66 protein-coding genes and 1 riboswitch (1 of these 67 only partly in view) are annotated in these 55,801 nt (G+C 31.4%); of the genes, 29 read left to right on the top strand and 37 right to left on the bottom strand.

What is annotated here, in order from left to right; genetic code table 11:
- Positions 1-33: 33 nt before the first annotated feature.
- A complete protein-coding gene (locus AC5YGC_RS02150; protein ID WP_496140016.1) occupies positions 34-1,074 on the bottom strand; it encodes a TRAP transporter substrate-binding protein DctP in 1,041 nt (346 codons plus the stop codon).
- Between the two features lie 408 nt (positions 1,075-1,482).
- Between AC5YGC_RS02150 and AC5YGC_RS02145 the strand changes: the two genes are divergently transcribed.
- From AC5YGC_RS02145 to AC5YGC_RS02125, 5 genes are all read left to right on the top strand, one after another.
- The gene (locus AC5YGC_RS02145; RefSeq protein WP_415286849.1) at positions 1,483-2,427 is read left to right on the top strand and encodes an ABC transporter substrate-binding protein; all 945 of its coding nucleotides are present in this window, start codon (positions 1,483-1,485) and stop codon (positions 2,425-2,427) included.
- Positions 2,428-2,515: 88 nt separating this feature from the next.
- Complete coding sequence (locus tag AC5YGC_RS02140; RefSeq protein ID WP_496140015.1) at positions 2,516-3,313, top strand: ATP-binding cassette domain-containing protein; 798 nt, start codon at positions 2,516-2,518, stop codon at positions 3,311-3,313.
- 1 nt (position 3,314) lies between these two features.
- Positions 3,315-5,228, top strand: coding sequence for an ABC transporter permease subunit (locus AC5YGC_RS02135; RefSeq protein WP_496140014.1), 1,914 nt, complete (start codon positions 3,315-3,317; stop codon positions 5,226-5,228).
- Positions 5,229-5,246: 18 nt separating this feature from the next.
- Positions 5,247-6,254 (top strand): Ldh family oxidoreductase, encoded by a 1,008-nt coding sequence (locus tag AC5YGC_RS02130; RefSeq protein ID WP_496140013.1) that lies wholly within the window; start codon positions 5,247-5,249, stop codon positions 6,252-6,254.
- A gap of 23 nt (positions 6,255-6,277) precedes the next feature.
- Positions 6,278-6,523, top strand: a complete 246-nt coding sequence (locus tag AC5YGC_RS02125) for a hypothetical protein (protein ID WP_496140011.1) — start codon at positions 6,278-6,280, stop codon at positions 6,521-6,523.
- On the opposite strand, the gene AC5YGC_RS02120 is transcribed toward AC5YGC_RS02125, so the two are convergent.
- Complete coding sequence (locus AC5YGC_RS02120) at positions 6,524-7,666, bottom strand: alpha/beta fold hydrolase (RefSeq protein WP_496140010.1); 1,143 nt, start codon at positions 7,664-7,666, stop codon at positions 6,524-6,526.
- A 49-nt stretch (positions 7,667-7,715) separates the two neighbouring features.
- Between AC5YGC_RS02120 and AC5YGC_RS02115 the strand changes: the two genes are divergently transcribed.
- Both AC5YGC_RS02115 and hisD read left to right on the top strand, forming a co-directional pair.
- Positions 7,716-8,627: a bifunctional enoyl-CoA hydratase/phosphate acetyltransferase gene (locus tag AC5YGC_RS02115; RefSeq protein WP_415314158.1), complete on the top strand. Its 912-nt coding sequence runs from the start codon at positions 7,716-7,718 to the stop codon at positions 8,625-8,627.
- Between the two features lie 62 nt (positions 8,628-8,689).
- The gene (gene hisD, locus AC5YGC_RS02110) at positions 8,690-9,976 is read left to right on the top strand and encodes a histidinol dehydrogenase (RefSeq protein WP_496140009.1); all 1,287 of its coding nucleotides are present in this window, start codon (positions 8,690-8,692) and stop codon (positions 9,974-9,976) included.
- Between the two features lie 2 nt (positions 9,977-9,978).
- Here the strand turns inward: hisD and AC5YGC_RS02105 are convergent, their stop codons facing one another.
- The 6 genes from AC5YGC_RS02105 to AC5YGC_RS02080 form a co-directional block, all read right to left on the bottom strand.
- Entirely contained in the window at positions 9,979-10,584 is a 606-nt protein-coding gene (locus tag AC5YGC_RS02105) for a LysE family transporter (protein ID WP_496140008.1), read from the bottom strand.
- Positions 10,585-10,593: 9 nt separating this feature from the next.
- Positions 10,594-12,099, bottom strand: coding sequence for an ABC transporter permease (locus AC5YGC_RS02100; RefSeq protein WP_415314156.1), 1,506 nt, complete (start codon positions 12,097-12,099; stop codon positions 10,594-10,596).
- Complete coding sequence (locus AC5YGC_RS02095; RefSeq protein ID WP_415303569.1) at positions 12,089-13,141, bottom strand: quaternary amine ABC transporter ATP-binding protein; 1,053 nt, start codon at positions 13,139-13,141, stop codon at positions 12,089-12,091. Before AC5YGC_RS02095 ends, AC5YGC_RS02100 begins: the two co-directional genes overlap by 11 nt.
- An 81-nt stretch (positions 13,142-13,222) precedes the next feature.
- Positions 13,223-14,185, bottom strand: coding sequence for an ABC transporter substrate-binding protein (locus AC5YGC_RS02090; RefSeq protein WP_415278832.1), 963 nt, complete (start codon positions 14,183-14,185; stop codon positions 13,223-13,225).
- Between the two features lie 98 nt (positions 14,186-14,283).
- Positions 14,284-15,765: an aldehyde dehydrogenase family protein gene (locus AC5YGC_RS02085; RefSeq protein ID WP_496140007.1), complete on the bottom strand. Its 1,482-nt coding sequence runs from the start codon at positions 15,763-15,765 to the stop codon at positions 14,284-14,286.
- Entirely contained in the window at positions 15,765-16,175 is a 411-nt protein-coding gene (locus AC5YGC_RS02080) for a VOC family protein (protein ID WP_415278830.1), read from the bottom strand. Before AC5YGC_RS02080 ends, AC5YGC_RS02085 begins: the two co-directional genes overlap by 1 nt.
- 77 nt (positions 16,176-16,252) lie before the next feature.
- Here AC5YGC_RS02080 and epsC point away from each other — a divergent pair, with 77 nt between their 5' ends.
- Positions 16,253-16,831 carry a serine O-acetyltransferase EpsC gene (gene epsC / locus AC5YGC_RS02075; RefSeq protein ID WP_496140006.1) on the top strand — a complete coding sequence of 193 codons (579 nt, stop codon included), beginning with the start codon at positions 16,253-16,255 and terminating at the stop codon, positions 16,829-16,831.
- Complete coding sequence (locus tag AC5YGC_RS02070; RefSeq protein ID WP_415284126.1) at positions 16,831-17,832, top strand: cysteine synthase A; 1,002 nt, start codon at positions 16,831-16,833, stop codon at positions 17,830-17,832. Before epsC ends, AC5YGC_RS02070 begins: the two co-directional genes overlap by 1 nt.
- On the opposite strand, the gene AC5YGC_RS02065 is transcribed toward AC5YGC_RS02070, so the two are convergent.
- Entirely contained in the window at positions 17,829-18,242 is a 414-nt protein-coding gene (locus tag AC5YGC_RS02065) for a hypothetical protein (RefSeq protein WP_415284127.1), read from the bottom strand. The two genes, AC5YGC_RS02070 and AC5YGC_RS02065, sit on opposite strands and share 4 nt — an antisense overlap.
- A 142-nt stretch (positions 18,243-18,384) precedes the next feature.
- Between AC5YGC_RS02065 and AC5YGC_RS02060 the strand changes: the two genes are divergently transcribed.
- The 5 genes from AC5YGC_RS02060 to AC5YGC_RS02040 all read left to right on the top strand — a co-directional run bounded on the left by AC5YGC_RS02060 (position 18,385) and on the right by AC5YGC_RS02040 (position 20,064).
- Positions 18,385-18,591, top strand: coding sequence for a hypothetical protein (locus AC5YGC_RS02060; protein ID WP_168606465.1), 207 nt, complete (start codon positions 18,385-18,387; stop codon positions 18,589-18,591).
- Positions 18,592-18,713: 122 nt separating this feature from the next.
- On the top strand, positions 18,714-18,995 hold the full coding sequence (locus AC5YGC_RS02055; protein ID WP_496140005.1) for a hypothetical protein: 282 nt from the start codon (positions 18,714-18,716) through the stop codon (positions 18,993-18,995).
- Positions 18,996-19,141: 146 nt separating this feature from the next.
- On the top strand, positions 19,142-19,471 hold the full coding sequence (locus AC5YGC_RS02050) for an antibiotic biosynthesis monooxygenase (RefSeq protein ID WP_496140004.1): 330 nt from the start codon (positions 19,142-19,144) through the stop codon (positions 19,469-19,471).
- A 30-nt stretch (positions 19,472-19,501) separates the two neighbouring features.
- The gene (locus tag AC5YGC_RS02045; protein ID WP_415284131.1) at positions 19,502-19,834 is read left to right on the top strand and encodes a DMT family transporter; all 333 of its coding nucleotides are present in this window, start codon (positions 19,502-19,504) and stop codon (positions 19,832-19,834) included.
- Positions 19,835-19,836: 2 nt separating this feature from the next.
- Positions 19,837-20,064, top strand: a complete 228-nt coding sequence (locus tag AC5YGC_RS02040; protein WP_415322499.1) for a DUF2798 domain-containing protein — start codon at positions 19,837-19,839, stop codon at positions 20,062-20,064.
- A gap of 348 nt (positions 20,065-20,412) precedes the next feature.
- Here the strand turns inward: AC5YGC_RS02040 and AC5YGC_RS02035 are convergent, their stop codons facing one another.
- The 21 genes from AC5YGC_RS02035 to AC5YGC_RS01935 all read right to left on the bottom strand — a co-directional run bounded on the left by AC5YGC_RS02035 (position 20,413) and on the right by AC5YGC_RS01935 (position 39,542).
- Positions 20,413-20,757 carry a DUF952 domain-containing protein gene (locus AC5YGC_RS02035; protein ID WP_496140003.1) on the bottom strand — a complete coding sequence of 115 codons (345 nt, stop codon included), beginning with the start codon at positions 20,755-20,757 and terminating at the stop codon, positions 20,413-20,415.
- A 219-nt stretch (positions 20,758-20,976) separates the two neighbouring features.
- Entirely contained in the window at positions 20,977-21,537 is a 561-nt protein-coding gene (locus AC5YGC_RS02030; protein WP_496140002.1) for a DUF924 family protein, read from the bottom strand.
- Entirely contained in the window at positions 21,538-22,344 is an 807-nt protein-coding gene (locus AC5YGC_RS02025) for an inositol monophosphatase family protein (RefSeq protein ID WP_496140001.1), read from the bottom strand.
- Complete coding sequence (locus AC5YGC_RS02020) at positions 22,344-22,925, bottom strand: FMN-dependent NADH-azoreductase (RefSeq protein WP_415294511.1); 582 nt, start codon at positions 22,923-22,925, stop codon at positions 22,344-22,346. Before AC5YGC_RS02020 ends, AC5YGC_RS02025 begins: the two co-directional genes overlap by 1 nt.
- 23 nt (positions 22,926-22,948) lie before the next feature.
- A complete protein-coding gene (locus tag AC5YGC_RS02015; protein WP_496140000.1) occupies positions 22,949-23,656 on the bottom strand; it encodes a cytochrome c biogenesis protein CcdA in 708 nt (235 codons plus the stop codon).
- 6 nt (positions 23,657-23,662) lie between these two features.
- The gene (locus AC5YGC_RS02010; RefSeq protein WP_496139999.1) at positions 23,663-24,505 is read right to left on the bottom strand and encodes a fumarylacetoacetate hydrolase family protein; all 843 of its coding nucleotides are present in this window, start codon (positions 24,503-24,505) and stop codon (positions 23,663-23,665) included.
- Positions 24,502-25,371, bottom strand: coding sequence for an NAD(P)-binding domain-containing protein (locus tag AC5YGC_RS02005; protein ID WP_496139997.1), 870 nt, complete (start codon positions 25,369-25,371; stop codon positions 24,502-24,504). The genes AC5YGC_RS02010 and AC5YGC_RS02005 overlap by 4 nt, the downstream gene beginning before the upstream one ends.
- Positions 25,372-25,431: 60 nt before the next feature.
- Positions 25,432-26,313, bottom strand: a complete 882-nt coding sequence (locus AC5YGC_RS02000) for an SMP-30/gluconolactonase/LRE family protein (protein ID WP_496139996.1) — start codon at positions 26,311-26,313, stop codon at positions 25,432-25,434.
- 1 nt (position 26,314) lies between these two features.
- Positions 26,315-27,157, bottom strand: coding sequence for a fumarylacetoacetate hydrolase family protein (locus AC5YGC_RS01995; protein ID WP_496139995.1), 843 nt, complete (start codon positions 27,155-27,157; stop codon positions 26,315-26,317).
- A gap of 21 nt (positions 27,158-27,178) precedes the next feature.
- Positions 27,179-27,922: an SDR family oxidoreductase gene (locus AC5YGC_RS01990; protein WP_496139994.1), complete on the bottom strand. Its 744-nt coding sequence runs from the start codon at positions 27,920-27,922 to the stop codon at positions 27,179-27,181.
- A 14-nt stretch (positions 27,923-27,936) separates the two neighbouring features.
- Entirely contained in the window at positions 27,937-29,712 is a 1,776-nt protein-coding gene (locus AC5YGC_RS01985) for an IlvD/Edd family dehydratase (protein WP_502314034.1), read from the bottom strand.
- Positions 29,713-29,725: 13 nt separating this feature from the next.
- On the bottom strand, positions 29,726-30,487 hold the full coding sequence (locus tag AC5YGC_RS01980) for an SDR family oxidoreductase (protein ID WP_496139993.1): 762 nt from the start codon (positions 30,485-30,487) through the stop codon (positions 29,726-29,728).
- Entirely contained in the window at positions 30,488-31,588 is a 1,101-nt protein-coding gene (locus AC5YGC_RS01975; RefSeq protein ID WP_496139992.1) for a sn-glycerol-3-phosphate ABC transporter ATP-binding protein UgpC, read from the bottom strand.
- Between the two features lies 1 nt (position 31,589).
- A complete protein-coding gene (locus tag AC5YGC_RS01970; RefSeq protein WP_496139991.1) occupies positions 31,590-32,492 on the bottom strand; it encodes an ABC transporter permease subunit in 903 nt (300 codons plus the stop codon).
- A complete protein-coding gene (locus AC5YGC_RS01965; RefSeq protein ID WP_496139990.1) occupies positions 32,482-33,354 on the bottom strand; it encodes an ABC transporter permease subunit in 873 nt (290 codons plus the stop codon). Before AC5YGC_RS01965 ends, AC5YGC_RS01970 begins: the two co-directional genes overlap by 11 nt.
- A 63-nt stretch (positions 33,355-33,417) precedes the next feature.
- Complete coding sequence (locus AC5YGC_RS01960; protein WP_496139989.1) at positions 33,418-34,677, bottom strand: extracellular solute-binding protein; 1,260 nt, start codon at positions 34,675-34,677, stop codon at positions 33,418-33,420.
- A gap of 203 nt (positions 34,678-34,880) precedes the next feature.
- The gene (locus AC5YGC_RS01955; RefSeq protein ID WP_496139988.1) at positions 34,881-35,783 is read right to left on the bottom strand and encodes an ROK family protein; all 903 of its coding nucleotides are present in this window, start codon (positions 35,781-35,783) and stop codon (positions 34,881-34,883) included.
- 3 nt (positions 35,784-35,786) lie between these two features.
- On the bottom strand, positions 35,787-36,533 hold the full coding sequence (locus tag AC5YGC_RS01950; protein ID WP_496139987.1) for an SDR family NAD(P)-dependent oxidoreductase: 747 nt from the start codon (positions 36,531-36,533) through the stop codon (positions 35,787-35,789).
- Positions 36,534-36,549: 16 nt separating this feature from the next.
- Positions 36,550-38,037: a tripartite tricarboxylate transporter permease gene (locus AC5YGC_RS01945; protein ID WP_496139986.1), complete on the bottom strand. Its 1,488-nt coding sequence runs from the start codon at positions 38,035-38,037 to the stop codon at positions 36,550-36,552.
- Between the two features lies 1 nt (position 38,038).
- Positions 38,039-38,548: a tripartite tricarboxylate transporter TctB family protein gene (locus AC5YGC_RS01940; protein WP_496139985.1), complete on the bottom strand. Its 510-nt coding sequence runs from the start codon at positions 38,546-38,548 to the stop codon at positions 38,039-38,041.
- Positions 38,549-38,570: 22 nt separating this feature from the next.
- The gene (locus tag AC5YGC_RS01935) at positions 38,571-39,542 is read right to left on the bottom strand and encodes a tripartite tricarboxylate transporter substrate-binding protein (protein WP_496139984.1); all 972 of its coding nucleotides are present in this window, start codon (positions 39,540-39,542) and stop codon (positions 38,571-38,573) included.
- Between the two features lie 96 nt (positions 39,543-39,638).
- Between AC5YGC_RS01935 and AC5YGC_RS01930 the strand changes: the two genes are divergently transcribed.
- Positions 39,639-40,634 carry a 4-hydroxythreonine-4-phosphate dehydrogenase PdxA gene (locus tag AC5YGC_RS01930; protein ID WP_496139983.1) on the top strand — a complete coding sequence of 332 codons (996 nt, stop codon included), beginning with the start codon at positions 39,639-39,641 and terminating at the stop codon, positions 40,632-40,634.
- Positions 40,627-41,802: an enolase C-terminal domain-like protein gene (locus tag AC5YGC_RS01925; protein WP_496139982.1), complete on the top strand. Its 1,176-nt coding sequence runs from the start codon at positions 40,627-40,629 to the stop codon at positions 41,800-41,802. Before AC5YGC_RS01930 ends, AC5YGC_RS01925 begins: the two co-directional genes overlap by 8 nt.
- Here the strand turns inward: AC5YGC_RS01925 and AC5YGC_RS01920 are convergent, their stop codons facing one another.
- The gene (locus AC5YGC_RS01920) at positions 41,803-43,245 is read right to left on the bottom strand and encodes an aldehyde dehydrogenase family protein (protein ID WP_496139981.1); all 1,443 of its coding nucleotides are present in this window, start codon (positions 43,243-43,245) and stop codon (positions 41,803-41,805) included.
- 92 nt (positions 43,246-43,337) lie between these two features.
- Here AC5YGC_RS01920 and AC5YGC_RS01915 point away from each other — a divergent pair, with 92 nt between their 5' ends.
- Positions 43,338-43,664 carry a GYD domain-containing protein gene (locus AC5YGC_RS01915; RefSeq protein ID WP_496139980.1) on the top strand — a complete coding sequence of 109 codons (327 nt, stop codon included), beginning with the start codon at positions 43,338-43,340 and terminating at the stop codon, positions 43,662-43,664.
- A 35-nt stretch (positions 43,665-43,699) separates the two neighbouring features.
- On the opposite strand, the gene AC5YGC_RS01910 is transcribed toward AC5YGC_RS01915, so the two are convergent.
- A complete protein-coding gene (locus tag AC5YGC_RS01910; protein WP_496139979.1) occupies positions 43,700-44,533 on the bottom strand; it encodes a phytanoyl-CoA dioxygenase family protein in 834 nt (277 codons plus the stop codon).
- A 35-nt stretch (positions 44,534-44,568) separates the two neighbouring features.
- Here AC5YGC_RS01910 and moaA point away from each other — a divergent pair, with 35 nt between their 5' ends.
- Genes moaA through msrQ form a run of 7 tightly spaced genes read left to right on the top strand, consistent with a single transcriptional unit; the run spans position 44,569 to position 48,785 of the window.
- Complete coding sequence (moaA, locus tag AC5YGC_RS01905) at positions 44,569-45,561, top strand: GTP 3',8-cyclase MoaA (RefSeq protein WP_496139978.1); 993 nt, start codon at positions 44,569-44,571, stop codon at positions 45,559-45,561.
- Complete coding sequence (gene moaC / locus AC5YGC_RS01900) at positions 45,562-46,107, top strand: cyclic pyranopterin monophosphate synthase MoaC (protein WP_496139977.1); 546 nt, start codon at positions 45,562-45,564, stop codon at positions 46,105-46,107.
- Positions 46,108-46,113: 6 nt separating this feature from the next.
- Positions 46,114-46,581 carry a thioesterase family protein gene (locus tag AC5YGC_RS01895; RefSeq protein ID WP_496139976.1) on the top strand — a complete coding sequence of 156 codons (468 nt, stop codon included), beginning with the start codon at positions 46,114-46,116 and terminating at the stop codon, positions 46,579-46,581.
- Complete coding sequence (locus AC5YGC_RS01890; RefSeq protein ID WP_496139975.1) at positions 46,578-46,847, top strand: molybdopterin biosynthesis protein MoeD; 270 nt, start codon at positions 46,578-46,580, stop codon at positions 46,845-46,847. Before AC5YGC_RS01895 ends, AC5YGC_RS01890 begins: the two co-directional genes overlap by 4 nt.
- Positions 46,847-47,299 (top strand): molybdenum cofactor biosynthesis protein MoaE, encoded by a 453-nt coding sequence (locus AC5YGC_RS01885; protein ID WP_496139974.1) that lies wholly within the window; start codon positions 46,847-46,849, stop codon positions 47,297-47,299. The genes AC5YGC_RS01890 and AC5YGC_RS01885 overlap by 1 nt, the downstream gene beginning before the upstream one ends.
- On the top strand, positions 47,286-48,191 hold the full coding sequence (msrP, locus tag AC5YGC_RS01880) for a protein-methionine-sulfoxide reductase catalytic subunit MsrP (protein WP_496139973.1): 906 nt from the start codon (positions 47,286-47,288) through the stop codon (positions 48,189-48,191). The genes AC5YGC_RS01885 and msrP overlap by 14 nt, the downstream gene beginning before the upstream one ends.
- 24 nt (positions 48,192-48,215) lie before the next feature.
- Positions 48,216-48,785: a protein-methionine-sulfoxide reductase heme-binding subunit MsrQ gene (msrQ, locus tag AC5YGC_RS01875; protein WP_496139971.1), complete on the top strand. Its 570-nt coding sequence runs from the start codon at positions 48,216-48,218 to the stop codon at positions 48,783-48,785.
- On the opposite strand, the gene AC5YGC_RS01870 is transcribed toward msrQ, so the two are convergent.
- Entirely contained in the window at positions 48,782-49,129 is a 348-nt protein-coding gene (locus AC5YGC_RS01870) for a DUF779 domain-containing protein (protein ID WP_415286776.1), read from the bottom strand. The two genes, msrQ and AC5YGC_RS01870, sit on opposite strands and share 4 nt — an antisense overlap.
- A gap of 46 nt (positions 49,130-49,175) precedes the next feature.
- Positions 49,176-50,726: an aldehyde dehydrogenase gene (adh, locus tag AC5YGC_RS01865; protein WP_496140303.1), complete on the bottom strand. Its 1,551-nt coding sequence runs from the start codon at positions 50,724-50,726 to the stop codon at positions 49,176-49,178.
- Positions 50,727-51,038: 312 nt separating this feature from the next.
- Here adh and AC5YGC_RS01860 point away from each other — a divergent pair, with 312 nt between their 5' ends.
- Positions 51,039-51,284, top strand: a complete 246-nt coding sequence (locus AC5YGC_RS01860; RefSeq protein WP_415286775.1) for a DUF1244 domain-containing protein — start codon at positions 51,039-51,041, stop codon at positions 51,282-51,284.
- Here the strand turns inward: AC5YGC_RS01860 and AC5YGC_RS01855 are convergent, their stop codons facing one another.
- A complete protein-coding gene (locus tag AC5YGC_RS01855; RefSeq protein WP_415278677.1) occupies positions 51,285-51,785 on the bottom strand; it encodes a molybdenum cofactor synthesis domain-containing protein in 501 nt (166 codons plus the stop codon).
- Positions 51,786-51,803: 18 nt separating this feature from the next.
- Between AC5YGC_RS01855 and AC5YGC_RS01850 the strand changes: the two genes are divergently transcribed.
- From AC5YGC_RS01850 to AC5YGC_RS01840, 3 genes are all read left to right on the top strand, one after another.
- A complete protein-coding gene (locus AC5YGC_RS01850; RefSeq protein ID WP_496139970.1) occupies positions 51,804-52,550 on the top strand; it encodes a TSUP family transporter in 747 nt (248 codons plus the stop codon).
- Between the two features lie 29 nt (positions 52,551-52,579).
- Positions 52,580-53,170, top strand: a complete 591-nt coding sequence (locus AC5YGC_RS01845; protein ID WP_496139969.1) for a putative 2OG-Fe(II) oxygenase — start codon at positions 52,580-52,582, stop codon at positions 53,168-53,170.
- 90 nt (positions 53,171-53,260) lie between these two features.
- Positions 53,261-53,324, top strand: a riboswitch (SAM riboswitch).
- A gap of 9 nt (positions 53,325-53,333) precedes the next feature.
- A complete protein-coding gene (locus tag AC5YGC_RS01840; protein WP_496139968.1) occupies positions 53,334-54,242 on the top strand; it encodes a homocysteine S-methyltransferase family protein in 909 nt (302 codons plus the stop codon).
- On the opposite strand, the gene AC5YGC_RS01835 is transcribed toward AC5YGC_RS01840, so the two are convergent.
- Positions 54,235-55,122: an EamA family transporter gene (locus AC5YGC_RS01835; RefSeq protein ID WP_496139967.1), complete on the bottom strand. Its 888-nt coding sequence runs from the start codon at positions 55,120-55,122 to the stop codon at positions 54,235-54,237. The genes AC5YGC_RS01840 and AC5YGC_RS01835 overlap by 8 nt on opposite strands.
- Complete coding sequence (locus tag AC5YGC_RS01830; RefSeq protein WP_496139965.1) at positions 55,119-55,598, bottom strand: YbaK/EbsC family protein; 480 nt, start codon at positions 55,596-55,598, stop codon at positions 55,119-55,121. The genes AC5YGC_RS01835 and AC5YGC_RS01830 overlap by 4 nt, the downstream gene beginning before the upstream one ends.
- A gap of 146 nt (positions 55,599-55,744) precedes the next feature.
- Here AC5YGC_RS01830 and glnA point away from each other — a divergent pair, with 146 nt between their 5' ends.
- Positions 55,745-55,801, top strand: the start of a protein-coding gene (gene glnA, locus AC5YGC_RS01825) for a type I glutamate--ammonia ligase (RefSeq protein ID WP_496139964.1). The gene runs 1,350 nt beyond the window's last position; 57 of the gene's 1,407 nt are visible here — the first part of the coding sequence; its start codon is at positions 55,745-55,747; its stop codon lies beyond the right edge, outside the window.

Genomic DNA, 55,801 nt, shown 5'->3' with positions numbered 1-55,801 from the left:
AAATGATCTTTACACAGTTTTTCGTTGAACGATTTAAAGAGCCCCAGCTTTCTCTAACTGAGCTACAAATCCATCCATTCCTTGTTCTAGAAGTACTCTTTTAGCTATCTCTGGTTCAAAAGTACCTTTGGCATCTAACCAAGCACCGATTGCACCTGATCTCCATTTAGTCATTTCCGCTTCAGATGGAACATACCATTCTTTCACAGATGCTTTAATTGCATCTTCTCCATTCTTAATCCAAGCGTTATCTAACTGGTTTACTTTTTCTCCATACGCATCAGCAGCTTTGTGTAACCATTTCTTCTCTTGAGAAGATAGAGCATTATACTGCTTTGCATCCATTGCTAAAATATTTCCAGACCACATGCCACCAATCTCAGTAAAGTATTTTGCAACTTCATGAAGTTTTGCTACATGTTGCCAAGGACTAGCAACATACTGACCTTCAACTACACCTGACTGTAGGCCTGAGTATAACTGGCTCCAATCATAAGGTGTTGGAGTTGCACCCCAATTTTTAACTAGCATGAACTCAATTGGACTCTTAGTAGTACGCCATTTCAGTCCCTTCATGTCACCAGGAACGTGAACTGGTTTAGTTGCATTTCCAAGCTGCCTGAATCCACCACTTGAATATACCGAAAGACAAATGTGGCCTGAATTCTCAAGCGCTAGTTTGCACTGTCTTTCTGCAAGCCATTCATTTGATATTCTTTTCGCATCTTCTAGTGACTTGAAAATGAAAGGCAAATCAAAAATTGCTAACTCTGATCCGAAATTACCATAGTTTGCCGTAGAACTAGTCCAAAGGGATATGAGTCCTTGATTGGCTTGTTCACCACATTTCTGTTCAGCACATAAACTTTTTTGATAAAATGGTTCGATTTTCATCTTGCCACCAGAGGCTTTTGCCAAGGCTGGCATCAATGCTTGATCTATGGCGTCACCGATTGGCATACCCAATCTACCAGTAGTTCCGAGCTTAAGAGTTACCTCCGCAAAAGAGGCTTGGGCAAAGAAAGCAATTGCAAACCCTGTGAGAAGTTTCCTACAAATTTTTTTATTAAACATTAATAAATCTCCTGTCAGTTAAATTAAACTTAGAGTTAATATCCTAAGTTAAAGTAATCTATATTACTAGAATTTTTTGTAAGACCATTTAATGTCACGGAAATTATGCCTGTAAAAATTTTCCATAATTTTTATTAATTTTTTGATTAGAAAATCTTTGCATTAATAAAATTGAAAAAGATATTATTAACAAACAAATAGATAAATGATTTGTTTGTGGGTTTAAATACTTCAGTAAATAAAGGCCAATTGGAGAACCAATTGTTATTCCTGATAATATTTTACAACTTATAATTGAAACTTTTAATTGTTAGAAATGCAGATATGCAATATATTTTGTTTTACATCACGCCTAAATTGAATTTAAATATCGATAATTTAATTAAATTAATAACAGAGGGAATAATAATGAAAAAAATAATTAGTTTTATTCTTGGTACGGTAGTTGCTCTTAACCTATCTATGTCAGTTGCAAATGCAGCTGCTAAAGAAGTTAGAGTTGCATTCTTTTTAGAGTGGCCTACTCCAAATCAAGAAGACAAAGTTAAAATGATGTTTGATAAAGCACTAGGTGTTCCAGTTAAATGGACTAACTTTTCAAATGGTGGTGCAATGACTGACGCTATGTTAGCAGGAGATATAGATATCTCTTACTCACAAGGTTTAGTGCCATTTATTAATGCTGTTAAATCTAAAGCACCTTTAAAACTTGTAGACGTTGCTATGGAATACGGAATGGGTGGTACAACTTGTGTTACATCTAAAGCTTCTGGTATTACATCAGCGAACGGTTCTGAGTTAGAAGGCAAAAAAGTTGCAGTTCCTCTAGGAACTATGGCTGAGTATGTTTTTGATGAAAGTATGAAAGTTGTTGGTGCTGATAAAAGCAAAATGACTGTTATTCAAATGGACCCTGAAGAAGGTGCTGCTGCACTAGTTTCTGGTGACGTTTCAATGGCTTGTTTATTTGGTGGTAACTCTATTAAAGCAGCTTTAACTGTTGGTACAAGATTGTTAACAGTTCAAGCAGCTCGTGATGCAGGTATTAAAGGTATCGATATTACATCTGTTACTGATAAATTTATGAAAGAAAACCCAGGAATGTTGAGAACTTTCATAGAAGTAACTCATGAAGCTAATGCTAGATACGCAGCTGGCAAAAGTGATATGAATGTAATTGCAAAAGATGCTGAGATGAAACTTGGAGATATGAAAGAAACTTTAGGTGGATTTGTATTCTTAAATGCTGCAGATACTAAAAAATCTATGGAATCAGGTGGAACTCTTGATGGTTTCTTAAAAGGAATGGGTACTCCTAACGGAGCAGTAGATACAAGCTTTTTACCTCTATAATTTAGAGAGTAGGATAAAATTAGATAGGCGCCAATTTATTAAATTGGTGCCTATTTTTTTAAATAAAATTTAATATAAGCTTATTTTTATGAGTGATTTAATTTCTCAAAATCTAAACATGATCTTTAAAACTCCGAAGGGAGAAACTGTTCATGCACTAAAAGATGTAAATTTCACACTTAAAGAAGGAGAACTTTTAACTGTTCTTGGACCTTCTGGATGTGGAAAAACAACTTTATTGAATATCACTGCAGGGTTTCTTAGGCCAACCTCAGGAGTAATTACTCTTAATGGAAATGAAATTAATGGTCCAGGGGTTGAAAGAGGAATGGTTTTTCAACAAGGTGCTTTATTTGAATGGTTAACAGTTGCTGAAAATGTGGACTTTGGTTTGAGAATGAAAAAAGAAGATCCAATTAAAACAGCAAAAAAAGTTGATGAATGGTTAAATATAGTTGGTTTACAAGGCTTTGGAGATACACCAACTTATCAATTATCTGGGGGTATGCAGCAAAGAGTTGCTCTTGCACGATGTTTAATTAATGATCCAGATTTAATTTTAATGGATGAACCTTTAGGAGCACTAGATGCCCTAACAAGAGAAAAGATGCAGTCATTAGTTTTAAAAATTTGGAAAGAAACAGGAAAAACAATTATTTTAATTACCCACTCGGTTGAAGAAGCATTGTTACTTGGTGAAAGGTTATATGTAATGGCACCAAGACCGGGTCGTATACATAAAGAATATAATCTGCCCTTTGCTACAATGGGGATTGATGGTGATTTAAGAGAAATAAAAAAGACAAAGGACTTTGGAAGTAAAAGAGAAGAGATTCTAACCATGATTTGGAACATGGAAGAAGAGATAATGGGCAAAGATATTTAATATGCTAACAGGGATTATAACATTTTTAATTATCTTCGCCGTTATAAGTTCTATTCTTTATGGATTAAAATTAGCCAAGACCGAAAAAATAGATGCTGTTTTTGGGAACCCTGAAAGAGCCAAAGGTGGAGCTCATTGGATTATTGTTGGAACTAGTTTTTTATTAATAGCATGGCTTTATTATTCATGGGATTTAGCAAAGTCTTTTTATCCCCAGTCTGCTAATGAACTTTGTCAAGTCGCAAAAGTAAATGACTCAATGCTTTCATTAAAATATTTATTTCCAATTGAAGAAAGAGAATTTAAAAGTACTTCAATTATTAGAAGTGAAAACAAAAACATAGAAAAATTAGCTAATGAAATTAGAAATTCATCATTAATTCGAAATCAAGATAAAGATAAGCTTTTAGGTTTTATTAAAAAAACTAAAAGAACGATTCCATTGTTAACTAATGAGGACCTTCTTGAAAATGAAACAAAAATTAAAATTAGTGAACTAACTAATAGAATAGCTTGGTTAACAGAAGATTTTCAAAAGATAAGTTATCCACCAATAAAAAGTATTGAAGAAGAAAATGCGAGAATTGAAGCTTTAAAAATACAAGGTGGATGGGGATCTTCTGGAACCGCTGTAGAAAATACAATAGAAATTCCAACTATTCCTGAAACTAAAAAAGGATTAAAGTTTGATGCTGCAGCAAAAGAATTAACTTTAATTAGTGATGATTTTTTCAAATTAAGAAATCATAATTCACAATACAAAACTTTGATGAAAGAAATCAAAGATGGAATAAAAAAATATAGATCAGAGCTAGATGACACACAGGAGGTGGCATCAATATTAGCAAAAGATGTACTTAAAATTGCAAGAAGAATTGAGTATGCGAGCATATTTCCTCCAAAAACTCTTGATGCTATGCAACAAGCAATTTTAGAATTTGATGTTATTCAAAAAAAAGAACAAGGAAGTCTAAGATTAATTGATATATTTTTATTTCCTACTGGAACAATAATTTCAAGTGGTCCTAATTGTTCAGAGCAAGGTTCTGGTAGATGGCTACCCAAACCATCAGATACTTTGAAAAAATTTACACTTTTATTAAAACCAAGTATTGGATTTAAAAATATTCCACTGATTTGGTATGAAATGATGGATGTTAGTAAAGTTGTTGGCTTTATTTTACCAGATTGGATTGCAGATATTATCCCTGGTAAATACCCAGTTCATAGCAATGACGGGACTGTAAAACCAAATTTTAAAAGTAAAGTTTTTAATGTTGTTACTGGTGAATTCAAGTTATTCAAAATACCAGTACCTATGGGTCACATATGGGATTCTTTCCTAAGAGTATTCTTAGGCCTAGTGCTTGGAATAATATTTGGTGTACCACTTGGTTTGTTGATGGGTTTAAATAGGTTTGCTAAAGGGTTCTTTGATCCATTAATTGAATTGTATAGACCTGTGCCACCGCTAGCTTGGGCTCCATTAGTTATTACTGTGTTTGGAATTGATAATGTGGGAAAAATTTTCTTATTATTTATGGTTTCTTTTTCGATTATGATTATCTCAGCTAGAGCTGGGGCTTCTGGAACTCAACTATCTAAAATTCATGCCTCTCACTCACTTGGCGCATCAAAATGGCAAATATTAAGATACGTAATTTTTCCAAACTCCCTACCTGAAATCTTAACAGGCGTTAGAGTTGCTGTTGGTATGTGCTGGGGAACTTTAGTTGCAGCAGAATTTTTAGCAGGTACGACAGGTATCGGATTTGTTGAAAACGTTGCTAAAAAATATTTTCAATATGAGGTTATTTGGATAACTATTTTTGTAATGGGAATGCTTGGTCTTTTATTTGATATTGCTTTAAGAAAAATAATTACCAAAACTATTCCATGGCATGGTAAAGGTTAACCCATCATTTAATAAATTATGAATTCTTCAAAATTAAAGAGTATCATTAAAGATATTTTTATCCGTCACAAACTAAGTAAAAATCATGCAACCATATGTGCAGAAGCTATAATTAACGCTGAATTGGTTGGTGCTCCATCACATGGTTTATCTAGGCTTAAAATGTATTGTGATCGTATTTCTAAAAAAGTAATTAATCCAAAAGCCAAAATAAAAATTAAAAAAATTTCACAATCGATTGCTCACGTTGATGGCAACAACAGTATTGGTTTTGTTGCAGCAGATATTGCCATTAAAACAGCAATAAGCAATGCTAAAAAGACTGGAATTGGTTTAGTTGCGGTTAAAAATAGCGGTCACTATGGTTTGTCTGGCTATTACGCAGAGCAAGCAGTTAAAAAAGGCTTGATGGTCATGGTGTTTACAAACGCCCCTCCTGCTGTTGCACCTCATGGAGCATTAAAAAGTTTATTTGGAACAAATCCTATTTGCTTTGGAACACCTACGGGATCAAAAGTTCCTTTTATTCTAGATACATCAATATCAATGATTAATAGAGGAAAAATTAGGGTTGCTGCAAGAGAAGGAACAAAAATTCCTGAAGGTGTTGCTTTAGATAAATATGGTAAACCCACAACAGATCCTAAAAAAGCATTAGAAGGTGTTCAATTACCTGTAGCTGGTTTTAGAGGGTCAGGATTAGCTTGGATGGTTGATATTTTAAGTGGTGTATTAACGGGTGGTAATCATGCGGGTAGAGTTAAGGATCCATTTACTGATTTTAGTGGTCCACAAAATATTGGGCATTTATTTTTTGTTTTAAAACCTAATTTATTTGTAGGTAATTCTTTTAATAAGAGAATAAAAGATAATATTAAAACTATAAAAAGACTTCCTAAGATAAAGGGTGTTAAAGAAATTCTTTATCCAGGACAAAATAAGTTCAATAGATACAAGAATAACCTTAAAAAAGAGATTAAAATTACCAAGAATATACTAGAAGATTTAAATAGTTTAATGAAATAAAGCTACTATAGTAAGCTTCTAATATGCGTCCTGTATTTAAAATTATTATAATTTATGAAATAGTTTTTTTTATTTTTTGGAATTTTCTATATTATTCTAACCCTAGTGTTGAAAGTTGGTTTAAATTAGAAAATCTAACAGCTGTGTATACTGTTCTATCCACTATGGCTTTAGGATTTAGTTTTGTATACGTGGTTTTTATTACTGCAAAATTAACAGGTATGGTTAAAAAAATTAAATCCCTAAAAGATCCAAGATCAAATTTTTAATTAACGAATAGTTTTAGCAAATTTTATAATATCTTTAACTAGCAACTCTGGTTCTTCCATTGCTGCGAAATGTCCACCACTTGGCATCTCAGTCCATTGTGTAATATTAAACATTCTATCAACATAAGATTTTGGAGGCCATTCAGACATCTCGGCTGGAAAAATTGCGGCAGCAGTTGGTATTTCTATTCTTTTAAAGTCTTTAGGAAAAAAACGTCCACCCTCTTCTCTTCTTCCATAATAAATCCAAGAGGCTGTATTAAAAGTTTTTGTAACTACATAAACCATAATATTTGCTAATAAAGTATCCTTTGAGTAAGCACTTTCAATATCGCCATCTTTTAAATCAGACCAAGAATACATCTTTTCAATAATCCATGCCGCAATACCAACGGGGCTATCCATCATACCGTAACTCAACGTTTGTGGCTTTGTTGCTTGTTGGGTTCTATAGCCATCCTGCATTATTTGATCTTTATCAAACCTTTTTTGCCATTCTTCTTCTTGCTTTGATTGTGGGCCATCAGCATGACGCATAGTTAAACAATTAATATGAATTGCCTTACATGATTTTGAATGATCATAACCAATCCAATTAGCAATAGTTGCTCCCCAATCTCCACCTTGTGCCATATAATTTTTATACTCAAGGTTTTTTGTCATTAGTTTATTTAATATCTCAGCTATTTTTCTTGGACCAATTGGCTTAGATGGTCTACCTGAAAATCCAAAGCCAGGTAAAGAAGGCACAATAACATCAAATGCATCTTCAATGTTTCCACCAAATTTTTCTGGGTGTGCAAGTTTTTCAATTATATGTAAAAACTCTACAACTGATCCAGGCCATCCATGCATAAGAAGTAATGGAGTTGGGTTAGAGCCACTACCCTTTTCATGAATAAAATGCGTTTCAATATCATCTACAACAGTTGTAAAATTTGAAAATTTGTTTATTTCTAATTCATGTTTTCTCCAGTCAAAATCTTTAACCCAATAACTTGAGATCTCCTTCATATAATCAAGGTTACTTCCATATTTCCAGCCACCATCATCTGGCATTTCATGCCATGGGTAATCTTTTACCTTAGTGTAAATCTCTTGAAGTGTTTTATCGGGAATATTTAGTTTAAAGGGCTTAATCATTATCAATTTACAGTATATACTTTTTAAAAATTCAGACTAAATATACCTCATGCTTTCAAATAAAGAAATTGTTTGTCCTAACAACCTTCTAGACCATGCACATAAGAAAAAAGGTGTTAATGCTGCTATCGTTAATGCTGGTTTACCTCTTCCTATGTTGTCAGTTCAGGATGCTGTTAATGAAAATTTAATTACACCTATTTTTATAGGAGATAAAAAAGAAATTCTTAAGTGTGCTGAAGATTTAAAATGGGATATCTCATCGTATGAAATAATTCATGAACCTGTAGAAAATAACACGGCAGCAATAGCTGCAAAACTAGCAAGTCAAGATAAGGTAAAAATTATTGTTAAGGGTCATATTCATACAGATATTTTAATGAAAGAAGTTTTAAAAAGAGATTACAATTTACTTGGAAAAACAAGACTAAGCCACATATGGCATATGACAAATACTAAAGACGACAAGCCACTTATAATTACTGATGGTGCTTTAAACGTTTTACCTAATGTAAAAACAAAAATGCATATCTTAAGAAATGTAATTGATTTTTCAAATCGTATAGGGATTGAAAGACCAAAAGTTGCAGTTCTATCAGCGACAGAAGAAATTTTGGATAGTGTGCCAAGTTCTATTGAAGCAAATGAAATTACAAAACTTGCAAAAGAAGATAATTTAAATGCTGATGTTTTTGGTCCCTTAGCATTTGATAATAGTATTTCAAAAAAATCTGCTGCTATAAAAGGTGTTAAGAATATAGTAGCTGGTGATGCAGATGTATTGTTAGTTCCAAGTGTTGAAACTGGAAATAGTTTAGTTAAAATGATGATTTACTTTATGGGTGCTTGTGCAGCTGGTGTTGTTGTAGGTGGTAAGGTTCCAATAGTAATTACTAGTAGATCTGATGAAGCACAAGCTAGATTGGCCTCTATTGCTGCTGCTGTTGTTGCTTTAGACTAATTCTTCATTGAAATAATCATATTAATGTTTTAAATAAAGCTTCAAAATTAGAGAGGGAAACAATGGCTATAACATATTTAAAAAAATCACCCAAAACATCATCAACAGACGACACTAAAACAACTGGAATTGTTCAAGATTTATTAAAAAATATTGAAACTACTAAAGAACAAGGCTGTATCGATCTTACAAAGAAATTTGATAAATATGATGGTGATATTATTGTTTCCAAAGAAAGAATTGAAGAGATTAAAAAAACATTAGACCAAAAAACAAAAGATGATGTTCAGTTTTCATACGAAAGAGTTAGAAAGTTTGCTGAAGCACAATTAAAAAACTATGGTCAGGACTTTGAGGTTGAACTTTCAGATGGATTGTTTGCTGGTCAAAAGCTAATACCAATTAATACTGCTGGATGTTATGTACCAGGAGGTCGTTATGCACATATTGCATCAGCTGTTATGAGTGTGACTACAGCAAAAGTTGCAGGTGTAAAAAATGTTATCGCGTGTAGCCCCCCAAAAGAAGGTGTGGGTGCTCATCCGACAATTATTTACACAGCCGACCTATGTGGTGCTGATGTAATTTTAAATTTAGGTGGTGTTCCGGCAATTGCCGCAATGACTAATGGTTTATTCAATAACCCTGCAGCTGATATTATTGTTGGTCCTGGAAACCAGTTTGTAGCAGAAGCTAAAAGAATTTTATTTGGAAAAGTGGGTATTGACCTTTTTGCAGGTCCTACAGAAATTGGAATTATTGCAGATGCTAAAGCTGACCCTGAGATAGTAGCTGTAGATTTAGTTGGTCAAGCTGAACATGGCTATAACTCACCTTGTTGGTTATACACAACGAGTAAAGAACTTGCAGAAAAAGTAATGAAAAGAGTTCCAGAGTTAATTGCTGAGTTGCCTGAGGTACCAAGAACAAATGCAGATGCTGCTTGGAGAGATTATGGTGAAGTTATTCTGTGTGATACAGATGAAGAAATGGCAACTATTAGCGATGAGTATGCTCCCGAACATTTAGAAATTCAGACAGAAAATTTAGAATGGTTTCACAAAAGACTTACAAATTACGGTTCTTTATTTATTGGTGAAGAAACAACCGTTGCTTATGGAGACAAGTGTTCAGGAACTAATCATATTCTTCCAACTAAAGGTGCCGGAAGATACACAGGTGGATTATTTGTTGGTAAGTTTGTTAAAACTTTAAGTTTCCAAAGAATGACAAAAGAATCTACTGAGTTAGTTGGTGCTGCAGCAGCAAGAATTTCTAGATACGAAGGAATGGAAGCACACGCAAGGACAGGTGACGTTAGACTTAAAAAGTACGGTTATTCTAGCTAAATTTAGATAATTTCCATTAGCACTGTTAAAGCCAAAATAGACATAAAAAGAATAATCAAGTAATTTATTTTTTTCCATACTTTTACACTCTTAAGATATTTAGAAAAATATTTTGAAAGATATCCCAGTATAAAAAAAAATAGGAATGAAGAAATAGCTGCCCCTGCTCCAAAATAATACTTATCCATTTGACTAAGGCTTTTAGAAAAGTTTCCAAGGAAAAATACAGTATCTGAATAAACGTGAGGGTTTAGAAAAGTAAAACCTAAAGTTTTAACTAAAATACTAGGTAAATTATTGGTTTTATTGTCTATATTAAATGAAGCATCTGAAACCTTAGTTTTAATTTTTCCCCAGATAAAATGTAATAAGAATATTAAGAGTAAAATATTAAAAATTAACTCAACTGTTGGTGTGAAATAATTATTTAGATATTGAAATAAAAAGATTCCTAAAAAAATTAATAAAAAATCTGAAATTGAACATATTAAACAAACAAGAAATATATATTGTTTTTTTAACCCTTGTTCTATGACAAATACATTTTGAGCACCTATTGCTAGAATTAAACTTAATCCAGTTAAAAAACCTAATATTAAATAATCCATTAAGTTTTATTAAACTCTTTTTTTACCCTGAACAACCCTATCAAGTATTAATGCAACAAATAAAATAGCTATACCCGCAAGTATACCTTGTCCAACATTGGCATATTGTAATGCTTCAAGAACATCTTGTCCTAAACCTTTTGCACCAATTAGAGATGCTACAACCACCATGGCCAAACTTAACATTACGGTTTGATTAACACCTGCTAAAATTGAAGGTGTGGCTAGTGGTAGATCTACTTTTCTTAGTAAATACCATTTAGTTGCACCATAAGCGATAGCTGCTTCTCGAATTGTTTCTGGTACTCCACGTAATCCTAAAACGGTAAGTCTTACAACAGGAGTTCCACCAAAAATCATTGTAATGATTACTGCTGCAACTTTTCCAGTTCCAAAAAATGCTATTACTGGAATCATAAATACAAAAGCTGGCATTGTTTGCATGAAATCCATTATCGGTCTTATTAATGAATAAAATCTTTGTCGTCTTGCACAAAAAATTCCAAGTGGAATACCTATCGCAATACTTAAAATTGCAGCTGTACCTAATAAAGCAAGTGTCGTCATTGCTTTAACCCAGAAACCTAAAAAACCCATATAACCCAAAAATCCTGCAGAATAAATTGCAGCTCTTGGTCCTGCTGATAGTCCTGTAAGGGTAACAATTGCAGTTATAATTACAATCCAAGGGGTTTTAACAAACAATAATTCCAAGAAATCTAATACCGACCTAATACCAATTGTTATAGCAGTAAAAATTACGTCTCCTTTAACAACAGCATAATCAAAAATAATCTCTATCCATTTAATTGAAAATAATCTTATTTCTGGATGAGTTGGGAACGTATCCATTACCTGAAGTAAGCCCGGAAAACTATAATGAATAACAGTAAAGATCATTATAACACAGGTAAAAATACTACTGTAAATGTAATTTTTCATCTGCATACCTGGATGAATAGATTTATCAGATAACCATTCAGAATATTTCTTTTCTAAAATTGAATTTGCTAAAACACCTTGAGCAATCTTAACTGCTATCAATAAAATAAAACCAAACACAGCAATCCAAATTGCAGAAGCTTCTACTCTTGTAATCTCATCTAGATAGCCTTGCATAGCATCCTCTAAAGATTTTATGTTTCTTTTAAATACATCAATTTTATCTGGATTATTTTCTATCGCTGCTTCTAATTGTTTATTTCTAAAAGCTATTGTCCCTTTAACCTGCTCAACTTTGGCAATGGCGTCTGCAGTAATATTACCAAATAAACCTCGAATAATTTGTACTACCGAAAAAGTTTCAATAATTAAAAAAGCTAAAGTCCAATTCCAAACATTACGCATTCCAAACCAAACTGGCCCAAGAATAAATGCAAATAAATTAAATGAAAATGAGTAAGTAGGTTTGCTACCAATTTTTTTAAACTCTTTAATATAATAATCTGGATTACTTTTTACAAAGTCAGTAATTAATTCATCTCTAGATGGATTTATAATTGCTTTATTCTCCATCACTGCCCTCTACAACTGCTTTAAGTAAATCTGCCTGTGTTATCACACCAATATTTTTTTTTTCATTATTGATTACTAATATTGGTTCATCTTTAATTGAAGATTTTTCTATTAATTTGTTTAATAAATCATTTTCATGAACACTTTCTAAGTTTTTAGCTATTGATCCAAATTCCTTTTCAAATTTCTCAACAGGCTGCATAATAGATTTAGCTTGAACAATTTTTAATCTAGAAATTCCCTTAACAAAGTCTGCTACATAACTATCTGCTGGTTTCATGACTATTTCTTCTGGTGTCCCTATTTGGATAACCTTTCCATCTCTCATGATTGCAATTCTGTGGCCTACTCTTACCGCTTCATCTAAGTCGTGAGTTATAAACACTGTGGTCTTTTTCATTTGTTTTGAAAGTTTGATAAATTCTGCTTGAAGCTGTCTTCTAATCAATGGATCTAGTGCACTAAATGGTTCATCCATTAATAAAACATCAGGATCTGCTGCTAGAGCTCTTGCTAATCCAACTCTTTGTTGCATTCCACCTGAAAGTTCGTGAGCAAATTTATTTCCCCAGCCTTGAAGCTCTACAATATCTAAAATCTTGTTAGCAGCATCCAATCTATCATTTTTACTTATACCTCTTATTTCAAGTGGCATTGCTATATTGTCTAATACTGATCTATGGGGCATTAGAGCAAAGTTTTGGAAAACCATCCCTATCTTTTTATTTCTTAGATCTTGCAAACTTTTTGAATCAAACTTCATTACATCTTCATTATCGATTAAAATTTGACCTGAAGTTGGTTCTAATAATCTATTGATATGCCTAACTAAAGTAGATTTACCACTACCAGAAAGACCCATTACACAAAAAATCTCCCCTGTTTTTACATTAAAAGAAACATCTGATACACCAATTACTGAATTATATTTTTCTAAAGCTTCTTGTTTTGAAATATGTTCATTTTGAATAGCATTTAATGCTTCTTTGGAATTATTACCAAATATCTTCCAAACATTTTTTATTTCAATAGCTGAGTCCATCAGATCCGTTCGAAAATTTAATAGTTTTTAAAGAAATGTACCCGGCAACGAATAAAGTCGCCGGGTATAAATTTATTTATCTTAAAGTCCTAACCAACCATCAACTTTAGATTTATTATTTTTCATCCATGTTCTAGCAACATCAGCTGGTTGTTTTTTCTCAACTGAAATTGCATATGCCATAGCTGAAACATCATCTCCTGTTAATTGAAAGTTCTTAAAAAACTCAACAATAGCTGGAGATTTACTTTCTAAAGAAGTACCCCAACCTATTTGAATTTTTTTAAGTGCATCTTTTGAAGCAACATAAGATTTTTTGTACCAGTCAGCATCTTCTTTAGGTTGTACCATTTTGTATTTAGCTGGATCATGTTTTGGCTCTTCCAACATAACTACATCTGCCATTCCCCAAATTGCGTGTGGTTTATAACAATAGAATGCATAACCTTCACCTTTTTTAATTGAGTCAAGTACTCTTGCATTTTTAACTGCTTCTGCTGCTCTTATCGCTTCAATACCAGCATCATATAAACCGTAGTCTCTTAATTTAACTTGGTTTGCATTTGCTGATGCCCAACCATCTGCTCCAATCCAAAATTCACCTTTACCATTGCCATCACTATCCATTGCTTTAACAACTTCTGGTCTAGCTAAGTCTTCGATTGCAGTAATATTAAATTTTTTCGCAAACTGTTGAGAAACACAATAACCTTGGTCTCCATCATATGGGTTGCTACTTAATTTTAAAGTTCCTTTAGGAACTAGATCATTAGTATAAGCCTGCTGGTTTGGTAACCAGATATCAGGGTGAACTTCAATTTCACCTTTACTTCTATCAATTGCACCATAGATCGCAGTATTATTTCCTGGAACTAATTCTGCTTCTCCACCCATTTTATCTATAACAACTGCTGCTAATAAGTTAGCAATAGCTGTTGCACCTGTCCAACCTGGATCTCCTATTTTAACTTTTTCAGCGAATGTTGAAAAAGTAGCAAATAAAGAAATTAAACCAGCTACAAGTGTAGTTTTTATTATTTTCATTATATCCCTCTCTATTAATTTAAAAACGAAGCATAACTTATAACTTTTGAACAAGTCAAAGAAAATTAGCTATTTATTATAATTGCTATGATTAAGTTTTAAGAGTGACTAATCCAAATAGTCTTAGTTTGAAGGTATTGATCTAGTGCTTCTGTACCTTGATCTCTACTCAATGATCCTGACTGTCTGTATCCACCAAAAGGTGTTTTAATGTCACCTTCAGAAAAAGTATTAACTGAAACAGTTCCACAAGGTAAGCTTTTTGCCATATGAAAAGCTCTATCAATATCTTGAGTGAAAACACTTGCGTGCAATCCATACTTGGAATTGCTTGCAATTTTTAATGCCTCTTCATCACTATTAATTGTAAGAACACCTAAAACTGGTCCAAAAATTTCTTCTTGGGCAATTGTCATGTTTTCTTTTAAATCATCAAATAGAGTTGGTTTTGCAAAAAATCCTTTTTGATCACCACTTGATACACCACCAAATAATAGCTTAGCTCCTTCATCAATTCCTTTTTGAATATATCCATCAACTGTTGCTAAATGTTTTTTAGAAATCATTGATCCCATATTACTTTCTGGATCTAGTGGATCTCCAGCCTTAAGAGCTTTTACTTTTTTTGAAACTTTATCTAAAAATTCATCTTTAACTTTGCTATGAATTATTTGCCTCATGTTTGCAGAGCAATTCTGCCCACCATTCCAAAAAGCAGAGTTAATAGCATTATCAATTAAATCATCTGTAATCTTTGCGTCTTCTAAAACGATAAATGGACTTTTTCCACCCATCTCTAAACCAATTGTTTTTAAATTACTTTCACCTGAATATTTCATGAATAGTCCACCAACTTCTGTTGAGCCTGTAAATGAAATCGCATCAACATCGTTGTGTCTACCAAGTGCTTCACCTACATCACCAAAGCCAGGTACTATATTTAAAACTCCATCAGGGATACCTGCTTCTTTTGCAATTTGAGCAACTCTAATTGCAGTTAGTGGTGTATCTTCTGCTGGTTTAATTATAACAGAACAACCAGCAGCTAATGCTGGTGCCATTTTCCAAACTGCCATCATCAAAGGGAAATTCCATGGAACAACTCCAGCAACAACACCAATTGGCTCTTTAACAATTAAACTAGTTAACGATGGTTCTGTTGGTCCAACTTTACCAAATACTTTATCTATTAATTCTCCATACCACTGAAAATGCATTGGAGCATCATTTGCAACCTCATTAATGCAGTCTCCAATTAATTTTCCTGTATCGATACATTCAAGAACAGAATTTTCTTCTCCAGTTTGTCTTAGTAATTCTGCAAATTTTAGTAAAATATCTTTTCTAAATTCTGGAGATGTTCTAGACCAAACACCACTATTAAAAGCTTTTCTTGAAGCTTTAACTGCTAGATCAACATCTTTATGGTTACATTTTGCAACAGAGCAAAGAGTTTCACCCGTTGCAGGGTTTATATTTTCAAACTTTTCACCATCGATAGCATCAACGTACTTACCATCAATAAAAGCTCTACCTTCAAACTTAATCTTGCTTGCTATAGATTTATAATCAGAAGCCATTAATCTGCATTTGCAGTTAATGTTTTAATCTCTAAAATATTTTCATTAGGGTCTTTAACAAAAAATGTCTCTTGCTCATATTTGGTACCTTTAAACCTTAAATAAGGTTCATCGTAATATTTGGCACCATTGTCTTTTAATCTTTGCTTAAGAGCATTAAAGTCTTTTCTAGATAAATGAACACCGAAATGTGGAACAGAAACATCGCCCATATCAACATCGTGTCTTTCACTATCCATTTTATGTTCACTTGCATGAAGAGTTAACTCATTTCCCCAAAAATCTACATCAGCCCACTCTTGTGCTGAATTATCCAATCTACAGCCTAACGTCTCGCTGTAAAATTTTTTTGCTACTTCAAGATCTCCACATGGTACTGCTAGATGGAAGCAATTTGTGTTTTTGTACATAAGTTTCTCCTCTTTAAATTCGTTATACAATGACTATATAGTTCAATATAATATTTTAATCAATAAAAGCTAAATTCATGAATGACTTTTTACAATCTATAATAGATAGAGATCCTGCGGCAAAATCTAAGTTAAGTTTAATTTTAACTTATCCTGGTGTTAAAGCAGTTTTTTTTCATAAAATTGCTAATTTTTTTCACCTTGCTAAGTTTCATTTGGTTGCAAGAATAATTTCACAACTATCAAGATTTTTAACTGGAATTGAAATTCACCCAGGTGCTAAGATTGGAAAAAATTTATTTATTGATCATGGTATGGGTGTTGTAATTGGTGAAACATCTGAAATTGGAAATAATGTAACTATTTATCATATGGCAACATTAGGTGGAATATCTCCCAGTATTAATTCAAATGATCAAAGACAAGTTAAGAGACACCCAACATTAAATGATTGTGTTGTAGTTGGTTCTGGTGCTCAAATATTGGGACCAGTGATGATAGGTGCTAATGCTAAAGTTGGAGCTAATGCAGTTGTTACTAAAAATGTTCCTGAAAATGCAGTAATGGTTGGAATACCAGCAAAAAATGTTGGAACAGCAACTGAAGAATTTAAACCCTATGCTGTCGAAGAGATTGATAAAGATACTTCAAGCTAATGAAAAATATTCAAGACAGTTTTATTTCAGGAATAGGTAATACTCCACTTATTAAACTAAGAGCTGCATCAGAAATTACTGGGTGTAATATTTACGGTAAAGCTGAATTCATGAACCCTGGTGGTTCTGTTAAAGATAGAGCAGCACTTACATTAATTAGAGATGCTGAAGAAAAAAAATTAATCTCTAAAGGTGGAACAATAGTTGAAGGTACAGCTGGTAATACTGGTATAGGCTTATGTCTACTTGGTAATTCACTTGGTTATAAAACAATAATTGTAATGAATGACAATCAAACCCAAGAAAAAAAAGATCTTCTTAGAAATATTGGTGCTGATTTAAGATTAGTTCCGGCAAAACCATATAAAGATGATGCAAATTTTGTAAAAGTTGCAGCAAAACTTGCTGATGAATTAAGACCATCAAATAACAATGGAGTAGTTTGGGCCAATCAGTTTGACAATGTTGCAAATGCTAAGGGTCATTATGAAACAACAGGTAAAGAAATTTGGGAACAAACTGAAGGTAAAGTTGATGGCTTCGTTTGTTCATCAGGAACAGGTGGAACAATTTCTGGGGTAAGTAACGCTCTTAAAGAAAAGAATAAGGATATTAAAATATTTCTATCTGATCCAAAAGGCTCTGCTCTTTATAATTATATAAAAAATGGTGAATTAAAATCTGAAGGTGGATCAATTACTGAAGGAATTGGATCAAGTAGAATTACAAAAAATTTTGAAAATGCTAAAATTGATGATGCCTACTCTATAGATGACCATGAAGCGCTTCCTATACTTTATGATTTAATTGAAAATGAAGGTTTAAGCCTTGGTACTAGCTGTGGAATTAATATTGCTGGCGCTATTAGAATGGGTAAAGAATTAGGTCCTGGAAAAACCATCGTTACAATACTTTGTGATAAAAGTGAAAAGTACGCTACTAAAATGTTTAATAAGAAATTTCTAGAAGAAAAAGGTTTACCCTTCCCTAATTGGCTTTAAATATAAATCTTATCGGCTAATCCATAACAAAGAACGGCACTAATAATTGTGAAAATTAATGGTGCAATAATAGCTTCATTTGAATCGTTCATAACACCCGTCTTATCGATCTTAATTGAGTAAGTATTAACTATAAAGATACAAAAATTTTGAACAAAAACTAAATTGAAAAATGCCCACGTTGCTTCGACACCATTTGGTCTTACAAACATAATATATAATGCCATCAAGAAAGAACCTAGAAATATTGCACCTGTCATCCGCATAACAGTTGCAGCTGTCTTGTCTATTTGAAATTTTTCTCTAAATTTTTGGTTTCCAATAATCATTTGATAAGCATAAATACCTATACCCAAAAAGTGTATTACAAATAATATTAAATAAAAAACTCCATTAAATTTTTCAATCATAAATAGACAATAACAATATTAGTCTTTAAAAATACCTAAATAACTAGTTGGGTCATTTTGCACATGCAAAGTGACAATGTTGGTTATATCAAAAACTTATTATTTTCCTATTGTTTGGTTGATTAATCAAACAAAGAAAAATATGAAAAAAATAGTAATAACATTATTCTTAGTACTTTTTACAAGTTCAGTTTATGCAGGTTCTTGCCCAATGATGGCAAAGAGTATAGATGATAAAATTGCAGAAGCACAAATGCTAAGAGATCAAGGTATGGCAGCTCATGATGCTGGTGATCATGCAAAATCAGAAGAATTATTAGGTAAAGCTATGGAGCTTTTTAAAAGTTAACAAATAATTTTATATATTTAGCGGGATTTCATTTAAAGTAGCTAAATGAATCTCGCTACTTCGTATGCGTTCTTAATATTAGCTATTATTTTAGGGGGGTACATCAATTAGTTTTTCTAAAATTGCACTACTTTTTTAAATCAATTACAATAAACGTAGTTACAAAATTAATAAATAATACAAAAGTTAAAAATATGACTGGTCAAAGGCGTTGGTTAAAAATATGGGCTAGAACAGTTGGAATGCCAATTGGTATTAATGATGAAGATAAGCCTGAGTTTTTACCTATTAAACAAACAGATGTGAAGAAAGCATTAGCTTTTAGAACATTCTGGGTTCTGCTTCATGTTCTAACTTGTCTCTTAATTATTGCTGGTAATGGCAGAGTAATGGGTTTGTGGTAATTAAAAAGATTAATAAAACCACTGTTTGTCACGGTAAAGCTTCATGTATATTTTGACTACATGGATTGTAAGATAAATCTCCTTAATTAATAGAGTTGGGATTTGCTTAAGTGTCCCAACTTTAAATAATAAATAAATAGGGTTTTATGTATTTAGCAATAAGTAGACTTCAAGTTATGTCTGGCAAAGTAAATGAATTTGAAACAGCTTGGAAAAATCGTGAACAAGAGACTCATGGTGTGAAAGGCTTTAAGAAATTCAACTTATTCAAAGGTGAGGTAAATAAAGAATTCTCTCTTTATATTTTTCATAGTGAATGGAATACCGAGAGTGACTTTATTAACTGGACAAAATCTAACTCGTTTCAATTAGCACATAAAAATCCTACACTAGAAGGAAATTTATATCTTGGACCCCCCGATTTTGATGGATATGTAGGGTTGCCTGATTTTGAAGGTTTTAAAGTAGTTATATAATTTTAAAAAGATTTCATTTAAGGTAATTAAATGAACATGACAACTTCATATTTATTTCTGATTTTAGCTGTTTTTTTAGGAGTCACATCAAATAGTTTTGCAAAAAGTGCTGAAGGCTTTACCCTTCTCTTTCCAAGTATTATCACAGGAATCACAATCGTTTTATGTATGTATGCACTTTCAATGGTAATGAAAAATATTCCAATGGGGATAACTTATGCATCATTTGCTGGATTAACAATTATTTCAACTGTAATTGTTGGTGTAATTAGATTCAATCAAATGCCAAATCTTTATTCAATGATTGGTTTGGGTTTAATTATAATAGGTGTATTAATGGTTAACTTGTTAGGAAATAATTAATTATGCTTTCAAAAAAATATTCTCAAACTTTATTTATGATTTTTATGTCATTTGGAATGAGCGTTATAATGAGTGGTGTAGTTACTGCGGTGAACACTGGCATTGGTGATGGTTTTATTGAAAGATATTTTAACTCTTGGTTATTTGCTTTTCCTGTAGCATTATTTGCAGCTATTACTTTAGCTCCAATTATAAGACCTCTAGTTAATAAAATTGCCTCAAAAGATTAGTTATAAAAGAATTGTAAAAATTTTACGGAAAAAAATATTGTAAGAAGAGTTTTTTAAATTATCGAAACTTTATTATTTATCAAAATTTAATTCAATAAATATATTTAACATAAAGTAAAATAAATGTTTTGAATGCAATGTTTGAAAATGTTATTGTGTGAATATATATAAAGGAGGTCGATTATGAATTTATCACCACCTGACACATAACTGGTGTGATTAAATAATCAAAGACTAATTAAGATCGAAAAAATATAAAGTCCATTATTATGGATTTTGGCGCATACCGCTAACTTACAGGGGAACTCTTTTGGGCTTTCCGAAAGGGTGAACCCCTTAAAAGATAAGTTAAAAAATAGATGGCAAAACGTGAATACCATCATCATTTAAAGTAATATCAAATTCATTTACTACATTAGAAATATCTAGTGGTGAATATAAATGTGGAAACATATTTCCATCTGATGCTTGTTCCCAAACTAAATGATCTAGCTTTAAGGTATCTACCTTTAATAAAATTAAATCTTTTTGGTTTTGGTAAAATTTTTTAAGCGTTCCGGCAACTTGATCATCACCTGAAAAGTGAATGTAACCATCTTCTAAATCTTTTTTAGAACCTGTAAATTGACCCTTGCTCTTAATTTCTTGCCATTCAGATTTGGTACATATTTTATAAACAAATTTGAAGTTCATTTAAAATTTATATTATTCAGTGGAGATGATGACAATAAGAAACTTCCCTCTTTCGAGGGAAGCTAATATTAACTATCTAATAGAGAGAGAAGATAATGTTAATTTTTTAATTTTATAGGCTCCTTATAGACGGCACTTTGAAATATTAAAATGACTTATTGTCACTACAGCAATGCAAAGATTAGATACCTTATTTTATCTGTTCACTTAGTGAACATTTTACCAGGATGAATTTGGTTGAGCTAGAAACTCTATTTCCTCAGGAGTAGATTTTCTATCTAACACTAAGTTTCGATGAGGATATCTATGAAATTTCTTTATTACTAAGGTGTGATCTTTCCAAGATTTTTTTATAGAGATTAAACCTAGATGATCTTTTAAGAATTTATCTAGTAGATAATAGGCCATATCATGATCTGTGATCTCTTCACTGTGAATTAGTGGTAATATCATAAAAAGTCTTTGATCTTGATCCATTTCATCTAAAAAGCCTGCATAAACAGAATCGTTAACTATCAACCTTGCTTTATGATCTTGGATAAAAGCTTTTGGATCATCTCTAAACATATTTCTTGAAAATTGATCAAATAAAATAACTAGAGCCAAAGATCCAAGGGAAGTGTCTTGCCAATCGTCATATTCATTTGTACTTGCTAATTCATAATCTTTTAAAAAGTTTTCTTTAATTAATTCATCAAAATCTTTATGTTTTTGAAATCTTTTTTTTGGTGGAGTGTCTTTAAACCAAAAATCTAATATTTTTTTTGCTCTTGTATGCATTTATTTTGAAACTGGTTTTAAAAGCTTAAGCATTTTATTATGAATAGATTGATTAGCTGAAACTAGAATACTTCCAGCATTAACTGCATCTCTATTATCCCATGTTGAAACAATACCTCCTGCAGCTTTTATTATTGGCATCAATGGATGAATATCCCAAATTTTATTAGTTGCTTGAAAGACAACATCAATTTTCCCCTCACATAAATGGGAGTAACTTAATGCGTCTGCAGTTGGAAATTGCATTAATTTTAAAACTTTTGGAATTGTCATTTGTTGTTTAAGAGAGACCGCTCCATGAAATGCTCCTGATACTTTTATCTTACTAAATGGTATATTTTTTGAAACAGAGATTTTTCTTTTTTGGCCTTTTTCAAAAACAAAAGAATTTTTATTATCAAAATTTAAATAATATTTATTTAATATTGGAAAGTTTGCTAAACCAACAACGGGTATACCTTTAAAATTAAGCGATATTAAATTGCTCCATGTTGGATTGCCTATTACAAATGATCTTGTTCCATCAATTGGGTCTATGACCCATGTGTAATCACTAGTTGATTTTTTGTGACCAAACTCTTCACCTATAACTTGATGACTTGGAAATTTTTTTTTAATCTTTAATATAATAAATTTTTCAAATGCTTTGTCAGATGTTGTTACTGGGTCATAGCCTTTACCTTTAAGTTTGTTAGATATCATGAAAGTTTTATTAAGTTTTGAAAAATAAAATTTATTTAAGTCTTTTGCTAGGGTATTTAGAAAGTTAGAATATAACTTGTAATCCTTTTTATTTAATAAATTCATTAAATTATATTTTCAATTTGTTTTTCAGCTTCTTTAATTGATTTCTCATAATCTAACGCCATTTGATCAGCACTTATTACTTCAACTTTTTCAATTCCAAAGAAATTTAATATAAATTTTAACCATGGAGTTAAAAAATCCTCTGAGCTATTTAATTTAGTTCCACCTGAAGTAATTACTAAATAAGCTTGTTTATTTTTAAGTAATCCCTCTCTTCTCCCATTAGGTTTAAACCTGAAAGTCTCACCAATTCTTGCTGCTAGGTCACACCAAGCTTTAAGAGTTGCTGGAGGGCCATAATTATAAATTGGCGCTGAAATTATAATGATATCACTTTCTTTTAATTCACTTACAAGTTTATCTGATAGTTCAAACATTTTTTTATGCTCTTCAGTTTGGTCTTTTTCTGCAATCTTCATTCCAGACTCAGTTAAACCACTAACAAAAAGCATATCGTCATCTAAATCTCTATAAATTACTTCATCACCTGGTTTTTTGATTTTATTTAATAATTTTTTTGCTAATGCTCTTGAACTTGATCCTTCTTTTCTGGCACTTGAGTCAATTTGATAAATTTTCATAAGTATAGATTGTTATTAACCTATTAACCGAAGTTTTGCAAAAAGGGTAAATAGTTTAAAATATAGTAGCCAAGAACTTGTAATTGATTTGTTAAAATTAAAATTCCTGTAATTAAAAGTATTATACCACCACCTTTTGTGACTAAATTAATATTTCTTTTGAAGTTTTTTGAAAATAATAAAAATTTTTGCATCAAATAACCTGATAAAATAAAAGGTATCGCTAACCCAAGAGAGTAAAAGCTTAAAAGTAAAATTGCTTTGTAAATAGTTTCTTCTGTAGAGGCTAAAGCAAGTATCGACCCTAAAATAGGCCCAATACACGGTGTCCATCCAAAGCCAAATGCCATTCCTACAATAAATACAAAAAAAATATTATTTGATTTTTTTGTATAAAATTTCTTTTCAACATTAAGAAATTTAATATTTAAAATACCAATTAATTGAAGGGAGAATATAATTATTATAACTCCTGCAATTGATCTTAAAATTTGAGAATTTTGTAAAAGAATTTGACCCAAAAAAGAAGCAGTTGCACCAAAGATAATAAACACAAAAGAAAAACCTAATGAAAAAACTATCAACGGCAATAAATCAATTTTCTTTTTTTCTAAAATTTCATTTAATGTGTTGCCACTAATAAAGGAAACATAGCCAGGTATTAACGGTAAGACACATGGTGATAAAAAACTGATTAAACCAGCTCCAAATGCTATAAATAACTCTAACATGAAATATTATTCTGCTAACACTTTTATGTTTTGTCTTCCAAGATTATCAATTGATAGCTCCATATTATCACCATCTTTTAAAAAAACAGGAGGATTCATGCCAAGGCCGACACCAGGCGGAGTGCCAGTAGTAATAATATCACCAGGCATTAATGTTATAAAACTTGTGATATGAGCTACCAAAAAGTTAAAATTAAAAATCATTTGGTTGGTGTTACCTGTTTGATGTCTATTACCATTAACATCTAGTGTTAAGTTCAAATTATTAACATCTTGAATTTCATCTTTGGTTACTAAGTAAGGTCCTAAAGGTCCAAATGTATCACCAGATTTACCTTTAACCCACTGACCGCCTTTTTCTTTTTGCCATTCACGTTCACTGATATCGTTACAAATACAGTATCCGAAAATATAATCTTGTGCATCCTTTTCTAAAACTCTTTTTGCTTTTTTTCCAATGACAAAAGCTATCTCCACTTCATGATCTAATTTTTTTGAAGTCTTGGGTATGATTACATTGTCGTTTGGTCCAACTATAGAATGAACTGACTTATTGAATAGAACTGGGTTCTCGGGTGTTTTTGCACCTGTTTCTTTTGCATGCTCAACATAATTTAAACCGATTGCAAAAAAATTTCCTGGTTTAGAAATACAAGACCCTATTCTTTCATTTTGATTTATCTCTTCTAAATTCTTCAAATCTATTTCTTTAATTTTATCCAAAGTTTCAAAATTAATACTTTCAGGATTTAAATCTTTAATAACTGAAGATAAATTTCTATATTTTCCTTCATTATCTAATGCTACAGGAATTTCTTGTCCTACTTTTCCAATTCTTAAAAATTTCATTTTTTATTTATCTTTTCAATTGCATTATATAAAGAGCTATGATCAGTATTACCATGTCCATCTGCTACTAGATCTTTATACATTTCTTTAATTAAACTTGAAATAGGCAAATGAGTATCAACAGCTTTTCCAGCATTAATGATATTAGTCATATCTTTTAATTGCGTTGTAGTTTTTCCTTTTGGTGAGAAATCTTTACCAATCATTCTTTTTCCATGAGTTTGTAATATTTTACTATCAGCCCATCCTCCTGATAAGGCTTCAATCATTTTACCTGGATTAGTTCCAGATTTTTCGCATAAAGTAACTGCTTCTGCTACAGCTCCAATAGTAACACCTACAATTATTTGATTTGCTAGTTTTGAAATTTGACCAGATGTGACTGGGCCTACTAGTGTTGGGTTGCCTAATATTTTAAGAAGATCATAACATTCTTTAAATGTTTTTTCATTACCACCCACCATGATAGCTAAAGAAGCCTCTTCTGCTCCAATTGTTCCCCCAGATACAGGTGCATCTAGATAATTAATATTATTTTCTTTTAAAATCTCAGCATATTTTTTTGTAATAACGGGATTGACAGAACTCATATCAATTACTGTGGCACTTTCTTTAATGTTGGATATAAATTCATCACTACCCATTACTTTCTCTACCGCAGCATCATCTGTAAGCATTGCAATAACTACATCAGAATTTGTAACAACACTTTTGATAGATGTGGATATTTCTGCTCCAAATTCTTTTAATCTATCTGCTTTGTCTTGGGATCTATTATAAGCTTTTAAATTATAACCTGATTTAAGGAGGTTTTTAGCCATGGGAAACCCCATAAGACCAATTCCAATAAAACCAATATTCTTCATATAACTTATATATAACCTATACTATTTTCTTAACTACGCTTAATCGCTTTATAATTATTATTATATCTTAAAGGATTTTGGCTGAATTCCCTTAATATTTGTTTTAATCTTAAATAAAGAGCCTGAAAATTTATATTTTTTAATTTCATTTTTATTCATACCTTTTAAGGCAGTTGATACAAAAATATCATTATTATTCAATCCACCAAAAATACAATTTGTGATATTTTTTGCTGGTAAGTCAATTTTATGAATTTTTTTACCTTCTAAATTATAGACGGAAATACACGCTCCACCAAAATGACAAACCCAAATATTTTTTTTTGAGTCAATCGTCATTCCGTCAGGTGAGCCATCCTTTTTAGAGAATTTTAAAAATTTTGTTTTTTTAACTATTTTATATTTTTTATTTATTTTAATTTTATAAATTGTTTTACTACGACTATCAGTGTGTAAAAAATTTTCTGCATCTATAAAAGCTGGTCCATTTGTAATGTAATATTTTGTATCCACTTTATGAATATTAAGTTTTTTGTCTAAACAATATAAAGATCCATTTTTAATGGATCTCTCAGGGTTATCCATAGTTCCAAACCACAGTCTACCTTTAGGGTCTATCTTTCCATCATTTATTCTATTTAGAGGTATATCTTCTTCAATTGGAATAGATCTAATAGTTTGTTTATTTTTAAGATTAATAATTCTAAGCTCTGATTGTAAACCAAGTATAAAAATATCTTTTTTAATATGAGCAAGAAACCCAATTTCTTTATCTACTTTAATAATTTTTTTTTTATTAGTTTTTATATTTAAAGTTAAAATTTTTTTTTTCTTAATATCAACAAAGTAAATTGAATTATGTAATGGCACCCATAGAGTGCCCTCACCTAATATTGCTTTTGAATTCCAGATAACTTTAGGCTCTGAAGTTATGATGTTCAAATTATTCTGCTACAACTTTTGAGTTTTGTTCACCTAAATTATCAATCGATAATCTAATTGTGTCACCTGCTTTTAAAAATACTTGAGGTTTTTTTCCCATACCCACTCCTGGAGGTGTTCCAGTTGTAATAATGTCACCTGCTTGTAATGTCATAAACTTACTTAAATATGAAACTATAAAGAACACATTAAATATCATCTTATCTGTATTTCCAGTTTGCATTCTTTGTCCATTAACATCCAAGCTTAAATTAAGACTGTTGATGTTAGAAATTTCACTTTTAGTGACCAAATATGGTCCAATTGGTCCATATGTATCATGTGATTTTCCTTTAACCCACTGACCCATCTTTTTAAGTTGCCACTCTCTTTCACTCAGATCGTTTACTAAACAATATCCAAGAATGTGACTTTCAGCTTCGTTTTCACTAATGTTTTTAGCATCTTTTCCAATAATTATTCCCAATTCAACTTCCCAATCAAGTTCTTTTGAATCGTTTGAAATTTCAATATCATCATTTGGACCATTAATTGAACTTGTTGCTTTCATGAATACAATGGGTTCTGATGGAGCATCCATACCAGACTCTGCCGCATGATCAGAATAATTTAAACCAATTGCTACAAATTTTCCTGGTTTATTAATACACGCACCTATTCTCTCAGAATTTGAAATTTCAGGTAAGTTTTCTAAATCTATACTTTCTAATTTTTTAATAGTTTCAAAATTTACAATATCTGAATTTAAATCAGTAATGTGAGAACTTAAATCTCTAATTTTTCCATTTTTATCTAATGCTGCTGGTTTTTCTTTTCCTTTAACACCTACTCTTAATAGCTTCATAGTTATCCTTTTTTTAATTTATTAAATTGAAATTCCACCATCAACAGAAATTGTTGTTCCTGTAGTAAATGTTGCATCGTCTCCAGCCAAATAAACTCCTACAGCAGCTATTTCTTCTGCTGTTCCCAGTCTTCCCATTGGTTGTCTTGCTATAAAATCTTTCTTAGCTTGTACCGGGTCTGGGCTTTGATTAACTCTATCTTGCCAAGAAGGTGAAAATACCGTTCCAGGTGCAATAGAATTACATCTAATATTTTGTTTTACAAAATCTGCAGCTATTGATTTAGTTAAGCCAATTACCGCTCCTTTTGTAGTTCCGTAAACAAATCTATTTGGAAATCCTTTAAGGCTTGAGGCGCATGAGGAAACATTAATTATACTTCCACTATTCTGTTTAACCATTAAAGGTAAAATTGCTTTACACATTTGATACATAGATTTAACATTTACATCAAAAGAAAAATCCCAATCTTTTTCTTCACAATCTAAAATAGTTCCATGGTGAACAAAGCCCACTGCATTGAACAAAACATCAACTCTATCTACGCTTTTCATAAATTCCAAAATAGCATTATTGTCTGTTGAGTCTAGAGTGTGAACTTTAATTTTAGGATATTCTTTATTTAATTCAGCTAAAGTTTTATCATTTAAATCTGTTGCAGTTACATTTGCACCTTCACTATGAAATGCTATAGCGGTTGCTTTGCCAATTCCCTGGCCTGCAGCTGTTACAATAATATTTTTACCTTCTAGTCTATTGCTCATGTTTTTTCCTTTTTTTAATGTGAATGCCTAGGCATTCCTTTTGTGTTTGTTATATCTAAATATAAAGATTCAGTCTCTAAGCAAGCACCAGTTTCAAGTTGACCCACCATTTTTCTTGAAATTTCTTGCCACGGTGTTTGGTTTATTAATACTGGGATCTTTGTATTTTTTTTTCTCTCAGCAATCTCTGCCTCTGATATTAATAAATCAATTCTTCTATTAATAAGATCGATCTTAATTTTATCTCCTGTTTGGACTATCAATAAATCACCACCAATGGCCGATTCTGGTGAAACATTCAATATAGATGGACTTTCAGAGGTGCCACTTTGTCTGCCATCTCCTAATGTAGGAAGAGTATTAATGCCCTTTTTCAACAATCTATCTGGTGGCTGCATATTCACAACTTCTGCTGATCCAGGATATCCAACAGGTCCGCAACCTCTAATCATTAAAATTGAATTTTCATCTATATTTAACTTTTCATCATTAATTCTTGCATGATAATCTTCTGGACCTTCAAATATTACTGCATTTGCCTCAAATACATTTTTATTTTTGGGATCTGATAAGTATCTTTTTCTAAACTCCTCACTAATAACTGATGTTTTCATAACAGCAGAATTGAAAAAATTACTTCTCATAACAATATAGCCAGCATTTTCTACTAATGGATTTGCAAATGATTTAATAACATCTGTATCAACATCTATCTTAATCTTTAAATTCTCTTCTACAGTTTTCCCAGATACCGTGAGTACATTTTTATGTAATTTATTATTTTTTAATAATTCTTGCATAATAGCTGGAATACCACCAGCGCTGTGAAATCTTTCCATCAAGTGTTCTCCCGCAGGCTGACAATTTACTAATAATGGGATATCGTGACCTAGTGTTTGCCAATTTTCTATATCTAATTCTAAACCCATATGTCTTGCTATAGCGGTAAGGTGTGGAGGACAGTTGCTTGATGCACCGATGGCACTTGCAACTAAGATTGCATTTTCAAATGCTTCTTTGGTCATAATTTTCGAAGGGGTTAAATCTTCATGAACCATATCGACAATTCTTTTTCCTGTTTCAAATGAGATTTGTGATCTCTCCCTATATGGAGCGGGTATAACTGCACAACCTGTCAAAGACATTCCCAAAGCTTCTGCTATAGAGTTCATAGATGAAGCAGTTCCCATTGTATTACAATGACCTATACTTGGTGCCGATGCAGCAACCATATCCATAAATTCATCATAAGTAATCTCTCCTTTTGCATGGAGTTTTCTTGCTTCCCAAACAACAGTTCCTGATCCAACTTTTTTTCCTTTATAGTTTCCATCAAGCATTGGACCACCTGATAAAACTATAGCTGGAATATTTACAGTTGCTGCAGCCATTAATGCTGCTGGTGTAGTCTTATCACAACCAGTTGTTAAAATTACTCCATCTATAGGATACCCAAATAAAACTTCTACCAAAGATAAATAAGATAAATTTCTATCCAAACCTGCTGTGGGTCTCTTGCCCGTTTCTTGAATAGGATGAGTTGGAAATTCAATAGGTATTCCTCCAGCTTGTCTAATCCCATCCTTAATTCTACTACTTAATTCTAGAAAATGTCTATTGCATGGCGATAGATCACTACCTGATTGTGCAATTCCAATTATAGGTTTTCCTGATTGTAATTCTTGTCTTGTCATTCCATAGTTTAAATATCTCTCCAGATATAAAGCTGTAAGAGCTGGATCATTTGGATTATCAAACCACTGTTTGCTTCTTAATTCTTTTTTTTTCATATTTATTAATTGGTTATAACCAACCTTTATCGACTACGTAATCTTGATTAGTGCATCCAGATGATGCATTAGATGCAAAGAATAAGACTGGTTTAGCAATATCAGATGGTATTAATTTATGCTTTAGGCACTGTTTTTTCATCATATCAGCTTCAGATTCAGGTGTTAACCACTTCTCAATTTGTCTCTCTGTCATCACCCAACCGGGAACTACTGAGTTTACCCTTATGTCAAATTCACCAAGGTCTCTTGCAAAAGATCTTGTTAAACCTACAACGCCAGATTTAGCAGCAGTATAAGCAGGCATTCCACCTTGTCCAATCATCCATGAAACAGACCCAATATTTATAATAGAGCCACCTTTATTTGCTATCATTCCTTTTTTAACTGACTGAACTGTAAAAAAATAATGTCTTAAATTAATGTTCATTCTTTCGTTCCAAAATTCTTCAGTTACTTCATCGATAGAATGTCTCTCGTCATTTGCTGCATTATTTACCAAAACATCAATTGCTCCATTATTATCAATAATTTTTGAAATAGTATTTTGTAAATCTTTTATATTTAATAAATCACACTTTATAAAAGTTGGAATAGAAAAATTTTTGTTTTTACATTCTAGAACTAATTTATTTGATGCTTCTACATTTATATCTATAAAATATACTTCTGAACCTTGTTCACAAAAATGCTCTACTATAGATGCACCAATTCCAGAACCACCTCCTGTAATAAAAATTCTCTTATTTTTTAAATCTCCATAAATAGCTGTCATTCAAATCCTCTTTTTTGAATCTTTATCAAATAAAGAAATTTGAGATGTATCAATATTTAATTTTAAATCTTTATTTATTTCTATATCAAATGTGGAAGAAAATTTACCCAGAACTTGTTGACCTAAATAATCAAATGTTACTATTTGTTCATGACCTGTATATTCTAATAGCTCTGATTTTAAACTGATTTCAAAACATTCAGGATTGATTTTTTCAAAATAAATATGTTCTGGTCTAATTCCTAAATAAGCCGATACTTCATTGCCATCAAATTTATTTTTAAAAGAATAATTTCCAACTGGTATTTTAACACTATCATTTGAACCATTTGGCATAAAAACAATATCATTGTTATCTTTTGTTAACTTACCTTCAACCAAATTCATTGATGGAGATCCAATAAAATCTGCAACAAAAATACTTTCTGGCTTGTTGTAAATATTTTTAGGAGTGTCACATTGTTGGATTAGTCCATGATCCATGATGGCAATATTTGTACCTAAGCTCATTGCCTCTGTTTGATCATGAGTAACATAAACTATAGTTGTACCAAGTTTTTGATGCAGTTTTTTAATTTCTCTTCTCATTTCAACTCTTAATTTTGCGTCAAGATTTGATAACGGTTCATCAAATAAAAAAATTTTAGGATCTCTTACTAATGCTCTACCCATTGCAACACGTTGACGTTGACCACCAGATAATTGAGATGGTTTTCTATCTAATAGTTGAGTTATTTGTAATAAATTAGAAACATCATCTAATGCTTTTGCTATTTTTTCTTTTGGGGTTTTTCTTTGCTCTAAACCAAATGTTACATTCTTTCTAACAGTCATTGCTGGATAAAGAGCGTAAGACTGAAATACTAAAGCAATATCTCTGTCACTTGGCTCCATATTATTCACAATATGATCGTCTATTAAAATATCTCCACTATTAGAGGTTTCTAGACCAGCTATAGTGTTTAATAATGTCGATTTTCCACAGCCAGATGGTCCTAAAAGCACAAGAAATTCACCATGTTTAATATCTAGGTTAATTCCTTTTAAAACTTCCGTTTTTCCAAAATTTTTATTGATGTCATTAATTTTTAAAGTTGCCATATTATCCTTTCACTGATCCAGCTGTTAGTCCTTTGATAAAATAATTTCCAGCAAGAATATAAACTATTAATGTCGGAATTCCCGTAATGATTGCTGCTGCCATATCTACGTTGTATCTTTTGACAGCTGTGCCTGTTAAAACCAAGTTATTAAGAGCAACTTGAATTGGTGCAGATTCACCAAATGAAAAAGTAGCGCCAAATAAAAAATCATTCCACACTTGTGTAAATTGCCAAATAACAGTTACAACTATTATTGGTATAGAAATTGGTAAAATGATTTTAAAAAATATTTTAAAAAAACCAGCACCATCTATTCTTGCAGCTCTTACCATTTCATCTGAAATTGATACATAGTAATTTCTACAAAATAAAGTTGTAAAACAAATTCCATAAACAACATGAACTAGTATTAGTCCATTTATAGAATTTGAAATTCCAAGAACGCCTAATGTTCTAGCCATCGGCAACAAAATTGCCTGGTATGGGATAAATGTGCCAAATAAAAATAATAGAAAGACATATGAATCTCCTTTAAATCTCCATTTTGTTAAAGCATAACCGTTAATAGCACCAAGTAAAGTTGATATAACAACAGCAGGGACTACTAGTTTTATTGAGTTCCAAAAATAAGGTTTAAGAAAAACATCACCTCCTGTATAGCCTGTTCCATCCCAAGCTTGTTTCCAGGCATCAAATTTTAAAGAACCAGGTAATGAAAATAAATTTCCCTGTCTAATTTCAGGCATTGTTTTAAATGAAGTTACAATCATAACATAAAGTGGAGTTAAATAATAAATGACAAAAACTCCCAATATAAAATATAAAATCCATCTATAGATTGTATTTTTTCTTTTAGAATTTGCTTCTAATTTGTTTAGTTTTAAAGTTTCTTTATCTTGCATCTTCCCTCTTTAGTTCTGAATATAAATATGGCACAACAATTGCTGATACTGTTAAAAACATCATGATAGCACTTGCTGATGCTAAACCAACTTCACTTCTATGAAATGCCATAGTCGTCATAAACACTGCTGGCATATCTGATGAAATTCCTGGTCCACCTGAAGTTAGTGCTATAATCAAATCATAACTCTTAATTGATAGGTGAACTAAAATTACTATTGCACTCATAAAAACTGGCCGCATCATTGGAAGAATAATTTTGCTGTAAATTGAAAATATTCCTGCACCATCAATTTTCGCAGCTTTAATAATTTCATCATCAACCGATCTTAGACCTGCTAAAAAAATTGCCATTATAAATCCAGATGATTGCCACACACCGGCTATTACTATTGTGTATATTGACATCTCAGGTGTCACCAACCAATCAAATTTAAAGGTCTCAAAACCCATATCGTGCGCAAATTTTTCAATGCCTAGTGTTGGATTTAGGACCCATTTCCAAGCAGTCCCCGTTACAATAAATGATAAAGCCATAGGGTATAAGTAAATTGTTCTTAAAAAACCTTCAGCTCTAATCTTTTGATCAAGTAAAACTGAAAGAAGAATTCCAATAGCAATGCATAGAATAATAAATAAAACTGTAAATATAAGTAAATTTTCTACTGCTACGTGCCATCTTGGCATTTTCCACAGTCTGATATACTGGTCTATTCCCCAAAGTTCATATCTTGGCAACATCTTGGACTTAGTAAAAGAGATGTATATCGTCCAAAAAATGAAGCCATAGACAAACCATGACAAAATTCCAAGTGATGGAGTTAAAACTAATTTAGGTAAATTTTTTTTTAACCAAAACATATTTTATAATTAAATCTGCGCTATCATTTTCATGACAGCGCAAATCTTAATATACTTTTTTTATTAAAGTGAAGCCTTAACTGCTGCTGCTAATTTTTTTGCAGCGTCAGACGAAGACATTGTTGAGTTGAAATGCTCAGTAACCACATCTTGAATTGCACCTTTTTGTGCAAGTTTTAATGCCATACCGTGAGCAAAACTTGGTAGTAATCCACCTTTAGAAGCAGCAGTTTTTAAGTCTGCGTTTGATTTTTTAGCACACATATCAAACTCATCCATAGAAACGTCTAATCTTGCAGGTATCGAACCTTTGTAGATGTTAAAAACTTTTTGGAAGTTTTTTCCCATCATTAAGCTAGCAAGTAGTTTTTGACCTTCAACTTTTTCTTTACCTTTTACTTTGAAGAAAATAAATGAATCTACATTGTAAAGATATCCATTATCAGATGGAGTTGGTGCACAGATATAATCTTTTCCTGGCGCCTGGTTGTTAGCAGAAAACTCGCCTTTTGCCCAGTCACCCATGATTTGAAAAGCAGCTTTGCCTTCCATAACCATACCAGTAGCTATGTTCCAGTCTCTTCCTGGAGAACCAGCATCTGTGTAACCTTTAAGTTTTCTCATTTGGTCAAATACTTTAGTCATAGTTGCTCCACCTAAAGTAGCAGGATCTAATTCTACAAAAGCTTTTCTGTAAAAATCATTTCCACCAATACCAAGAGCTACAGCTTCGAATACTGTTGCATCTTGCCAAGGCTGACTACCATGAGCTAAAGGAATAATTCCTTTTGCTTGAAGCTTATCTGCTGCAGCATTAAATTCCGACCAAGTAGAAGGCATTTTAATACCATTTTCATCTAAAACTTTTTTATTAGCCCAGATCCAGTCAATTCTGTGAATGTTTACAGGTGCAGCACAATATGCTTTACCATCATCACACTTCATATGACTTGCAACTTGTTTACTTAAAAGATTGTCCCAACCTTCTTTTTGTGCAACAGCATCAATGTTGTAAGGTCCAACCACACCTTCTTCATCATACTCTTGAATTGTAGGACCTTTAATTTGTGCAGCAGCTGGTGCATCGTTAGCAACTATTCTAGCTTTTAGTGTTTGCATTGCTGCATCTCCACCACCACCAGAAACAGGCATATCTAACCATATTCCACCTTGTGCTGCAAAATCATCTTGTAGTACTTTTAAAGCTTTTGCTTCACCACCACCAGTCCACCAGTGCAATACCTCAGCCTTAGGTGCTGCAAATGAAACACTTGGTGTAAGAGCTAGAGCTATTAAAGCAACTAACAGTTTTTTCATTTTCATTTTATTCCCTCTCATTTGTTAATAGAAAATTAATCGGTTTGATTAATTTATAAAAATGAACTCTATTAAAAAAAAAAATTTATTAAAACATAAAAGAACGTCACACAACTTTAGGTTGATCCTTATTTTATGTAATTAAGCATTGGTTTATGTGGAAAAAAAAAATTATTAAATATTAATAATCTATTTATAATTGAACTAATTTAATAACTAGTTTTTCTACCTAATCTTGCTGCACCACGTACACCACTTGCATCTCCATACTTAGGTTTTAAAAAAACACCTTCATATTCTTTTCCTATAACATATTTTTTAGTTAAGTTTTCTATTTCATCAAAAAAATCTATTTCATTTGTAACACCACCACCAAATATAAAAACATCTGGATCGAGAATATTAACTATAACTGCCAAAGACATTGCAAGATTGGTTTTGAATTCCTCTATCATATTTTCTGCATCCAACTCGTGCTTTCTATAGAGTTCAAATATTTCGTTAGCTTTTAAATTTTTTTTAAACCTTTTATTAAATCTTTTTGCTAAACCTAATCCAGATACAAAACTTTCAACCTCTGCATCTCTTAGATTTAATGTCTTAAGCTCCTCTTTTTGGGCAGCCATAAACGGTAGCTGATTGTGACCCCATTCACCAGCAACACCATTAGGTCCTGAAACAATTTGTTTATCTATAACCAATCCACCTCCTGCACCAGATCCAAGAATAATTCCGTATACAATTTTATAGTGTTTACCAGCACCATCTATTGACTCAGATAATGCAAAACAATTTCCATCATTTTCACAAAAAACTTCTCTATTTAAAGCTTCACGTAGACTTTTTTGAAAAGGTCGTTTTTCAATCCAAACACAGTTAGGTGCATTTTTAACTAGTCCTGTTTGTGGTGAATGAACACCTGGATGACATACTCCCACTGGTAATGTCTGATTATGTTTTTTTTCTAAATCAACAACAACATTTTTTATGGTTTGTATTATTGAAATATAATCTTTTGGACAGTCTCTTCTACTTCTGTCAACTTCTTCACCATTATCCTTTAAAATAACACTTTCTATTTTTGTAGCACCGACATCAAATCCAATTTGCATGACTTAATATGTTGCTCTTCCACCACTTAAATCAAAGACTGCAGCTGTTGAAAAAGAATTCTCTTCTGCAGCCAACCAAGTAACCAATGATGCTAATTCATCAACTTTAGCAAATCTATTTCTTGGAATTTTAGAAAGCATATAATTTATATGTTCTTCAGTCATTTGATCAAAAATTCTAGTCTTAGCTGCTGCTGGTGTTACAGCATTAACAGCAATATTTTTATCTGCTAATTCTTTACCTAAAGATTTTGTAAGACCTATAACCCCTGCTTTTGCTGTGCTATATGCGCTAGCATTTGGGTTTCCCTCTTTTCCTGCAATAGAAGCAATATTTACTATTCTTCCATAGTTATTTTTAATCATGTGTGGTGCTATTGCTTTACAGCAATAAAAAACTGAATTTAAATCTAAGTTCATTACTTTTAGCCATTCATCATTAGGATAATTCCAAACTTGTGTATTTTTACCTGCCATACCTGCATTATTAATAAAAATATCAATATTTTTTTCTTTAGTACTTTGTTCTATATTCTTTGTAATATCATCAAAGTTAGTTACATCCACTATTTGATAACTACATTTTTCTGATGAAAGTTCTTTTAAAGCTTCATCTATAGCTTTTTGGTCAATATCCCAAATTATAACTTCAGCACCAGATTCTAGAAATCTTTTTGTAATAGCATAGCCAAAACCTTGAGCCCCACCAGTTACTATTGCTCTTCTACCTTTTAAATTATAATTATTCATGTGTTGACCTTCTATTTTAATTTTTTTTTAATTTAATTATTTTAGTTTTTTTCTTAAATAGTGGAAAAAGTAAAGCTATTATTGCTAAAATAAAAAATGTTAACGCTATCGGTCTTGTTAAAAACATTAACCAATTACCATCAAATATTACTAATGATTGTCTTAACGTTCCTTCAACTAGCTCACCTAAAATCAATCCTATAATAACTGGCACTACAGAAAAACCATATCTTCTCATAAAAAAACCTATAACACCAAAAAATAACATTATCCAAACATCTGTAGTAGATTGACTTAAAGAATAAGTCCCACAAACTGAAAGTGCGAAAATCATTGGCCACAAAATCTTGTTAGGCACCAAAGTAATTCTTGCAAAAAGTTTTGCTCCAAAAAAGCCAAAAATAAAAAACAATATATTTGCAATCAACATTGATCCAAAAATTCCATATAAAAATTCTGGTTGTTCTCTGAATAAATCTGGCCCTGGTCTCACTCCATGAATTATTAAACCAGTTAAAATTACAGCAGTAGTTGCACTTCCAGGAATTCCTAATGCTAATGTTGGTACCATCGCTCCTCCTGTTGCAGCATTATTTGCAGCCTCTGCTCCGGCAATTCCTTCTATAGATCCTTTGCCAAATTCTTCTGGATTTTTTGACCAACGCTTAGCTTCTGAATATCCAATTAAAGAAGCAACTGTTCCTCCCTCAGCTGGTAATACACCAATGAATGAACCTATACCTGAAGATCTGAGAATTGTTTTCCATGTTAGCTTGTAATCTTTTAAAGAAGGTAATTTTACTGCTTTTAATGCAACTCTTTTAAATACTTGGTCTAACATTGTTGATTGGGTTAACATTTCACTAATTGCAAATAATCCAACCACTACAGGAATAAAACCTATTCCTTCTGATAATTCATTTATACCGTAAGTAAATCTGTCTATTGAGGTCATGAAATCTTTTCCAACTGTTGAAATCAAAATACCAAATGCTGCTGCAATCAAATTTTTAACTGGGCTACCTTCCCCAATTGATGCAAGCATGGTTAAGCCAAATATTGCTAAAGCAAAATACTCTGGTTGACCAAATTCATAAGCAAGTTTTGCTAATAAAGGTGCAAAAAAGACTAGAATTATAACACTAAAAATTCCACCGATTGTGCTCGAAACGGTTGCCATACCTAAAGCTCTTCCAGCCTCTCCTTTTTGTGCTAATGGATATCCATCAAGACATGTTGCGGCGGCGGCTGGTGTTCCAGGTGTATTAATCAATATTGCTGTAATTGCCCCACCATATGTTCCGGCACAATAAATTGCTGTCAAAAGTACAATTGCTGAAAGTGGATCGAGTGTCATTGTAAAAGGTAAAATTAATGCGCCACCAGTTGTCGGACCCAGTCCCGGTAACACACCCAAAATTAATCCAAATAAAGTTCCAAAAAATAAAACTATTAATAGCTTAGAACTAAATAGAGGAGCTAACATATAAGATAAATTTTCCATATTAATTATAATAAATATTAGTGATTATTCCTGGTGGAAATCTTAAACCTAAAAATGTTTCAAAAAATATAAATACAATTACTGGAAATAATATACTAACAATTAAAAGATAAATTATTCTTTTTTCTCCCCAATAATAAGAAACTAAAGCTGAAAAAACTGAAATAGCTAAGAAAAAATCTAATGTTTTTGCAATTACTAAAAATAAAACAAAAGCTATCAGTGTTATAAAAAATGACTTGGGTAATTTACTCTCTTTTTTCCAGGGTGTTTTAATTGATAAATAAAAAACAACTGAAGTTAAAAAAATTATTAAAATCAATAATGCTTTAGGAAATGTAGCAGGCTGAATACCTCTATTTAAAATTGGTGGAACTGCATCAAATGAGAATGTTGTTATTAATAAAATTAATGAAATTAATATTATTATAAAAGATACTTTAAAAGAACTTTTAAAAAAAAAGGGCAAACTACTTTTGTTTGCCCTTTTTTTCTTTAGTACATTATTCATATAAAAAATGTACCGTTTTTAATTACTTAAGGTAACCTAAAGCTTTTAACTGAGCAGTCATTTCTTTAAGCATTTCTTCCATTTGCTTACCCCACTCATCAGCACCAACTACACTAGTGTCATCAAGACCAATTTCAGTTAAGAAATTTTTGTAATAGTTATGTCCCATAGCTTTCATCATTCCAGCTTCAAGCTCTTTAACTCTTGCTGCAGGAGCACCTTTTTTGGTTACAAATCCTCTCACAGTAGATAAAGAAACCGGTATTCCCAATTCTTTAGCTGTTGGAGAATCTCCAATTTTAGCCATTCTTTCGTTTGCAAGAACCACAGAAACACACAATGTTCCTTCATTAATCTCTGTTAATGCTTCACCTAAATTTAAAACACCCACATCAATATCTCCTTTGATTAAGTTTGTTTTAATTGGCGCAACACCTTTGTATGCAACGATAGTAGGATCTTTTAATCCACCTTTTTTTGTAAAAGCAATTGCACTTACATCATCAATTCCACCTGTATGAGTTGTTCCATACTTAAGTGACTTTGATTTTTGAACACTAATGAATTTTTTAGCGTCTTTAATGTCAGCTTTACAATTAACAACAAATAATTGAGGATCATCAGTTCCTCTTGCTAAAGGTTGCATATCACTTAATTTAACTTTTGTTTTACCTAGTGCCATAGAAACGGCATGACCAGTAGTCCAAGTTAAAGTGTGTTGACCATCAGCAGGTAAGCTCATCATGTAATCCATGGATACAGCTCCACCACCACCTTTTTTGTTAACTAATTGCATATCTTGCTTAAGAACTCTTCTTGCTCTTAAAAGCATCATTCTAGTAGTTACATCAGTACCACCACCAAAACCTGCGTGCGTAATTGCTTGAATAGCACCATCTGCTTTCGCAGACGTAGTTACTAAAGGTAATGCAATCACAAAAAATTCAGCTACTACAAAAGCAGTAACTAAAAAAGCTTTAAATGTTTTTTTCATTATTTCCCTCTCGTTTGTTATTATTTAATATTTGTAATATAAATATCACACAAGTAAAAAGCTACTGTAAAAAATAATTAAGTACAATAAATAATAATGAAACATAAAAAAAAAATTGCTTTACTACTAGGTGACCCATCGGGTATAGGGCCTGAACTAATTTCAAAATTATTAACAGAAAAAATTACCGGTAAAGCTAATATTGTAGTGATTGGTGAAAAAAATATTCTTGATGAAGGAAATAAAATTTCAGGAAAATCACAAAATTTAAAAGTTGTAGAAAACTTTGATCAAATTAATTTTGAAAGTGGAGATAAATTTTTCCTAGATATTTCTAATGGTAAAAATCATAACTATAAATTATCTGAATGCTCAAAAGAATCAGGTGAGAGTGTTTTGGACGCTTTAAATTTAGCATTAGATTTAGCAAAAGAAAATAAAATTGATGCAATTAACTTTGGTCCCTTTAATAAAACAAGTTTAAAACTGGGAGGTAATAAGTTTTCTGATGAACTTCATTTAATGGCTGAAAAATTAGAAGTAAAAAATTTTTTTTGTGAATTTAATGTTGTGGACAATTTTTGGACTGCTCGGGTTACTTCTCACATACCCATTAGCGAAGTTCCTTCACATATAAAAAAAGAAAAAATTATTAAGCCCATTAAATTGATTAATGAAGCGATGATACTTAATGGTGTGAAAAACCCTAGAGTTGCCGTTCAAGCTCTTAACCCCCATGCAGAATTTGGAACAGAAGAAAAAGATGAAATCATTCCAGCTATTGAACTAGCTAAAAGTTTGGGTATTAATGCTGATGGTCCACTACCATGTGACACGTCTTTTATTACTGCTTTTAAAAATAAAAAACATGACTGTATTGTTGGTATGTATCATGATGCACTACAATCTGGTTTAAAAGCATTTGGCTTTGATAGGGGTGTTACTGTTCAAGGTGGCTTGCCAGTTCCAATAACAACTCCAGCACATGGAACTGCCTTTGATATTGCTGGAAAAAATGAGGCTAATTTAGAACCTACTTTAAATTCTTTTAAAATTGCATTAACAATGGCTGAAAATAAATCTAATGACTAAAATTAAAAGTATCAAAACTACTGTTTATCAATGGAAAGGTAAAACTGTTCCTCCTCAAAAAAACTTTTGTACAAATGCTTCTGATGTACTTTATGAAAAATCAGATGCAATGGGCTCTTTTAGATTTCATGAATGGTTGGTTTGCGAGATTGAGACAGATGATGGGGTTATCGGAATTGGTAACGCAGCTTTGGCGCCTCAAGTTACAAAAAAAACTATCGATGTATATTTAAAGCCATTGGTCATTGGTGAAGACCCTTTTGATTATGCTTACATTTGGGAAAAAATGTATAGAAGAACTTTAGCTTGGGGAAGAAAAGGCGTTGGTATGACGGCGATTTCAGCAATTGATATTGCTATTTGGGATATTATTGGAAAAATAACAAAAAAACCTGTTTTCAAATTATTGGGTGGAAGAACAAAAGAGAAAATTCCTGTTTATGCATCTAAACTTTACAGTCAGCCACTAAATGAACTTCAAAAAGAAGCTGAACTTTATAAAAGTCAAGGTTTCAATATGTATAAAATGAGATTTGGGTGGGGACCACAAGATGGACCTGAGGGAATGAAAAATAATATTCAATTAGTTGAAGCTGTAAGAGAGGTTATAGGAGAAGATGCGGATCTAATGCTTGAATGTTATATGGGTTGGAATTTAGACTATTCTAAAAGAATGATGCCTAAATTAATGAAGTTTAATCCAAGATGGTTAGAAGAGCCTGTAATAGCCGATGATATTCACGGGTATGCAGAACTTAATAATATGAACATGATACCTATTTCCGGTGGCGAGCATGAGTTTACCTTATTTGGTTTTAAACAATTATTAGATTTAAAAGCAATAAGTTATATCCAATACGACACTAATAGAGTTGGTGGTATAACTGCTGCTCAAAAAATTAATGCGTTAGCTGAAGCATATCAGGTTCCTGTTGTTCCGCATGCAGGCCAAATGCATAATTATCATTTAACAATGGCAAATGTAAATTGCCCTATTTCAGAATACTTCCCAGTACATGATGTAGAAATTGGTAATGAGTTATTTTATTATATCTTTGAGGGAGATCCCACTCCAATAAATGGTTTTATAGATTTAAAAGATGACTTACCTGGATTGGGTCTGACACTTACTGATAAATATAAATCAGACTTTACAATAATAGAATAATTAACCTTTAATGCCCATGTGAGTATATTTAACATTAAGGTAATCTTTTATAGCCATTGACCCACCTTCTCTACCGTATCCACTTTGTTTAATTCCACCAAATGGGGCTTCAGCAATTGCAACCGCTCCAGTATTAACTGCTACAGATCCTGTTTCTAATTTTTCTGATGCAAGGTGTGCTGTTTCCATAGAATTAGTACAAACATAACTACATAAACCAAGATCATTATCATTGGCTCTTTCAATAACTTCATCAAAAGATTTAAATGATAGTATTGGAACTAATGGTCCAAATGGTTCTTGTTTCATAATGGTATAATCATCTTTTACATCATCAAAAACTGTTGGCTCATAATAAAAACCTTTATTAAAGCCCGCTGGTCTTTTTCCACCTAATAAAACTTTAGCACCTTCTTGTTTAGTTTTTTCAACTAATTCCTCAACTTCATTTAATCTTTTTTGAGTTGTTAATGGACCTAATTGAGTATCTGGATCCATTCCATTTCCAATTTTTAACTTTTTTGTTTTTTCTATAAATAAATTTATGAATTCTTCTTTTTTTGATTCATGAATGTAAAATCTATTAGGAGAAATACAAACTTGTCCATTATTTCTAAATTTTGCAGCAATAGCCATATCGGTTGCTTTTTTAACATTAGCATCATCAAAAACTATAAAAGGAGAATGACCACTTAATTCCATTGTTACTCTTTGAACTTTATCAGCAGCTTGTTTTAAAATTAGTTTTCCAACCCTTAAAGATCCAGTAATCGAAATTTTTTTAACTATATCTGATTGAATTAATTGAGAAGCTATACTTGGTGGATCACCTGATAAAAGATTAACAGCTCCTGGTGGAACCCCACATTCTCTACAAATATCAACTAACTCCATCACTACACCAGGTGTAATTGTGTCAGGCTTGATAATTACCGAACAACCTGCAGCAAGTGCAGTTGATATCTTTCTAGCTGCTAAAATAAGTGGAAAGTTCCAAGGTGATAACGCTGCTACAACTCCAACTGGTTGATAATAAACATGTACTCTTGTGTCTTCAAATCTACTTTCAATAGTTTGACCAAAAATTCTTTTTGTCTCTTCAGCATTCCATTCAAAAATATCTGCTGCTCCATTTGTTTCACCAGCACCTTCTGCTAAAGGTTTTCCATTTTCTAAAACCATCCATTTAGCTAGTACATCTTTTTTCTCTCGAAGCTTATCTGCTATACGTCTAAGAATATAAGATCTTTCCCATGGTGTTATTTTTTTCCAAACTTTTAATCCTTTTTCAGCAGATTTTAATGCTTTATCAACATCTGCAGGTGTAGCTTTCGATGCATGACCTAAAACTTCTTCTGTAGCTGGATTGATAACTTCATAAGTTTCCTTACTAGAAGAGGGTGACCAATTGCCATCGATAAATTGTCCAAATTTTTCGTACATAATTTGCTAAACCTTGAGTTGATTCTAAAAAATAATTATTTAAATCTTTAACAAATATGATTAAATCTTACAAATTAATAAAGGAGAAACTTATGAAAAAATATATTGTAATGGGTAATTATACAGCAAAGGCCTTCCAAGGTTTTATGAAGAACCCTAAGCAAGATAGATCAACTGCTGTAAAAGCGTTAACTGAAGCAGTAGGTGGAACTTTTGAATCTTTTTATATTACGAGAGGTCCTTATGATTTCGTTGCAGTCACTTCAGGAGACATGCCTTATGAAAATTTTGCTGGTATAAAATTAGCTGTTGAAGCTAGTGGAACAGTAGAAAATATGGTTATTCTTGAAGAGATGGATATGAGCAAAGCAGCTGAGCTTGCCGCTAAGGCTATGGCTGGCTACAAACCTGCTGGTTAATTATTTATGTCAACTTCCAGTTCAAAAGCTGGAAGTTAGCTAGTTTCGAATAAAGTTGGAAACATTTTACCAGATAAATCATCACCATTTTTATAACCATTATTTTCCATAATAGCTCTTTCTTCTCTAGCCCAATTTCCTCTATAAATAATTTTAGAGTTTTCTTTTGCCATTCTTAATGTGTATCTATGAACATCTTTTTTAGGTGTAACAGTATTTAATCCTCCGTGTAGTGTTCTAATATCAAAATAAATACAGTCACCAACTTCCAGATCCCATTGTAAAAATTCATAATCATCTTTATTTTCTAATATGTTAGGAGTTAATTCATATTTTTTTCCATTAACAACTCCAACCTTGCCATCAACTTCATGGCCATCATTAAATCTTGTTCTTAAAAATAGCTTATCCCATAAATGTGAACCTTTAACCCAAGCAATACCATCTTCTTTTTTAACTGACTCAAGCGGTATCCACAATACACACATAGATCCTTCAAAATCGAAATATGATATATCATGATGAAAAGGTGGTGATGACTTCGACCCTGCTTCCCTAAAAAACCAATTATCCATCACTAAATTAATTTTTTGGGCTTCTAAAAGTTCTGCTGCAATTTTGGGTGTTGGTGAATTAAATACAAAATCTTTAAATTCCTTATGTAAATTCCAAGTCCAAAAATCCTCATAATATCCAGGTAGTTTTTGATCTTTTGTATGATTTACAAATCTTGGACTGGGACTTTCTTTGCCTTTTTTAATTCCATTTTTTAACTTTTCAATCCATGCGTTATCAAATTTGCCTTTAATTAAGACCGCACCATCTTTTTTAAATAGATCTATTTCTACTTTGGTAATAATTTTGCTCATATATTATTATTATAATATAATGTAATAAAAATAAGATGAAAACATTAAGTGATACTTTTGGAAGAAAATTCCCTTACATAAGATTATCAATTACAGATGTATGTAATTACAGTTGTACCTATTGTTTGCCCCAAGGATATAAAAAGACACCTGGAGACACGAGAAGTTTTATGTCTGCTCAAGAAATATCAAGATTAACAAAAGCATTGTCTGAATTGGGTGTTTGTAAAATTAGATTAACTGGTGGAGAACCAACGGTTAGAAAAGACTTTTTTGATATCCTTAAAGATATGAAGCAAAATTCAAATATTCCCAAAGTAACAATGACGACTAACGGTTATCGTTTGGACAAAATTGCAGAACAATTATGTGAAGCTGGTTTAGATGGAATAAATATTAGTATAGATAGCTTAAATAGAGAAACTTTTAAAAAACTAACAGGTCATGATAGACTTGATGAAATTTTAGAAGGCATAAGGACTTTACAAAAATTAAATTTCAAAAATATAAAAATTAATGCCGTTTTACTTAAAGGTATTAATGATACCCATGATGAATTTAAAAAATTTGGAAATTTCATAAAAGATAACAATATTGATTTTAGATTTATAGAATTAATGCAAACAGGAGATAATTTAGAGTATTTTAAGAAAAATCATGTTTCTTCTAAAATATTTAAAGATTTTTTAGAAAAAAATAACTGGATCCCTCAAACCTATGGGAAAGATGCAGGCCCTTCATTAAATTTTATACATCCAGAATTTAAGGGGAAATTTGGATTAATCGCTCCTTACACTAAAGATTTTTGTCAAACATGTAACAGATTGAGAGTTACCTCAAGAGGTGATTTAAGATTATGTTTATTTGGTAATACTGGAATTAGTATTAGACATTTATTGCAAGACGATGCTCAAAAAGATGAACTTGTGGATCTTATCATAAAACAATTACACCTTAAAAAAGAGTCACATTATTTAGAGCTTGGAGATACTGGAATTACTCCAAATTTATCAAGTACTGGAGGATAAATGGAAAACTTAAAAGTGATAAATGAAGAAAAATTAAAAGATTGGGCTAAGGAAATTTTTGAAAAAAACTCATTTAACATGATTGACGTTTCCTCAAAAAAAGAAACATTTAGAAGAGCATTAGCTTCTGGTAAAATTTATGTAGGGAAAGAAGTTTTTAACCTAATTAAAAATAAAGAAATGCCTAAAGGTGATCCTATCACTTTAGCTGAGGTATCAGCAGTCTTGGGTGTTAAAAAAACTAGTGAATTGATACCACTATGCCACCCACTTCCAATAGATCATACAGCAACTAAAATTATCATGCATGAAGAGGATGCTTCCTTAGAAGTTTTTTGTGTTGTCTCTGCTGTTGCAAAAACTGGTGTAGAAATGGAAGCTATTATGGGTGTTAATACTGCACTAATAACTATTTACGATCTAAGTAAAATTGTAAATCCACATCTTAGAATTGATAATGTTAAGCTATTGATTAAAGAAGGTGGAAAAAGCGGTTTATGGATTAATCCTGATGGCTTACCAGGATTTTTAAAAGATATCTTTTAGTTTATTGTGTCTGTTTATCTAAAATCACAAAAGATAATTAAAGAATGGGTTGATTATAATAATCATCTCAATATGGCTTATTATATTTTAATATTTGATCAAGCGCTTGAGATAATGCTTGAAAAATTTAAAATGGGCGCCGACTCAGCTAAAAATGAAAAGAGAAGCACAATGGTAGTTGAAACCAATACCAAATATATTAGTGAAATAAAACAAGAAGATGAAGTGGATATCATGCTTACCTTTTTTGATCATGATAAAAAAAGACTACATTTAAAACTTGAAATGATTGAAAAAAAAACAAAAAAAATTTCTGCCTCTATAGAGTGGCTTTCCTTATACATTAACCTAGAAACTAGAAAGGTTACAGAATTTGAAAATGAGAAGATAGAAATAATGGATCATTTTATTGAACAAAATAAAGATAATTTTAATAATGAAGATTTAAAATTTTCATCTAAAATTAAAAAATGAAAATTAAACTTGAACTTTTTGGCGCAAGTAGAGACTTTAGTAATAATGATTTTTTAGAATTTGACATTAAACAAAAGATTGAAATCAAAGATTTTAGGAAAGAAATAATTAATTATTTAGATAAAAACTTTAAGGACAATGAAAATTTTATTAAAATTGTAAAAAACTCTTCTTTTTGCTCAGAAGATAATAATATTGTTAGTGATGACTTTATGATTATAAAAGATCAAAAAATTGGAATAATACCTCCAATAGGTGGTGGTTGATGCTACATACAAAGATTATAGATATTAAAGAAGATAGAATAAAAACTTCTGTTGCAGAAACTTTTATAAAGTCTTCCTCATATGGTGCATCAATTATTTTTAACGGAACAGTTAGAAATATTAATGAAAATAAAGAAGTTGTTGGAATGACTTATGACAGTCATGATGAACTGGTATTAAAAAGTTTTGAGGAGATCTATAAAGAAAGCACTGAAAAGCTAAAAATTTTAGATAAAGCTGTATTTATTGAACATATTAAAGGTTATGTGGTACTTGGCGAAACTAGTATTATTATTGCAGTTGCCTGCAAGCATAGAGATGAAGCCTACACACTATCTAGATATATTATCGAAGAAATTAAAAAAAGATCACCTATATGGAAAAAAGAACACTATAAAAATGAACAAAGCGAGTGGTTAAAAGGTAATCCTATTAAATATGAAAAAATATAAATATTCAGAAATAACACCTGAACAAATATACAATAAAAGAAGAAAGTTTATTAAATCTATTGGCTTAGGTGTAGGTTCAATGTCCTTAAGTAGCATACTATTTTTAAACAATGCTTATTCACAAAATAAAAATGAACTAACATCATATGAGGATATCACGACTTATAACAACTATTATGAGTTTGGAACTGGAAAAGGTGATCCTTTCAAAAATTCACAAGAATTTGTTACTAAACCTTGGAATGTTACTATTGAAGGTGAAGTAGACAATCCAATTACACTTTCAGCTGATGAAATAATTTCTTTATTTCCTTCTGAAGAAAGAATTTATAAACTTAGATGTGTTGAGGGTTGGTCCATGGTTATTCCTTGGATGGGATTTTCTCTAAGTAAATTACTTAGTAAGGTATCTATTAAAAATACTGCTAAATTTGTCGAATTTGAAAGTGTTTATGACCCTGAACAGATGAAAGGCCAGAGATATCCAGTTTTAAATTGGCCTTACAGAGAAGGATTAAGAATTGATGAGGCTATGCATCCTATAACAACAGTTGTTACTGGCCTTTATGGAAAGGCATTGCCCAATCAGAATGGAGCTCCATTAAGAATTTTTGTTCCTTGGAAATATGGTTTTAAAAGTGCAAAAGCAATTGTTAAAATAAAATTAGTTAAAAAAATGCCTACCTCATCTTGGATGAGATCGTCACCAAGAGAATATGGGTTTTACTCAAATGTTAACCCAAATGTTTCACATCCAAGATGGTCACAAGCAACAGAACGTGTCATAGGTGAGGGTATTTTATCTCCTAGAGTTGAAACTGAAATGTTTAATGGGTACGGTGATGAAGTTGCAAATTTATATTCAGGTATGGATTTAAAGAAAAACTTTTAAGTAATTAAACTTTTTTTATAAAATATGCATAAATATATAAAAGTATCAATTTTCTTTTTATCTTTACTGCCAATATTAATTATTTTTTATCAAATTATCTTTAACCAGTTAGGTCCTGAACCTGTAAAAGAAATTACACATGTAACTGGTAATTGGACTCTTCGTTTTATTATAATAACTCTTGCAATGACTCCTCTACAAAAATTTACTAAATTAAATTTTTGGATTAGCTATAGAAGAATGTTTGGCTTGTTTGTCTTTTTTTATGCATCAGCACATATGATGACATATGTGGGAATAGATTATCGCTTTGATTGGTCTAGTATTAGTGATGATATTGTTAAAAAAAAATTTATATTTGCTGGATTTTTAGCTTGGCTTTTATTAGTGCCGCTTGCTCTTACTTCATCTAAACGAATGATAAGGTTGTTAAGAGATAAATGGAAAAAACTACACAAACTTATTTATATAATTTCTTTATTAGGAATTACTCACTACTTGTGGTTAGTCAAAGTAGTTACGGCAGAGCCTTTAATTTATCTTATTATTATAGTAATTTTACTTACGCTAAGAATTAGAATGAAATTTAATTAATTAGGTTGACTTTTTTCAGGCACGCAAATTTCTGACCTTGTTAGAAATCTCCTTCCAGTACCATTATCTAGAGAGAACATTCCACCCATTCCTTTAATACAATCAATGATTAAATCTGTATTTTTCCAGGCTGTGTGCTGAGTTTCACTTATGTAGAAAGGGATACCTCCAATTTTTCCAACCAATACATCGTCATCACTTATTAAAAATTCTTTAACAGGATAACACATTGGAGCACTGCCATCACAACAACCACCTGATTGATGAAATAAAAGCTCTTCACCATGATCTTTCTTTAAATCTTCAATTAATTCTAATGCTAAATTTGTTGCTGATACTTTCATAGTTTTATATGGCCCGTATATTTTACGGGCCAGAATAATATATCTGTTAAAAGAAACCTAATTTTTTCTCACTATAAGACACGTGTAAGTTCTTCACTTGTCTATAATGATTAAGCATCATTTTATGAGTTTCTCTACCGATTCCAGATTGTTTATAACCTCCAAAAGCAGCATGAGCTGGATAAGCATGGTAACAGTTTGTCCAAACTCTTCCTGCCTGGATACCCCTTCCCATTCTATAAGCAACATTCCCATTTCTAGTCCAAACACCAGCACCCAAACCATAAAGAGTATCATTAGCAATTTCTAATGCATGAGCTTCATCTTTAAATTTAGTAACTGATACAACAGGACCAAAAATTTCTTCTTGGAATATTCTCATAGAGTTATCACCTTCAAAAATAGTAGGTTGGATATAATTTCCTTTTTCCAAACCACTGTTTAAGTTGGCAACTTCACCTCCACATAGAACTTTAGCTCCCTCTTTCTTACCTAAATCTAAGTAAGATTTTATTTTTTCCATTTGCTCCAATGATACTTGAGCACCAATCATGGTTTCCATTTTTAAAGGGTTATCTTGAACGATGGCTTTTGTTCTAGCAATTGCTCTTTCCATAAATTTATCATAGATAGATTCTTGAACTAATACTCTACTAGGACAAGTACAAACTTCACCCTGATTGAGAGCAAACATTGTGAAACCTTCAAGACATTTATCAAAGAAGTCATCATCTTGATCCATGACATCTTCAAAGAAAACATTTGGAGATTTTCCACCTAATTCTAAAGTTATTGGAATTAAGTTTTGCGCCGCGTACTGCATGATCAAACGTCCAGTTGTAGTCTCACCTGTAAAAGCAATCTTTCTAATTCTTTTAGATGAAGCTAAAGGTTTTCCTGCTTCCAAACCAAATCCACTTACAACATTAAGAACTCCAGGAGGTAACAGGTCTCCAATTAATTCCATTAAAAGTAAGATAGATGCTGGTGTTTGTTCAGCTGGTTTTAAGATTACACAATTTCCTGCAGCTAAAGCTGGTGCAAGTTTCCATGTTGCCATTAATAATGGGAAGTTCCAAGGTATAATTTGTGCAACTACACCAAGTGGTTCAGGGATGTGATAAGAATATTCACTATTGCTTATCTCTGAAACTGACCCCTCTTCTGCTCTAATAACTCCAGCAAAATATCTCCAATGGTCAACAACTAATGGTAAGTCAGCTGCCATACATTCTCTAATGGGCTTTCCATTATCTAAACATTCAGCAGTTGCTAATAGTTCTAGATTTTTTTCAATAACATCAGCTATTTTAAGTAAAATATTTGATCTTTCCGTTATTGATGTAACACCCCAAGTAGGAAAAGCTGCGTGTGCCGCATCAAGTGCTGCCTCAACATCTTGTGCATCAGATCTTGGAACGGAACATATAACTTCATTATTGATTGGGCTTACGTTATCAAAATATTTTCCTGATTTTGGTTTAACGAATTTACCACCTATAAAATTTCCATATTGTTCTTTAAATGGAAATTTAACTTTTAAGTGAGACGTATCTAACATTGGAGATCGTCCACTTTTTACTGCTTCTGTACTCATTTTTATCCTCTCTCTCTTATTAATATTCTTAAGCTTATTTTTTTTTATTGGCTTAAGTAACTTCTTTTTAGTCACACCTTTTTTATTTTTTACTTTTTTAATATTTTTAGGTGATCGTTTGACCAAGTTTTTCTTAATTTTTTTTTTGGCCTTACGTTTAGATTTTTTGGCTGTTTTTTTCTTTATAATAGCCATTCCTTAACTAAACAAAAATTGATATTAATATCCATTAATTATATTATTAATTTTCTACTTAAGATTGAATATAGTCTACATCTTGTGCTTAATTAAAATGTGTCTAATAATTTGACTATGAATGAAAATACAAAAAAAGAATTGCAATCTGCTACTTTCGAAAGGCTTCTTAAGCATTTAGATGAAAGAAAAGATGTTCAAAATATAGATATCATGAACCTTGCTGGTTTTTGTAGAAACTGTTTATCAAAATGGTATCGCGAAGAAGCAGACAAAAAAGGTATTGAAATTTCAGATTTAGATGCACGAGAACATGTCTATGGAATGCCTTATCCAGAGTGGAAAGAAAAATATCAAAAATAATTATTTTTCCTTAAGTCTTGGAAATAGTTCTACAAAATTACAAGGTTTGTGATTTATATCTAACTGATGTTTTAAAATTCCATCCCAAGCATCAGTAACACCACCTGAAGATCCTGGTAGAGCAAACACATACTTACCATTAGCTAGCACAGCACAAGCTCTAGATTGAATAGCAGAAGTGCCAACTGTCTTTAAACTAATTGTTCTAAAAACTTCTCCAAAACCTGGGATATGCTTATCAGCAATCTCATTCACTGCCTCCGGTGTAATATCTCGACCCGTAAGTCCTGTTCCACCAGTTGTAATTACAACATCTATTTTAGATTGATTAATCCAATCTTTAAGGATTATAATAATGTCTTCTTTGTTATCTTTGCAAATTTTTCTATCTATTAATTTATGTTTAGCCTCCTCTATTTTTTTTACTAAGATCGCACCTGACTTATCATTCTCAAAAGTTCTAGTGTCTGTAACTGTTAAAAGTGCTATATTTACAATCATAAATTTAAAATAATTATTATGATTATATTATCATTTTTATTTCTTCTAACAGCAACTTTATATTCAAGCGTTGGATTTGGGGGTGGCTCTACCTATCTAGCTCTTCTGCTAATTTGGAATGTTCCTTACTTGATCTTTCCTGTAATTGCGCTCTTTTGTAATATTATTGTCGTATCAGGAAATTGTATTAATTATATTAAAGCTGGGAATATCAATGTTAAGATACTTACCCCGTACCTAATATCATCTGTTCCACTTGCATTCATAGGTGGATCTTTATCGATAGATAAAGAGGTTTTTGAAATTTTACTTTTTACTGTCTTAACATTAGCGGGAGCTCTACTTCTCATAAAATTTCAGTCTTTTGATCAAAAAATTGAAGTTTATAAAAAGATACCAAAAATGTTATCCCTATTAATTGGTGCATCTATTGGATTTGTGTCTGGTGTAGTTGGAATTGGTGGTGGTATTTTTTTAAGCCCTATATTGTTATTGATTAGAGTGGACAAAGCAAAAAACATTACAACAGCCGCATCATTGTTCATACTAATTAATTCTTTATCGGGACTTGCTGGTCAATTTACAAAAGCATCAACAATCAATGGAATTTTTGATTATTGGCCATTATTTTTATTCGTTTTATTGGGTGGTCAATTAGGAAACTATTTGAATCTTAAAATTTTTCCTGCAAGAATATTGGCTCTGGTAACATCAGCACTTGTCATATTTGTCGCTATTCGAATGGGACTGAAGTTGTTTGCATAACGCAGGTATTAAATTATTATAACAAGAACATGAAAATATTCAGAGCTTTTGGTCCAACTATAGGAAAAGGTAAGTTATCCAAAAAAATTATTACCCTTTTAAATGCTCATATTGATAAGTCTCAATTATCAAAAAAAAACGATTATAGCTCTAAACTGGCAAGTCAAATTCAGAATGAAATCAAGATACCCAAAACAATAGTTAATAAAAGTTTATCTAAAGAGTTAATAAAAAATATCAAAATTTATCTTAATAAGTCTGATGTAAAAAAAATTAAAGAAATTAAAATAATTAATCTATGGGTAGTTAGACAATTAAAAAATGAATATAATCCTATTCATTATCATGAAGGACAATTATCAGGAGTTGGCTATCTTAAAATCCCAAAAGATATGAATCAAAATAAATTTGTTAAAAATAAAAAGTTTAAAACTAATGGAACTATTGATTTTATTAATGGGCAAACTAACTTTTTGAGTAAAAGTATCTATAATTTAAACCCAAAACTAGGGGATCTATTGATTTTTCCAAATTATTTGATGCACACTGCTTATCCTTTTAATGTTGATGGCGAGAGAAGATCTTTCTCTTTTAATGTTAAAATATTATTCAAGAAGTGATTTACTAATCAGTTTATTAGTTATATAATAAGGATAACCGATTTGATCCATATTGCAGGTACTAACTGCTAAAAAGGAAATCATAAAATAAATTGGTAAAGGTAGTTGGACTATATTGTGCACCTGGCATAAAGCTAAAGCACTAAAAAAGTAAGGAGCAAAGATGGATATAAATTTTTTCAAAGAAACAAGAGTTCTAGATGGGGGAATGGGTCAAGAGTTATTAGCTAGAGGTGTAGAAGCAAATGGTACTCTCTGGAGTGCTAATGCATTATTGCAGGAAAAATATCATCAGCTTTTGCTTGATACACATTTAGATTTTATAAATTCTGGTGCTGAAATTATTGTAACAACAACATTTACTACAAGAAGAATGAGATTAAGGGATAATGGTGTTGAAGATAAATTTGAGTATTTAAATACTAAAGCTGGTGAAATAGCTAAAAAAGCAAAAGATTTAAACCCTCATGTTTTAGTTGCTGGTGGATTACCTCCTCAATATTTAACTTATGAGGCAGACACAAGATCTGATAGTGAAATTAAAGAAAATTTCTACGATCAAGCAAAATTGCTTAATCCTTTTATAGATTTTTTTTATTTTGACGTATTAAGCAGTGTACGAGAGTTTAAATTAGCGATCGAAGCCATAGAAAGCTTTGATAAACCTTATCTTATTGGAGCTCATATCTCAGAGGGTGTGAAATTGCCAAGTGGTGAAAATATTTCTAAAATTATCACAACTATAGATCACAAAAATTTACTTGGGATAATACTTTCTTGTGTATCACCAGAAAATTATGAAAAAAATCTTAACGAAATAAAAAGTTTAGGTGTTCCCTTTGGTTTTAAACTCAATGGATTTATTACAACAAAACCTACGTCAGGTTACACAAATACTTTTAATAAAAGTAAATCAGGAAACCCAAATGAATTTTTGGGTCATAGAGAAGATCTGATACCAGAAAAGATGGCTTTAATAGCAAAAAAATTTAAAGAAGCTGGTGCAACAATTCTGGGTGGTTGCTGTGAAACTAGACCTTCGCATATTAAAGAAATGGCTAAACTTAAGTAGTTTTTTTATTTCCTGCTTTTTTTACAAAATAAAGTCCCACTAATACCGCTAACAATGAAACTAAAACTTTATCAGTAATTATTTCATCTAAAAATATATAACTTAAGATAATCCCAAAAATAGGTATTAAGTAAGAAACTTGTGATTGAAATATCAACCCATTATTTTTCAAAATTCTAAATCTAAGCAACCATGCTAAACCTGTTGATACAAAACCAAGATAAACAACTGAAATACTCGATTCAATTGATGGAATTGTATGCCAGGGTTTTTCTATAAAAGAAACTAAGGGTATCAAAATTATTATAGCCCAAATTAATATTGAGCCTGTTACATTCTCATTTTTTTTATTACTAATTTTAAGAGTTAAAACTCCACCTATGACATAACAAGTTGATCCAAGTAAAATCATTAATGCAGAGAAAAAATTATTATCATTAATTAAAAAATTGTCAGAGAATAAATAGATAATTCCTGAAAATCCTATCAATATTCCAAATGTTTTAATAAAATTAAATTTTTCATTTTCGGTAAAAAAATGCCCTAATACAGTTGAGCTTAATGGTGTGGTTGACATTAATATTGCTGCTAAATTACTTTGAACCGATTTTATACCGTAGGCAATTAAAAAAAATGGCAGCACTAAATTTACAAATCCAATTATAGCAAACCAATACCAATCTTTTGAAAAAGCTTCTATTTTAATTTTTTTATAAAAACATAATAATAGTACTGGAATTGATCCAAAAAAAACTCTTAAGAAAGCAATTGTAATTGGACCAAAGGATTCTGTTGCAATTTTTATATTAAAAAAAGCTGAAGCCCATATTAAAGATAAAATTACTAATAAAGTATAGTCAATTAATTTAGGCTGTCTCATTCAATTATATCTTCAACTTTTCCATTTGTAATTTTTTGAATATTTTTAAAATTAATCTTAAAAACGCAGTTTGGATGTCCAGCTGCAGCAAACAGTTCATTAAACCTTTCTAAAGATTTATCTATAAAAATTTCTAGCTTATTTAAATGACCTACTGGTGAAACACCACCAATCGTATAGCCAGTTTGAGTTTTAACTTCTTCTGGAGAAGCCATAAAGATATCTTTTATATTCTTAATTTTTTTTAATTTATTTAATGAGCATCTCTTGTCACCTGCTACTAAACACAAGGTAAAATTATCCCCAGTTTTAAATAATAAGCTCTTAACAATTGCACCCACATCACAACCTAAAGCTATTGCTGCATCTTTTGCTGTTCTGGCTGAATTCTCAAGTACGATAACTTCCAAAGATTGGTCAAAACCTTTAATAAATTTTTCCGCTCTTTTAACTGGTTCTTTGTCTAATAAGCTCATATTTCAACTAACAATTGATTGCTAATTTAGCAAATAATGTTGTAATTCATATGTAAAAAACGCATAGGTGATATTTATTAATCAAGCAATATTGTTTTAAAAAGATTTGTTAATAATGTGCTACAAAATTTAAAAAGGGAGAAACTATGACTGCTAGTAATGTATTAAAATTTATTAAAGATAAAGAAGTTGAATTTATTGAT

It is taken from the genome of Candidatus Pelagibacter sp. uisw_138, assembly GCF_059512485.2.
The sequence above is the reverse complement of the archived record's forward strand: the minus strand, read 5'-3'. Positions and strand labels throughout refer to the sequence as shown.

Bases quoted from the DNA above. Each gene is read 5' to 3' on its own strand.
- AC5YGC_RS02150 (WP_496140016.1), bottom strand. From the start codon at position 1,074: ATGTTTAATAAAAAAATTTGTAGGAAACTTCTCACAGGGTTTGCAATT.
- AC5YGC_RS02145 (WP_415286849.1), top strand. From the start codon at position 1,483: ATGAAAAAAATAATTAGTTTTATTCTTGGTACGGTAGTTGCTCTTAAC.
- AC5YGC_RS02140 (WP_496140015.1), top strand. From the start codon at position 2,516: ATGAGTGATTTAATTTCTCAAAATCTAAACATGATCTTTAAAACTCCG.
- AC5YGC_RS02135 (WP_496140014.1), top strand. From the start codon at position 3,315: ATGCTAACAGGGATTATAACATTTTTAATTATCTTCGCCGTTATAAGT.
- AC5YGC_RS02130 (WP_496140013.1), top strand. From the start codon at position 5,247: ATGAATTCTTCAAAATTAAAGAGTATCATTAAAGATATTTTTATCCGT.
- AC5YGC_RS02125 (WP_496140011.1), top strand. From the start codon at position 6,278: ATGCGTCCTGTATTTAAAATTATTATAATTTATGAAATAGTTTTTTTT.
- AC5YGC_RS02120 (WP_496140010.1), bottom strand. From the start codon at position 7,666: ATGATTAAGCCCTTTAAACTAAATATTCCCGATAAAACACTTCAAGAG.
- AC5YGC_RS02115 (WP_415314158.1), top strand. From the start codon at position 7,716: ATGCTTTCAAATAAAGAAATTGTTTGTCCTAACAACCTTCTAGACCAT.
- hisD (WP_496140009.1), top strand. From the start codon at position 8,690: ATGGCTATAACATATTTAAAAAAATCACCCAAAACATCATCAACAGAC.
- AC5YGC_RS02105 (WP_496140008.1), bottom strand. From the start codon at position 10,584: ATGGATTATTTAATATTAGGTTTTTTAACTGGATTAAGTTTAATTCTA.
- AC5YGC_RS02100 (WP_415314156.1), bottom strand. From the start codon at position 12,099: ATGGAGAATAAAGCAATTATAAATCCATCTAGAGATGAATTAATTACT.
- AC5YGC_RS02095 (WP_415303569.1), bottom strand. From the start codon at position 13,141: ATGGACTCAGCTATTGAAATAAAAAATGTTTGGAAGATATTTGGTAAT.
- AC5YGC_RS02090 (WP_415278832.1), bottom strand. From the start codon at position 14,185: ATGAAAATAATAAAAACTACACTTGTAGCTGGTTTAATTTCTTTATTT.
- AC5YGC_RS02085 (WP_496140007.1), bottom strand. From the start codon at position 15,765: ATGGCTTCTGATTATAAATCTATAGCAAGCAAGATTAAGTTTGAAGGT.
- AC5YGC_RS02080 (WP_415278830.1), bottom strand. From the start codon at position 16,175: ATGTACAAAAACACAAATTGCTTCCATCTAGCAGTACCATGTGGAGAT.
- epsC (WP_496140006.1), top strand. From the start codon at position 16,253: ATGAATGACTTTTTACAATCTATAATAGATAGAGATCCTGCGGCAAAA.
- AC5YGC_RS02070 (WP_415284126.1), top strand. From the start codon at position 16,831: ATGAAAAATATTCAAGACAGTTTTATTTCAGGAATAGGTAATACTCCA.
- AC5YGC_RS02065 (WP_415284127.1), bottom strand. From the start codon at position 18,242: ATGATTGAAAAATTTAATGGAGTTTTTTATTTAATATTATTTGTAATA.
- AC5YGC_RS02060 (WP_168606465.1), top strand. From the start codon at position 18,385: ATGAAAAAAATAGTAATAACATTATTCTTAGTACTTTTTACAAGTTCA.
- AC5YGC_RS02050 (WP_496140004.1), top strand. From the start codon at position 19,142: ATGTATTTAGCAATAAGTAGACTTCAAGTTATGTCTGGCAAAGTAAAT.
- AC5YGC_RS02045 (WP_415284131.1), top strand. From the start codon at position 19,502: ATGAACATGACAACTTCATATTTATTTCTGATTTTAGCTGTTTTTTTA.
- AC5YGC_RS02040 (WP_415322499.1), top strand. From the start codon at position 19,837: ATGCTTTCAAAAAAATATTCTCAAACTTTATTTATGATTTTTATGTCA.
- AC5YGC_RS02035 (WP_496140003.1), bottom strand. From the start codon at position 20,757: ATGAACTTCAAATTTGTTTATAAAATATGTACCAAATCTGAATGGCAA.
- AC5YGC_RS02030 (WP_496140002.1), bottom strand. From the start codon at position 21,537: ATGCATACAAGAGCAAAAAAAATATTAGATTTTTGGTTTAAAGACACT.
- AC5YGC_RS02025 (WP_496140001.1), bottom strand. From the start codon at position 22,344: ATGAATTTATTAAATAAAAAGGATTACAAGTTATATTCTAACTTTCTA.
- AC5YGC_RS02020 (WP_415294511.1), bottom strand. From the start codon at position 22,925: ATGAAAATTTATCAAATTGACTCAAGTGCCAGAAAAGAAGGATCAAGT.
- AC5YGC_RS02015 (WP_496140000.1), bottom strand. From the start codon at position 23,656: ATGTTAGAGTTATTTATAGCATTTGGAGCTGGTTTAATCAGTTTTTTA.
- AC5YGC_RS02010 (WP_496139999.1), bottom strand. From the start codon at position 24,505: ATGAAATTTTTAAGAATTGGAAAAGTAGGACAAGAAATTCCTGTAGCA.
- AC5YGC_RS02005 (WP_496139997.1), bottom strand. From the start codon at position 25,371: ATGAAGAATATTGGTTTTATTGGAATTGGTCTTATGGGGTTTCCCATG.
- AC5YGC_RS01995 (WP_496139995.1), bottom strand. From the start codon at position 27,157: ATGAAGCTATTAAGAGTAGGTGTTAAAGGAAAAGAAAAACCAGCAGCA.
- AC5YGC_RS01990 (WP_496139994.1), bottom strand. From the start codon at position 27,922: ATGAGCAATAGACTAGAAGGTAAAAATATTATTGTAACAGCTGCAGGC.
- AC5YGC_RS01985 (WP_502314034.1), bottom strand. From the start codon at position 29,712: ATGAAAAAAAAAGAATTAAGAAGCAAACAGTGGTTTGATAATCCAAAT.
- AC5YGC_RS01980 (WP_496139993.1), bottom strand. From the start codon at position 30,487: ATGACAGCTATTTATGGAGATTTAAAAAATAAGAGAATTTTTATTACA.
- AC5YGC_RS01975 (WP_496139992.1), bottom strand. From the start codon at position 31,588: ATGGCAACTTTAAAAATTAATGACATCAATAAAAATTTTGGAAAAACG.
- AC5YGC_RS01970 (WP_496139991.1), bottom strand. From the start codon at position 32,492: ATGCAAGATAAAGAAACTTTAAAACTAAACAAATTAGAAGCAAATTCT.
- AC5YGC_RS01965 (WP_496139990.1), bottom strand. From the start codon at position 33,354: ATGTTTTGGTTAAAAAAAAATTTACCTAAATTAGTTTTAACTCCATCA.
- AC5YGC_RS01960 (WP_496139989.1), bottom strand. From the start codon at position 34,677: ATGAAAATGAAAAAACTGTTAGTTGCTTTAATAGCTCTAGCTCTTACA.
- AC5YGC_RS01955 (WP_496139988.1), bottom strand. From the start codon at position 35,783: ATGCAAATTGGATTTGATGTCGGTGCTACAAAAATAGAAAGTGTTATT.
- AC5YGC_RS01950 (WP_496139987.1), bottom strand. From the start codon at position 36,533: ATGAATAATTATAATTTAAAAGGTAGAAGAGCAATAGTAACTGGTGGG.
- AC5YGC_RS01945 (WP_496139986.1), bottom strand. From the start codon at position 38,037: ATGGAAAATTTATCTTATATGTTAGCTCCTCTATTTAGTTCTAAGCTA.
- AC5YGC_RS01940 (WP_496139985.1), bottom strand. From the start codon at position 38,548: ATGAATAATGTACTAAAGAAAAAAAGGGCAAACAAAAGTAGTTTGCCC.
- AC5YGC_RS01935 (WP_496139984.1), bottom strand. From the start codon at position 39,542: ATGAAAAAAACATTTAAAGCTTTTTTAGTTACTGCTTTTGTAGTAGCT.
- AC5YGC_RS01930 (WP_496139983.1), top strand. From the start codon at position 39,639: ATGAAACATAAAAAAAAAATTGCTTTACTACTAGGTGACCCATCGGGT.
- AC5YGC_RS01925 (WP_496139982.1), top strand. From the start codon at position 40,627: ATGACTAAAATTAAAAGTATCAAAACTACTGTTTATCAATGGAAAGGT.
- AC5YGC_RS01920 (WP_496139981.1), bottom strand. From the start codon at position 43,245: ATGTACGAAAAATTTGGACAATTTATCGATGGCAATTGGTCACCCTCT.
- AC5YGC_RS01915 (WP_496139980.1), top strand. From the start codon at position 43,338: ATGAAAAAATATATTGTAATGGGTAATTATACAGCAAAGGCCTTCCAA.
- AC5YGC_RS01910 (WP_496139979.1), bottom strand. From the start codon at position 44,533: ATGAGCAAAATTATTACCAAAGTAGAAATAGATCTATTTAAAAAAGAT.
- moaA (WP_496139978.1), top strand. From the start codon at position 44,569: ATGAAAACATTAAGTGATACTTTTGGAAGAAAATTCCCTTACATAAGA.
- moaC (WP_496139977.1), top strand. From the start codon at position 45,562: ATGGAAAACTTAAAAGTGATAAATGAAGAAAAATTAAAAGATTGGGCT.
- AC5YGC_RS01890 (WP_496139975.1), top strand. From the start codon at position 46,578: ATGAAAATTAAACTTGAACTTTTTGGCGCAAGTAGAGACTTTAGTAAT.
- AC5YGC_RS01885 (WP_496139974.1), top strand. From the start codon at position 46,847: ATGCTACATACAAAGATTATAGATATTAAAGAAGATAGAATAAAAACT.
- msrP (WP_496139973.1), top strand. From the start codon at position 47,286: ATGAAAAAATATAAATATTCAGAAATAACACCTGAACAAATATACAAT.
- msrQ (WP_496139971.1), top strand. From the start codon at position 48,216: ATGCATAAATATATAAAAGTATCAATTTTCTTTTTATCTTTACTGCCA.
- AC5YGC_RS01870 (WP_415286776.1), bottom strand. From the start codon at position 49,129: ATGAAAGTATCAGCAACAAATTTAGCATTAGAATTAATTGAAGATTTA.
- adh (WP_496140303.1), bottom strand. From the start codon at position 50,726: ATGAGTACAGAAGCAGTAAAAAGTGGACGATCTCCAATGTTAGATACG.
- AC5YGC_RS01860 (WP_415286775.1), top strand. From the start codon at position 51,039: ATGAATGAAAATACAAAAAAAGAATTGCAATCTGCTACTTTCGAAAGG.
- AC5YGC_RS01855 (WP_415278677.1), bottom strand. From the start codon at position 51,785: ATGATTGTAAATATAGCACTTTTAACAGTTACAGACACTAGAACTTTT.
- AC5YGC_RS01850 (WP_496139970.1), top strand. From the start codon at position 51,804: ATGATTATATTATCATTTTTATTTCTTCTAACAGCAACTTTATATTCA.
- AC5YGC_RS01845 (WP_496139969.1), top strand. From the start codon at position 52,580: ATGAAAATATTCAGAGCTTTTGGTCCAACTATAGGAAAAGGTAAGTTA.
- AC5YGC_RS01840 (WP_496139968.1), top strand. From the start codon at position 53,334: ATGGATATAAATTTTTTCAAAGAAACAAGAGTTCTAGATGGGGGAATG.
- AC5YGC_RS01835 (WP_496139967.1), bottom strand. From the start codon at position 55,122: ATGAGACAGCCTAAATTAATTGACTATACTTTATTAGTAATTTTATCT.
- AC5YGC_RS01830 (WP_496139965.1), bottom strand. From the start codon at position 55,598: ATGAGCTTATTAGACAAAGAACCAGTTAAAAGAGCGGAAAAATTTATT.